The following is a 55,909-nucleotide window of genomic DNA, read 5'->3' as shown; positions in this document are numbered from 1 at the left end:
CCCGCCCCACGCGCCGCGCGGCCTCTGGGCCACCCTCCCCCGCGCCTCCCACGGCATCTGGCGCACCCTGCTGAACTCTGAAAGCCCCCTTTCCCCCAGTGATCTGGCTTCTAAGGCCGGCCTGGTGGAGACAAGAGACGCCGCTCCAACCCGCAGCCACCTTGCTGCGGTGAAGAACGCTGCAACTGCGCTGGCGCATGCAGGGCTTGCTCGGGTGGACGAGCACGGCTGCTGGATCGCAGCCACCGGCCCGCGCTCGATAAAGGTCGAGGAGCGAGCCGCCGAGGCGTACGCCGTACTGGACGCCCGGGTCGAGGCCGAGAGGGCGGCGTACCGGCAGAGCATGTCGTCGAGCTGGTCTCTGGATCGGGCTCGAGCGTTGAAGGCCCAGAAGGAGAAGGAAGCCGCTTGGTGGGCTGGCCTCTCCGGTAGCGAACGAGCTGCGCGCAGCGACCAGTGGCGCAACGCGTTTGACGAGCTCTCGATCACCGAGCAGGCAACGAGGAAGGCGAGGCTGGCTGCGGCACGTGCAAACGCTGGTATCGATGAGGTCGAGCACTACCGATCGTGGCTGGAGAGCCTGACGCCCGACGAGTTTGCCCGACGCTCGAATGACCGAAAGGCTCGCTTCAAGATGCTCAGCCAGAGCGAACGCGGACTGGCTGTGGCGTCCTGGGCCCGCCACCGAGCTGCGTTCGGCCTCCCCCTTCCAAGCACAACGCCGATCGACGAGCGATCCGTGCTGCCGAATGGTGTCGAGGAACGCGACCGGATCTTCCTCGAACGCCAGCTCTCGTTGCCGTTCTCGGGCGGGGTGACCGCTCGTGCTGCCGGCTGATCGACTCGAACCCACATTCGCCTCAGACGGCGCATCGGCCGTCGGGATGCCCCACTCCCCCGCTCTGGGGCTGTTCGGCGCTCAGAACGCCTTCTAGGGGCTCCTGTGCCCAAGTTCTGCTGGCGTCGGAGGGTCTCGCAGCGCGGCGTCGCCCGAGTTCCCGTTAACGCGCCACTAGTAGAGACATAGTGCCCCGGTAGTCCTCCCGGCATCAGAATTGCTAGGGAACACATACCGGCCCCGTTAACGGCGCCGGTAGCGGTCCCGCTAACGGACAGATAGGCACAGAGTAGAGGAACCGCTACCGCACGACCTAGATGACACGTAGCGGATAACGTAGCGAGCGAGTACGAGGCACCTACCGGGGCCGCTGCCGAGGTCGTTAAGCGATCCCTAGCACGAACATACTTGCTCCCTAGGCGTGTCGTAACGGACCCGTAGCGTGCACGTAGAGCAGACTCTGGACCATGAACGAACTGTCCCGAGTGATCGTCTTCGCGACCGGCAAGGGTGGAACCGGCAAGACCAGCTGTGCGGCCAACGTCGCCGGTCTCGCTGCCCAGGCGGGCATGAAGGTTCTTCTGATCGACCTGGACTCCCAGGGCAACCTTGAGTTCGACCTCGGCTACGTCGACAAGGGAGACGAGGGCAAGCACCTCGTCAGCACCCTCCTCACCGACGGCGTCCTGGAGCCCGTCCTGAAGAACGTGCGGCCGAACCTGGACGTCATCCCCGGCGGCGGCAAACTCGACGAACTCGAGGACCTGGTCCTGGGCCGCGAGCGTCGAGGTGAGGACGGCAGCATCCTCCTAGCCAACGCTCTGAAGCCTCTGGCTCCAGACTACGAATTGATCATCATCGACACCCCGCCATCGAAGCGGTCCGCGCTGGTCATGCTGGCTCTGGCCGCCGCTCGTTGGATCGTCATCCCGACCAAGTCCGACCGCGCCAGCATCAAGGGACTCAGCGTCCTGGCCGACCAAGTGGTGCGCATCCGCGATGTCAACCCGACCATCGATGTCCTCGGCGCCATTCTGTTCGGCATGGGTAGTGCCGCCACCGTCCGTCGTCGCTTCGCCGCTGACGATGTGCGCAGCGTCCTCGGTGACTCCGCGCTGCTGTTCGAGTCGATCATTCGCCACGCCGAGGCGGCCGCCGGCGATGCACGCGAAAAGGGCAAGCTAATCCACGAGCTCGCCGAGGTCGTGCACAACGCTGAGCCTTGGTACGTCGCCCTGAAGGCCGGGCGTCGTCCTGAACGCCCGGCCGGATCCTCCCTGGCACTGTGTGATGACTACGTGCTGTTCGCTGACGAGCTCATCAAGCGCATCGGCGCCGCCGAAGAGGCTGAGGGTGCTGACCTCGAGGCGGTGACGGCATGAGCGAGGAGCGAGTACCGATGAAGCCGGCTCTCGGACTCGTCCGCGACCGAGTGAGCACGCTGCCCTCCCGCAAGCCTGCTGTGCCCCCTGCGTCTGCGGCACCTCAAACCAAGCCCGCCGTCAGCATCGAGGAAGCCCGCGCTGCCGAACGCGCGAAGGAAGAAGCCTTCGCCAAGACCGTCGCCGAACCTACGGTGACGGCGACGCCCGAGGAGCCGAAGACCAAGGCCAAGCCGAAGAACAGGCCGGCCAAGGTGAGCGAGTCAACCGGTGGCACTAAGCGCACGACGCTGAGCCTCCCGCAGGACCTGGTCGACTTGATGACCGAGCGGCGAGAGTCCTCGCCCAAGGTCGGCCAAGTGCAGTTCATCCTCAATGCCTTGGCCCAGACTGCCCATCGACAGAAGGAGCTGGTCGCGGCCGAAAACGGCGCGGGCATCGGTAACGAGCTGTTCCCAGTTACGACTGCGCCGCGCGTCAACGTCGGCAAGCTGACGACCATCTCGTTCGACACGGCCGAGGAGAACATGAAGGTGGTGGACACCCTCGTGGCTGACAGCGGAGCCGTCTCGCGCAGCCAGTTGGTCAGGGTTGTCTTGCGTGAGGTACTCGGAGCCAGCTGAACCCGCAGGACAGGAGCCGCGGTGGCGACGCGGCCGCCGATGACACCGGCGTGCCGACCGTCAGGGGTACGCCCCTGGCGCCGCGGGCCGCTAGGGTTCGTCGCTGATGGTTTCCGGTGTTGACCCCTCAGAGTTGCGGGCTGCCCGCGAGCGCGCGGGCCTGACCCAGCACGAGCTCGCGCGACTCGTCGGGGCGGCCGGGGGAGAGCGCGTCTCCCGCTGGGAACTGGGCACCTCGGTGCCCCGGCCCGACTTCCTGGTCAAGCTCGCCCGCGCCCTCGACATCCCCACCCTGCGCCTGATCCACCTCGACGGAGAGATCCCCGACCTGCGGGCGCTACGGCTCCAAGTGGGGCTGACCGTGCCCGAACTGGCGGCCCGCACCAACCTCTCCGCACCCACCTACTCCTGGTGGGAACAGGGCAGGGCCACCCGACTGCCCAGCGCAGCAACCTTGGAGACCCTCGCAAAGGTGTTCCAACAGCCGGCCGACGTCGTCGCCGCAGCCTTTAACGAGGCGCAACGCCTGCAACGCCGCCGCAAGGGCGAGCAGCGCACCGGCAACTGAGTACCTCTACCGGGGTTGCCCGCTAGACAGGCAGGGCACAATCGGGCACCGGGAGAAACCGGGCAGGACGGCCCTTCGGCCGTTCGCCTGGACGCGATGTCGCTCAATTCCATCGGGGGAGTGGGCCGCGACCCATCTCCCCAAGAGGACTCGGGCGATGGCACCTCGACTTCCAGCCACCTGTGGAGAACCCACAGAATGCCATAGCAATGCACTAGTGTCGTACTACGAACTTGGGTCATAGTGATCGCCCCGGCCCGTCTTGACACATAGGTGATCGAGAGACGAGAGGACTCGGAACTAATGTCGCTGGACACCGCACAGACCACCGCGGGGGGACCGCCCCCGCCGCCGACCACCCAGACGCAGCCTGCGCCTGCCGCGACCGCGCGTGTCAAGGCACGCCGCCGGCCGTGGGTGTTCGGTCTGATGGCCGCCCTGGTCGCCGCCGGCGCCCTGGGCACCGCGTTCGCCTTCACCTCGGTCAACGACACCCAAGAGGTCCTCGTCGTCAGCAGTGACGTCAAGCGCGGCGAGACCATCAAGGCTGGCGACCTCTCCGTCGTGCGGGTCAGCGTCGACCCCGCGTTGACCCCGGTTCCGGGTAGCCAGAAGGCCGAGCTCGAGGGCAGCCGTGCCGCCGTCGATCTGTGGGCCGGCACCCTGCTCACCGAGGAGGCAGTCACCGACAACCTGGTGCCGGGGGAGGGGGAGTCCCTGGTGGGCATCAGCCTCACGCCCGCCAAGATGCCCTCGGAGCCGCTCTACAGCGGCGACGTCGTCCGGATCGTCACCACCCCCGGGGACCAGGGCGAGGTCACCGACAAGGAGCCGGTGACCATCGAGGCCACCGTGGTTGGTGTTAGTCGGGTCGAGGAGACGGGGGAGACCGTCGTCGACGTCGCGGTGCCCGAAGGCGAAGCGGCCGACCTGGCTGCCCGTGCCGCCACCGGACGGGTCGCGCTCGTCCTGGATGCCCGGGAGCGCTGAGGCATGGCGCTGATCGTCCTGGCCTCCGCGAGCGGTTCGCCCGGCGTCTCCACCACGGCGCTCGCCCTGGCCCTCAACTGGCACCGACCCGTGCTCCTGGTCGACGCAGACCCGACCGGATCGTCCTCGGTCTTCGCCGGCTACTTCCACGGCACCCAGGAGCCGACCGGCGGCCTGATCAACCTCGCACTCTCCCTGCGCGAGGGCACGCTGGCCGAGGCCCTGCCCCGCGAGACGCTGCTGCTCGACCCCGAGGCACCGGCCGAGCGCTCGGCGTGGTTCCTGCCCGGCATCCGAGCACACGAGCAGGCCCCCAGCCTCCTGCCCCTGTGGGATCCGCTCACCGAGCAGCTGCGCGCGCTCGAGCGCAACGGCCAGGACGTCATCGTCGACGCCGGCCGACTCGGCCTCGCAGGCTGGCCCCAGCCGCTCATCGCCGCATCCGACCTGACCCTGCTCGTCACCCGCAGCTCGCTGCCGGCCCTGGCCGGCGCGACCAGCTGGGCCAAGACCCTGCGCGCACAATTCGGCGCGGTCGGCGGTCTGTCCCGTCTCGGGGTCCTCCTCGTCGACGAGGAGCGACGCTGGCCCGCGATTCCCACCGGCGCCCGCGTCCGGCCCTACACCGCACGCCACATCGCCAAGGCCCTCCAGATCCCCGTGGTCGCCTCCGTCGACTGGGAACCCGAAGCAGCCGAGGTCTACTCCCACGGGGCCCGCAAGCCCCGCAAGTTCGAGACCTCCGGGCTGCTGCGTGGCTACCGAGCCAGCGCCGCGGCCATCCAGTCCATCCTCGGCGCCAACCAGGCCGCCCTCGCTCCCACGAACGGAGGCCACGCATGAGCACCAACGGACAGCCCCCGGCGACCAACGGCCGCGACCCGCTGCGCGCCGACGAGTGGCTCGAGGCCCGCCACGCCGCCAACCGCGAGCAGACCTCGCCGTTCGCCCGCGGCCGCGCCACCCGCGCCGCCAACGGCACTCCGCCGCCCCCGGCGCCGGCCCTCGAGGACCAGGACCCGACCTCACTGCCGATCTTCGCCGGAGCCTGGGCCAGTGAGCAGGAGCCCCCGGGCCGCTCCCGGTCCGAGTTCAGCCTGCGCCCCCTCGTGGCGCCCGCACCGGAAGAGCACCCCCGCACCCACGGCACGGACGGCGAGATCGAGCTGGACTGGGAGCTGATCGCGCAGTACCGCGCGGAGATCTCCTCGCGGCTGACCGCCCGACTCGACAAGGAAGGCGGCCGGGTCACCGAAGAGGACCGCGAGCAGATGGGCCTCGACGTCATCGAGGAGCTCATCAAGTCCGAAGCCGAGACCCTGGTCTCCACCGGCCGACCGCCGTGGACCCCGGCCCAGGAGAAGGCACTCAAGTCCGCCCTCCACGCCGCCCTGTTCGGGCTGGGCCGCCTGCAGCCCCTCGTCGAGCGCGAGGACGTCGAGAACATCATCGTCATCGCTCGCGGTCCCGACTGCGCGGTCTGGCTGGAGCTCGTCGACGGCACCCTCGTCGAGGCCGCCCCGATAGCCGACTCCGAGGACGAGCTGCGCGAGTTCCTCTCCGACCTCGGCGCTCGACAGAACCGGCCCTTCACCGAGGCCCGCCCGCACCTGGACCTCCGGCTGCCCGGGGGAGCGCGGCTCGCGGCCGGCTCCTGGGTGATGGCCTACACCTCGGTCGTGATCCGTCGCCACGGGCTGCGCGAGGTGTCGATGGACGAGATGGTCTACGACCGCAAGGCGTGCAGCCCGGTCCTGGCCGACTTCGTCGCGGCCTGCGTGCGCGCCGGCAAGAGCATCGTCGTCTCCGGCGTCCAGGGCTCGGGCAAGGCGTTGGCGCTCGACACGCCCATCCCTACTCCCGACGGGTGGACGACGATGGGCGACCTGCGACGAGGAGACGTGGCCTTCGACGACGAGGGCAAGCCCTGCCGTGTCATCGAGGCGCACCCCGTTCAGTACGACCGGCCCTGCTACGAGGTCGAGTTCGACGACGGCGCCACCATCGTGGCCGACGCCGACCACCTCTGGGAGGTAGAGCGGAGGGCCGGGAGAAAGCGTGGGCGATCAAACGGACCCGACTACGAGGTTGACCACGCCGAGCGCGAGCGCCTCTGGCAGCTCGCGCTGGCCGCCGCCGAGGAAGGTGAGCAGCACATCTGCAGTGCAGAGCTCCACAGCATGGTGGGAGAGCAGAACGGCACCGCGCTAAGGGAGGTGCTCCACAAGCTCGGGCCGACTGGACACATGATCAAGGGACGCACCGGACGCTGGGGGCACGAGCACCATCAGGTCTACACCTACGACAAGCAACTCGTACTCAAGGAACTCGCCGTCCGGCGGTCGACACCCCGGGGCGTGGGTCACCACGCAGACGGTGCGAGCACCGCGATCCTGACGACCGCCGAGATCGCCGAGAACATCTGGGTCAGCGAGGACAAGCCCTACCGCACCTACAACCACAGCGTCCGACTCACCAAGGCACTCACCTACTCCACCAAGGACCAGCCGATAGACCCCTATCTCCTCGGCATCTGGCTCGGTGATGGCACGTCTGGCGCGGCACGCGTGTCCACGGCTGATCCTGAGGTCGTGGCGGCCTTCGAGACCCGCGGCTACCCGTGCCGGCTCGTCGCTGGGTACGACTACCAAGTGGGCGGCGGGTTCCATCGCTCGCTCCGCATGCTCGGCCTCCTGGGTGACAAGCACATTCCACGCATCTACCTGCAGGGCGACGCCGAACAGCGCCTGGCACTGCTGCAGGGCCTGATGGACAGCGACGGCACCGTGACCAAGCGTGCGGCCAAGGGCACCCGCACTGCGGTAGGGGGCAGCGTCGAGTTCAGCAACACCAACCAGCTGCTGGCCGAGCAAGTCCGCGAGCTGACGATCGGGCTGGGCTTCAAGGCCCACATCCGGTCCAAGGCCGCCATGTACGAAGGGCGGCCCTGTGGCACCTCCTACACAGTCGCGTGGACAACGAACACCCCGGTCTTCCGGCTACCGCGCAAGCGCGATCTACAGGCGACCTGCAACGACGGCCCCCGAGCTCGGAAGATCGTCGCCGTCCGACCCGTCGCCTCGGTGCCCGTCCGCTGCATCAGCGTCGACGCGCCGTCGGCACTCTTCCTCGCCAGTCGCAGCTGCATCCCCACGCATAACACCACCTGGGTGCGCGCTCTGTGCTCGTGCATCCCGCCCTGGGAGATGATCGGCACCTTCGAGACCGAGTTCGAGCTGCACCTGCACGAGCTGGTCGACCGGCACAAGATCGTCCACGCCTGGGAGCACCGCCCCGGATCCGGTGAGGTCGGCATCGACGGCCGCCAGGCGGGTGAGTTCAGCCTCGAGGAGGCCATCCACCACTCGTTCCGGTTCAACCTCGCCCGCCAGATCGTCGGCGAGGTCCGCGGCCCCGAGGTGTGGAACATGCTCAAGGCCATGGAGTCCGGCCCGGGCTCGATCAGCACCACCCACGCCCGCAGCGCCGAGCACACCATCGAGAAGCTCGTCTCCTGCGCCATGGAGAAGGGCCCCCAGGTCACCCGCGAGCTGGCGATCAGCAAGCTGGCCGCCGCGATCGACATCGTGATGTACCTGCGCTCGGAGGTCGTCCCCAACGACGACGGCACCTTCCGCAAGCAGCGCTGGGTCGAGGAGGTCCTGGTCGTCCAGCCCAGCATCGACGCAGCGAGGGGCTACGCCACCACCCCGATCTTCGCCCCCAACCAGCTCGGTCAGGCCGTCGCGACCGGGAAGCTCGACAACTTCCTCGCCCAGGAGCTGGCCCGCCACGGCTTCGACCTCGAGGCCTACAAGGCCGAGTCCCAGGCCAACCCGGGGGTGGCGACCTCATGACCGCCGCGTTCCTGCCCGCCGTCTTCGGCGCCCTCATCGTCATCGGCCTGATCGGGATGGTCTACGCGCTGATCCCCGCGCCGCCCAAGCCACCGCGGCCCGCCCGGACCACCACGCCGTTCGGCCGGCTGGGCAGCTGGTTCATCCGACTCGACCGCCGCACCCGGATGCTGATGGTCGGCGGCGCCGTGGCCGGCCTCCTGGTCGCGTTGGTGACCGGCTGGGTGATCGCGATCGTGCTCGTCCCGGCCGCGATCGTCGGTATCCCGCTGCTGCTGACGCCCCCGCCGGCGGCCGCGAGCATCGAGAAGCTCGAGGCGCTCGAGGAGTGGACGCGGTCCCTGTCCGGAAAGCTGACCGCCGGCCAGTCCCTGCGCTCGGCGCTCATCAAGTCGCTGCAGTCCGCTCCGGCGCCGATCGAGCGCGAGGTCGGGCTGATGGTCTCCCGGCTGTGGAACAACACCGCCACCACCGAGGACGTGCTGCGCGCCTTCGCCGAGGACCTCAACGACTCCACCGGCGACGTCGTGGCCAGCCAGCTGATCCTCGCCGCCAGCGGCCGCGGCCAGGCCGGCCTGTCCAAGGCACTGGACGCCCTCGCCGAGACCGTGGCCTCCGACGTTCGGGCACGCCGCCAGATCGCGGCCGACCAGGCCAAGCCCCGCACCACGGCCCGCACCGTCACCGTGATCACCCTCGGTGTCCTCGGGATGCTCGCCTTCACCGGCGACTACATCGAGCCCTACGGCAGCCCGCTCGGTCAGGTCATCCTCGCCGTCCTGCTCTCGGCCTACGTGGCCACGCTGCTGTGGATGCGCCGCATGGCCGTCGCCAAGCCGCTCCCGCGGTTCCTCGACCTCCAGGCCCGCAACGCGCACCGCGCCGCCCAGCGCACCGCACCGAGCGAGAAGGAAGGAGCGCTCGCATGACCGGCCTGCAGATCGCCCTCGCCAGCGGCACCCTCCTCGGGCTGGCCCTCGCCCTGCTCGTATGGCGTCTCGCGCCGTCTGACCCCGACCTGGTCGACGCGCTGGACCGCCTCTCGCCCGATCGCGTCGTGCCCCGCCGCGGCGCCACGGGTCTCGACGTCGACGCGGGCACCGACACGAGCTCGGTGGTCGACCGGATCGGCCTGTGGGCGATGAAGAACCTGCCCGGCAGCGCCTGGGCGCACACGCCCCGCAAGGACCTGGCCATCCTGCAGATCAGCGAGACCCGGTTCTACGGCGAGAAGGTCGTCTGGGCGATGCTCGGCCTGATCATGCCGCCGCTGCTGGCCGGCTTCTTCAGCCTGATCGGGCTCCCACTGCCGTTCGCCATCCCCACCCTCGGGTCGCTCGCGCTGGCCGCCTTGTTCTGGTTCATGCCCAACTACAACGCCGCCGACGACGCCAAGAAGGCCCGCATCGAGTTCAGCCGGGCGCTGGGCGCCTACATCGACATGGTGGCCACCGGCGTACGCGACGGGTCCAGCGGCCAGCAGGCACTCCGCTCCGCGGCCGAGGTCGGGGACAAGTGGGTGTTCAAGCGGATCGAGAGCGAGCTGCGCCGCGCCCGCTACATGACCCGCGCCCCCTGGGACTCCCTGCACGGCCTGGCCGAGGAGCTCGGCGTCCCCGAGCTGGACGACCTCGCCGACATCATGCAGCAGTCCGGCCAGGACGGAGCCCAGATCTACAACAACCTCCGGGCCCGCGCCGCCGCACTGCGCTCGGCGATGCTCAGCGCCGAGGTCGGCAAGGCCAACGCCACCTCCGAGCGCATGTACATCCCCGCCAGCCTGCTCGGCATCGTCTTCATGGCGATCCTCGTGGCCCCCTCGATGCTCCGCTTCACCACCTGACCGCCCCTAACACCGACCCACCAACCCGGGTCCCCAGAACCGCAAACCGAACAACCAGAAAGGAAGACCCCGATGTTGAAGCTCTTCATCGCCCTCCAGCTGGCGGCGCTCACCACGCTCGCCTCCCTCGAGGACCGCATCACCAAGCGCGACGAGCGCGGCTCCGTCACGATCGAGCAGGTCCTGTGGGCCGGCGCGGTGATCGTCATCGTCGGCATCGTCGTCGCGGCCATCAAGTTCTTCGTGACCAGCGAGTCCGCCAAGATCAAGTAGGCGGGACCTCGTCATGTTCGCCAGCCTTCACCGCCGCCGCCGGGACGAGCGCGGGTCAGTGACCATCCAGATGGTCTTCCTGATGCCCGCGCTGTTCCTGGTGATGTTCCTCGGCCTCCAGGGCGCCCTGTACTACCACGCGAAGCAGGTAGCGCTCGCGGCCGCGCAGGAGGGCGCCCGCGAGGCGGGCAGCGAGACCGGCACCCGGGAAGCCGGCGTGGCCACGGCGAACACGTTCCTCCAAGACGCCGGCGGCTCCGACGTGATGACCTCCACCAGCGTGACGGGGTCGCGGACCACGACCACGGCCACGATCACCGTCACCGGCCAGTCCATGAGCGTGATCCCTGGCTGGCACGTCACCGTCACCCAGAGCGCCAGCGTCCCGGTCGAGAGGCTCACCGAATGACCAGGTGGACCAAGTGGAGGAGGAGCAAGCGCCGGGACGAGCGCGGATCGGTGGCCATCGAGGCCGCGATCGGCGTCCCGGCCTTCGGCCTGTTCGTGGCGATGATCATCCTCGGCGGCCGCGTGGAGATCGCCAAGCAGTCCGTGGAGGCAGCCGCCTACGAGGCCGCCCGAGCGGCCTCGATCGAGCGGACCCAGAGCGAGGCGATCAGCTCCGGCAAGTCCGCGGCCACCAGCAGCCTGAACGACCAGGGCCTGCAGTGCGCGACCACCAACATCACGGTCAACGCCGGCGCGTTCAACGCCCCGCTCGGCACCACCGCCCAGGTGACCGCCACCGTGACCTGCAAGGTCGACGTGGCCGACCTGAGCATCCCGGGCCTGCCGGGCACCAGGACGATCACCGCGACGGCCAGCAGCCCCGTCGATGCCTACCGGGAGCGCCGATGATGCGCCACCTCCGCCGCCTCATGACAGATCGTGCTCGCGACGAGCGCGGCTCCATCAGCGTCTGGTTCGCCACCGCGTCGTTCGCGATGATCATCCTCGTCGGGATGGCCGTCGACCTCGGTGGCAAGGTCCACACGCAGCAGCAGGCCCGCAGCGCCGCTTCCCAGGCCGCCCGCACCGGCGCCCAGGAGGTCCAGGGATCCACCGCGGTGCGCGGCGAGGACCTCCGCGTCGACATCAACGCCGCCAAGGCAGCCGCCCTGGACTACCTCCACGCCGCCGGTGTGGAAGGAAGCGCACGCGTCGTCAACGGCGACACCCTGATCGTCACCACCACCGACACCTACAACAGCAAGTTCCTCGGGATCATCGGCCTGGACTCCATGCAGGTCACCGGGGAGGCGTCCGCGCGGCTCATCCGTGCAGAAGGAGGCATCGAGAGTTGACGTCCTCCCAGGACTTGGGCTCCTGGGATTCCAACCCATCTACGCCGAGAGGAGGCGAGTCGAGTTGAGGTTCACGCTTCACAGAGTCGGGCAGCCCCGACTCTCCACGTGCTGGCACCGCCCGTCCGGCGGCGATGTTGCGAGCAGCGTTGATGTCAGCGTGTTCGGTGTAACCGCAGGACCGGCAACGGAAGGCGGCTTGGCTCTCGCGCGCCCTCGCATCCACGATCCCGCAAACCGAGCACGTCTGGGACGTGTAGGCAGCAGGAATCTTCTCGACTCGACCCGGCGCCTTGTCCTCGAGGCGGCTGGTCAGCTGGCCCCACCCGTTGGCCAAGATCCCCCGATTCACGCCGGCCTTAGCGGCTACGTTCTTGCCCGGCCGGTCGATAGTTCCCTTGGCCGATCGGGTCATCCCGCGGATATCGAGGTGCTCCACACGTATCAGGTCGAAGTTGCGAGCCAGGTCGGTACTCGTCTTCTCGACCCAGTCCTTGCGCCGGTCGACCTCACGGGCCTTCAAGCGAGCGATCGCGACCTTGACCTTCTGCCGACGCTTAGAGCCGCGCTGCGAACCGGCGAGGCGTCGCTCAAGGCGCCGCAGCCGCTCTGCCTCTTTGGGACGAAGACCGGGGGAGCGGAGCAGTGCGCCGGTCGACAGGGCTGCGGAGACAACCACTCCGCGATCGATTCCGACGACCTCCCCGTTGCCAGGCGCGGGGATCGCGGGCGGGATCGCCGCGAACGCGATGTGCCAGCGCCCAGCACGATCGCGGTTTACCCGATACGAGGCGGCTGCGGGCAGCGCACGGGTGAGCCGGAACCGGATCCAACCCACCTTAGGAACCCAAACGCGTCCCCACTTCCGCGACACCCGCTCCACCCGGCGGGCCTGGCGGCCAACGATCCGGAATCCCTCATCGATTCCGGCTTTTCGCCAGCTCGGACGGCCATGTGTGCCGGCAAAGAAGTTGCGCCAAGCCTGGTCCAGGTCCCGGAGTGCCTGTTGCTGCACGGTTTGGGAACCGGCGCTCAGCCACGGTTCAGACTGGCGGGCCTCAGTCAGCTGCGCTGCCTGGTCGACGTAGCTGGGCGTGTTCGGGCGGCCTGGGCGCCACATCAGCCTTTGCTCAAGACCCAGGTTCCACACGAATCGAGAGTGCGCGCAATGGTCCAGCATGGCTGCCTCCTGGGCAGCGGTCGGAGCCAGCCTGAATCGCGACACGTCACCGATCGAAGCATCACCTACCGACAGATCCCTGGAAGGAGGGAGCGGCGTTTCGTGCCCGGACATCGAGTCCGGGCTTGTGGCCCGCGACTTCGATGACCACGCCCACCCATCCCACTCTGGGCCAGCGACTCACCGGCCTCGCTGCCTCGGTCGCCGTGCTCGGCATCGTCATCGGGCTGCCCGCCCTCTTCCTCTCGATCGGCGCCGACCCGATCCCCGACCAGGTCCCGACCCTGGACAGCATCAGGAACGCCCTCCTGGCGCCCGACGACGGCACGCTCGTCCTCGGCCTGTTCAAGGTCATCGGCTGGGTCGCCTGGGCCTTCATGGCCCTGAGCCTCGTCGTGGAGGCCATCGCCCGGCTTCGCCGGGTCGAGGCCCCCCAGCTGCCGGGCCTCGGTCGCCCCCAGGCTGCGGCGCGCGGCCTCATCGGCCTGGCCGCCCTGCTCTTCATCGCGGCCCCGATCGCTGCGCAGGCCACCACGATCAGCTCGGCGGCGGCCGCGCCGACGGCGACGGTGGAGCACGCCAGCGTCGGCGTCGTCGACCAGGCTCCGGTGCAGCAGGACGTCAAGGTCGAGACGGAGCAGGAGCGCACGGGCCCCAAGACCGTCGAGCACGCCGTGAAGCCGGGGGAGAGCCTGTGGTCGATCGCCGAGGACCACCTTGGCGACGGAGCCCGGTACAAGGAGATCGCTCAGCTCAACCGCGACCTGCTCGGCGGGCAGCCGAGCTTCCTCGAGCCCGGGTGGGTGCTCAAGCTGCCGGCGCCCCAGTCCAAGGACGCTCCCGCGCACCACTACGGCGTGCAGGCCGGCGACACTCTCAGCGAGATCGCACAGGAGCAGCTCGGTGACGCCAACCGCTGGCCCGAGATCTACCAGGCCTCCACCGGCATCACCCAGCCCGGAGGGGTGCAGCTGACCGACCCCGACGTCATCGACGTTGGTTGGAAGCTCAACATCCCCGGCGCCGACCCGGAGCGCAGCCACGACGACACCGAGAACCAGCAGCCGCGCGAGGTCGAGCCGGAGACGCCCACCGTCCCGCAAGACCAGCAGCCTGCCGACCCGCCGGCCGAGGAAGAGCCGCCAGTCGCCCAGGAGCCCGAGACAGCCGCGCCCGAGACGGCCGCACCCGACGTCGCTCCGCCCCAGTCTGAGGAGTCGCCGGCGCCGGCGGCCGACGTCGACCAGGTCGACGACGCTGACGACTCGATCCTCGACGCGCCGTGGGTCCTCGCCGGGTTGACCGGCGGGGGAGTCCTGCTGTCCGGGGCACTCCTCATGGCCCTGCGGTCTCGTCGTCGGGCCGGCTACCGGAACCGGCCTCCCGGCCGCGCGATCGCCGCGCCGCCCCCGGAGCTCGCGCCGGTCGAGATGACCCTGAACGCCACCGGCACCGCGGCCGCGGCCACCGTGGAGTTCGCCGACGAAGCGCTGCGCCGGCTCGCGGCCGCGGTCGGCGCTCAGGGCACCACGATGCCGCCGCTCGCGGCTGTGGAGCTCGCGCACGGCAAGCTGACCCTGCACCTCAGCGCACCGGCCACCGTGCCTGCGCCGTGGGTGGGAAGCCCGGACCAGACCCATTGGCACGTCAGCACGGACACCGACGTCGACGAGCTCGGCCCCGCCCCCGACAACGTCGAGCCGCCCTACCCGCTCCTGGCCACCATCGGTATGAGCGACGAAGGGGAGACCTGGCTTCTCAACTGCGAGGAGCTGTCCACCCTCACCATCAGCGGCGACCCGACCCACGGCCGCGACTTCGCTCGCCACCTCGCCGCCCAGTTGGCCGTCAACCCGTGGTCGCGGCGCGTCCAGGTCGACTGCATCGGCGTCGCCGAAGAGACCGTCGCCATGGACGAGCGGATCAGCTACTACCCGACCGGTGCAGCAGGATCACCCGCGACTGCGGAGGTCCTCGCGGCGGCGGTCACCACCGTCGACCGCGCCAAGCGGCACAACACCGATGTGTCCACCGCCCGCACCGGCAGCGTCGACGACGACACCTGGCCCGCCCGGATGCTGCTGGTCGACGCGGCGGCTGGCGAGCCCGACGACCTCGAGCAGTTGCTGCAGCTGGTCAACGACCACGTCGGCCAGTCGGCCACCTCCATCGTCGTCGCCGGCGAGCGGCCCAACACCTCCGGTGCGGTGCTGCACATGACCAACACCGGCCGCGTCGTCCTCGAGCACGCCGGCCTCAACTTGATCGCTGTCGGCCTCACCAGCGACGAGGCCCGCGGCTGTGCCCTGGTCTACGCGCAGAGCGAGACTCCTGAGTACGTCGACACGCCTGTCGACGAGAGCGCCACCGACGGCTGGGAGGCCTACACCGACCAGTCCGGGGCCCTGCGCCGCGAGTACACCCTGCCGCGCAACACTCCCGCCGATGCCGTGGACGAGCCGCTGTCCTCGCTCCTCGAGGGCGACGACGAGGACTACATCCGGCAGAGCGCGATCGTGCAGGAGGACCTCGAGACCCTGGCACCGAAGGTCCCCGAGCACGTCCGCGCCGAGGTCGAGCAGAGTGACCCCACCCTCGACCAGGACATTGAGGACTGGTTCTCCACGGACTGCGACCGCCCCCGGCTCAGCCTGCTCGGGCCGGTCACCGCTCGCACCCACGGCAAGGCCCTGGCCAAGCGCAAGCCCTACTTCACCGAGCTCCTCGCCTACCTGGCCCTGCACCGCAAGCACGGCGCCACCCGCGAGCAGATCGAAGAGGCCTTCTCGATCACCGGCGGCAAGGTGCGCGACTACACCAACATCGTCCGCGACTGGCTCGGCACGAACCCCAGAACCGGCGAAGACCACCTCCCGTACGCCGAGAACGCGCCCGGCACCAAGCTCACTGGCGTGAACGTCTATCAGGTCGATGACGGCCTCCTCGTCGACCTCGACCTCTTCCTCCGGCTCCGTAAGCGCGGCCAGGCCCGCGGCGGCCCCGAGGGCATTGCCGACCTGTGCACCGCCCTCGAGCTCGTGGGCGATGGTCCGCCGCTCAGCCAGAAGCGGCCCGACGGATGGGAGTGGTTGATCAAGGAGAACAACCGGATCGACCAGATGGCACCCCGCTGGATTGCTGACGTCGCGCTCATCGTCGTCACTGAGGCCCTTGCCGCGGGCGATCTGGTCAAGGCCCGCTCCGCCGCCTACGTCGCCAACCGGGCCGACCCCGACGGCGAGAGCACTCGCCTCTGCCTGGCGCACGTCATGAAGGCCGAGGGCGACCAGCTCGAGGCCGACCGGATCCTGCGCGAGGAGATCTGCAACCGCTCCGACGACGGCGACGCACCCATGGAACTGTCGGAGCGTACGAAGACCATCATCAGTACACACGGCTGGCTGGCGAGCTGACTCGGGAAGGGAGCACCAGCACATGACGACGTTCATCCAGGAACTCACTGGCCGCTACGTCGCGGCCGGCGCCGACCGGCCCGATCTCGACGCACGCCGCGTCGCCAGAGCCGTCTTCGTCCGCGACACCATCCGCGCCCTCTACGACGCGGACAAGCAGTTCGGTCTCGACCCGGCCGACAACGGCTCGCTCGCCGAGCTCGTCGACGCCGCCGAAGAGCACCTCGAGCACATCGCCAACGACGTCAGCCGATCCGTGACGACGACGCCCCACACAGGAGGAGACACCGCATGAGGAAGCACCACTCCGTACTCGGGGGAGTGGCCCTCGCCCTGGCCCTGACCCTCTCGGGCTGCGGCGACGACGACACCGACCCCAAGGGCCAGGAGACGCCCAGCGAGACCCCCTCGCCGACCGCCACCAGCTCGCCGACCCCGAAGACCCCCGAAGAAAAGGCAGCGGCCCAACTGGAGGCCTACCTTGACGTTCGCGACGACGCGTTCCGCGCCGCCACGATCGAGTTCAAGCGGCTCAACAAGGTAGCGACGGGCCGGGAGTTCCTGAACGTTCAGCAGAACGTGTCCGGGATCGAGCGCTCCGGCAGCAAGGTCACCGGGGAGTACGTGCACACGCTTGGTGAGCCGCGCCAGCGCGCCGACGACCTGATCTTGATCACCGACTGCGAGGACCGCACTGGGGTCGAGCGGACTAAGGATGGCAAGCCGGTCCCCGAGCAGAAGGACCCGGAGGGCAATCCGCTGCGAAACCCGGTGCCGATTGAGTACGAGCTGGTGTTGGAGAAGGGTCGGTGGCTCGTTACGAGCTCGAACGTGCTGTGGGACGAGTCGTGCTAGCGCGAGCGCTCGCCACCATCTTTGCTGCGACAGCATTGGTCGTTGTCGGCTCATCCGCCCCAGCCTCCGCGGCCGGCGGGGAGAACTGCTGGTACGAAACCGACCCGAATACTGGAGAGGTCAAGCTCGTCTGCGAGGACGAGGGCGAGGACCCGGGTGGTGGCGGTGGCGACCCCGGCGGCGGGTCGTCGACCTGCAACTACGACGGGCGTGAGATCCCGTGCACCGGACCCGAGGGGTCGGTCTGGAGCAGCAAGTACGCGTGCTGGATCGGGGCAAGGGGACCGGATGACATGGTCCCGCCCGAGGGCAAGACCAAAGAGGACGGCTGGTGGCACGTCTGCTACTTCCCGCCGCCGGGGTCGTCCTGGGAGTACATGTGGATCGAGACCGGCGAGGTCGGCATCGACCCGGTGGTGCTGGCCAACCGGGCCATCGCCTCGATGGATCTAGACCCCATCAAGATCGGCATCGTTCCCGAGTCGGGAGCCAACCGAGCCGGCCTCGTCGGCTTGCCGGTGTGGATGTGGGTCGACAGCCCGACCGATGACACCTTCGGGCCGATCACTGCTTCGGCGAGTGAGGGGACGGTTTCGGTCAGTGCGACCGCGAGCGTCTCCAGCATCGTGTGGGACATGAGCGACGGCACCAAGGTGACCTGCACCGGCAAGGGCACCCCGTACGCCGATCACTACGGGAAGCAGCCATCCCCGACCTGTGGTCACCGCTACGCGAAGATGTCGTCGGACCAGCCCGATGGCGCGTACCAGGTCACCGCGACCAGCCACTGGGTGGTCGAGTGGACCGGTGGCGGGCAGTCCGGAACCATCGAGTTCGACCTGACCACCGACCCGCTCCCGATCCGCATCGGCGAGGCCCAGGTGCTGACCCAGTGACCAGGTCCTAACCACTCCCGATCACCGACACAGGTCCCCGTCCTCGAAGGAGGACGGGGACCTGTTCTCGTTCCTGGTCCTGCTCACCCGGGAGGGGGCGCGTCGGGCCTGCGGTCCGGCTGCTCTGTTCGTCGCTCTGGACGTGAAAGAGCCCCAGGCGTCTCGGGTCACCTGGGGCTCTTGGCCCAAGTAGAGCACGCACCGTCAGGCGTGCGTGGGGGAATCGGAAATCGGGCTGACCAGACCCGTGCGCTCGCGCTGGAGATCGACGCCAGCCATCCCGGTAACCGCGGCGTCGACCTCCTCGCCGGCGACCTGCCCGACCTTCCCCACGACGGCTCAAACCGGCCGATGGCGACTGGAAATCGGTGTCGAGACGCAGCGAAGATTGCGCGGCGTCCCGCATGGAGGCATTTCGCAGATCGGCCGTGCCCGGACTGGTGTGAAAAGTACGGTCCCGCCCTCGGCACAGAACGGACCGAGCGGATCAGGAGTCCTCAGAATGGCGCCAGACCTTGGCTGCGGAGACGAGCAGGATCAGGGCAAGGGCCGCAATGAGGGCGGGGCTCGCGACGTACTGGAGCAGGGCACCGCCAACCACGGCGCCGGCGATGGAGCCGGCTCCCATAAGAGCCAAGAACCGCAGATTCTGATGCAGCACGGTGAAGGCGCTGTCGCGGCTGTAGCGCGTGAAGGCAACCAGCATCGTGGGTAGCGATACCAAGAGCGAGAGGCTGCCGGCGAGACGGATATCGGCCCCGAAGATAAGCACGATGGTCGGGATCAGGAGCTCACCCCCGGCGACGCCCATGAAGGCGGCGACCATCCCGATCAGCACGCCCGCGAGGACACCCACAATCGCTCGGGGCCCAGCCGGTATGTCAAGGCTGCCGAGCTCTGCGTAGTGGGTGCCGGCGAGCACCACCGCGATCGCCACCAGCAGCAGGGCAAGCGTGCGGTGCAGGGTGCGCGAGTGCATCCGGGTAGCCCAGCCCGCCGCGGCCCAGGCGCCGACCATGGACCCGGCGAGCAGGTTCGCCGCGATCCACCAATGGTCTGCGACGTCGTTCCACGGGACCGCAAACGCTCGAGCGGGCAACGCCGCGATCACCACGACCAGGCTCATGGCCTTGTTCAAAATGACCGCCTGGAGCGCCGCGAACCCGAACAGCGCCATGAGTAGCGGCAGCCGAAACTCAGCTCCGCCCAACCCGATGAGACCGCCCAAGATCCCGATCAGCCCGCCGACCGCGAACGGCCAGGACGTTGACTGCCGTCGGCTAGCGACGCGCGCGGCGGAGCTCGAGGTGGAGGTCACGCAGGTAAGTGTGGCGGCCCGTCTGGCATGCCGCGAATCTCTACCGATTCAGTGTTGAAAAGTAGCCGGGACCCGTTTGGAAAAGTTCCGTGGTTCTCGACAATCGGGTCGCGCAACGGGTTGGCCGGAAACTTCTTCAACTTTCGGGGGGACGCCCTCTGACCTGCGCAAACGCGCGTCCCCCCTCAGCGTCCCCCCTCGAAATCAGGGGTTTGGGGGGACGGATGCGGGGACGCCCGCTCGCGACCTTTCTGCCGTGCTCAGTCACGGACGAAAGGAGCGAGTGCGATGAGTGTGGGAGACCAGCTCGGCCTCGACGACAACAGCGAACTGCTCGACCTGGCCCGCCAGAAGTGGCCTACCTGGGTCGCCGCGGATCCGCGGCTTGGGGTGGTCGAGGAGTTCGACGATCTCCGGGCCTGGCTGCCCTCGGTGGACAGCGAAGCCTCTGACGAGGTCCTCCTGGCGCTGGCCATGCTGGCGGCTCCCGACGGCGGCGACGACACCGCCGCCGCGGCCGCGCTCGCCAAGTGCCTGCTGCCCGGCGCCTGCCGGCTCGCGGGCTGGCTGAGCACCCTCCCGCCCAAGGACGTCTTCCGCGACAGTCAGCCCATCGACGCTGGAGCCTGGTCGGCGGTCGAGCGGATCGACGAGCTCGTGGCCTCCCAGCTGTGGATCGAGATCCGGACCTTCAAGTGGCGCCGGCTGCGCAAGGTCGCCGCGAACATCCTGATCAACACCCGGGTCGGTGTCCTTCGCGAGGTCGGCGACTTCTTCCACGTCTCCCGCGCCGACCGCACCTGGGCGAACACGACCCTCGTGGAGTCCTTCTCGACCGGCGACCTCTTCGACACCGAAGACGGCAAGGCGTGGGCCGCCGGCGAGATGCGGACCGAACGCGTCACCGCGGCATCGTTCCGTCGTCCCGAGCTGCTGGCCGACGCCGGCCCGGAGCAGGAGGAGCCCTCGGCCACCGAGGAGCTGCTGGAGCTGTTGGCGTGGGCGTGTGAGCACCAGGTGATCAGCCCGGCCGACCGCTACCTGCTGCTCTGCCTGGTCGAGGAGGCCGACCGGATCGAGACCCGCAATCTCACCCGCGGCTACGGCGGCCTGCTCAGCAACGAGGTGTCCAGCCGAGTCGCACCCCGCGTCGGGGTCTCCGAGGCCACCGTCCGCCGCCACGGCTCGCGCAGCGTGCGCGCCCTCGCCGCGGCCGCCCCGAGGAAGTTCGGCCATGACGAATGAGCGCAACCGTGATCGCTCCCACCTCCCCGCGACACATAGGCGACTGGAGGTGGTGAAGCCCATGACAAACACCCAGGACGACGGCGAGAGCCGGACGCCGGCGCAGATCGCCGAGCTGTTCGCGATCGCCGGCCGCGAAACCGAGGCGATCGAGCAGCTCACCGGCTGCGTCGCCCAGCTGCACGAGGTCCAGGCCGCCAAGGCACAGCTGGCCAGCCTGACCCCGGCCGAGGTCCGGGCCGCGCTCGAGTTCCGCCGCGGCGGCCTTGGGGAGGCCCAGTGAGCACCCAGACCTCGAGCCGCCCGGTCGGCGTCGACGAGCTCAAGCGGGCCTGGAACGCCGTGAACGCCGGCGAGTTCCGCACCGGCCCGGGCACCGGCAAGGGCCCCCGCGGCCGCGGCACCGCAGCCGCAGACAACTGGTCCCCGGCAGCGGGGGAGCACACCATCGCCGTCATCGGATGCGCCGGGTCGGTGGGCGCGAGCACCGTCGCCCTGGCAGCCGGCCTCGCCGCGGCAGCACCGGTCCGCGTCATCGAGTGCTGCTCGGTCACCGCTTCGGGCCTCGCTGCGGCCAGCACCGCCGAGCTCGGCCTGCACCCGACCGACTGGCGCCAGGGCAAGCGCGACCACGTCCTGCTCGAGCGGGCCAGCGAGGTCCTCGCCGGCGTCGACGAGGTCCCGCTGCCGACCGACGCCGCGCACGAGACCCAGCTGACCATCCTCGACGTCGGCTGGGAGGCCGGCCAACTGCTGGCCACCGACTGCTGGCTCGCCGAGGCCGTCCGCACCGCCGACCAGATCGTCCTGGTCACCACCGCCACCGTCCCCGGGATGCGCCGCGCCTCGGTCGCCCTCGAGCTGCTGGCCAACCACTGGCAGCCCGAGCAGATCACCCTCGCCGTACGCGGGCCGCGTCGCAAGAAGTGGCCCCGGGGCCTCGAGCACGCCGGCGGCCCCGCCATACGTCGCGCCCTGGTCGCAGACCGGTGCGTGGAGATCCCCGAGGACCGCGAGCTTGCGGTCAACGGCCTGGACTCCCGGCCCGTCCCGGCCCCCCTGATCTCGGCAGCCCGTCAGTTGCTCGAGCCCGCACACCTGCTCACCGACACCAGCGAAAGCGCCTGACCCGCACCGGGTCAGCAACCCAGAAAGGAAGTCCACCCATGGACGTCATGACCGCTCTCCTCCCGATGGCCGCCAAGGTCTGCCCGAAGGCGCCCCCGGGTGCCGTCGGACCCACCAACGAGATCACCAGCTACGTGCTGTGGGGCGTCATCGTCCTGTTCGGTCTCGGCATCATCATCGCCATCGGCGCGATCATCGCCGGCCGGGTCTTCTCCCTGCCGCACGCCTCCAAGGTCGGCGTGATCTCGGTGGTGGTGGTCTTCGCGTGCGCGATCGCCTACCTGGTTCTGCCCGGCATGCTCAACGGCATCCTCGGCAAGGGCTGCATCTGATGTGGCGCGCAGCCACGAAGAAGGCTGAGGGCACCAGCGAGTGGAGCCGTCGCCGCCTCCTCGGGATCCTGGTGATGGCCGTCGTCGTGGCTGCGCTCCTGATCGGTGGCCTCGTCTACGGGAGCTACCTCGCACTCGCCGGGATCGGCGACGACGCCAACGCAGCGGCGCCCGATGTGGCGACCGGCGAGAACGACCGCTCCACGGTGGCCCAAGGCGCCGCGCACCGCGACGAGATCGCCGCCGAGCCGATGCTGACCGTTCCCGAGAGGGCCGCCTTCCCGGCCGAGACGATCAGCACCCAGGCGCCCGTCATCAAGATCCCGGCCGGCACCGGCGTGAACGGACCCGCGTTCGTGAGGAGCGGGTTCCCGCAGACCCCCGAGGGCGCGATCGGGCAGCTCGCCCAGATCGACCTCGCGGTGCTGCAGTCGATGAGCCTCACCACCGCCGAGGAGGTCTACAACGCCTGGGCCCTGCCGGGCGGCGTCCGCACCGAGGACTGGTGGATCACCGCCAGCGTCCGCGCGTTCCTGACCAGCACCGGCATGGGCTCGGTCAAGGACCCCAGCGCCTCGGTCTCCCTCGAGCCGGCCGCCGCGCTCGTGAAGGGCACCGACGGCCCCGACTGGACCACCGTCTGCGTGCTGATGAAGGTCACCGCCTCCTACAAGCAGGAAGCCCAGATCGCCTTCGCCCACTGCGAGCGCATGCAGTGGGTCGGCGGCCGCTGGATGGTCGCCCCCGGCGCACCGCCCGCACCCGCTCCCGCCACCTGGCCCGGCACCCAACTGGCACACGAAGCCGGCTGGCGCACCTGGTCGACCGACGACACCACTGACCCTGACCACATTGAAGGGGACCACTGATGAAGAACCTGACGACCGGAAACGACGACTCGCGCACCACCCTCGTGCGCATCGGCATCCTGGTGGCGATCGCCACCATGGTGGCCACCGTCGTCTGGCTCGGTGCGCGCAGCCAGGCGGACGACGGTGGCAGCTCGGACACAGCCGGCGGGGACACCTCGAGCAAGACGGTCGAGAACGCCTCGGTCGAGCAGGTCGCCCCGGACACCGCGCCCACCGACGGCGTCGTGATCCCCACCGGCACCGACCAGGTCGACGGCCACCCGACAGGGTTTCCCGCCACCGACCTCGGCGCCGTCGCACTGCAGGTCGAGGTGGCCAAGGCCCAGGTCGGATTCGACTACGACCAGGCCGTCACCGTCGCCGGCCTCTACGCCAACCCCGAGGACAAGTCCGTCTTCGAGGAGCGCGCCCGCGCGGCGGTCGCGCTGCGCCGACAGCAGGCCGGCGTCGCGAAGGAGGGCGACGTGCCCGCTCCCGCGTCGTACGCCGTCACCCCGGTCGCCTACACCCTCGAGGAGCTCGACACCGACTACTACGCGGTGAACCTGCTCAGCTACGTCACGCTCACCACCGCCGACGGCAAGGTCAAGGACAGCCTCTACGCCGGCACCCAGCTGATGCGGTGGCTCGACGGCGACTGGCGACTCGTGCAGGGCAGCCAAGCCGACATCGAGCACCTGGTCACGGAGGGCCAGCCGGAGGCAGTGGCTCCCGGCACCCCCGAGTTCGAGAAGGCCGGATGGGTCCGGATCAGCGGAGCTCCCCAGTGAGCACAACCGTCAACGCCACCGCGCGCCGCGCGAGCCGCCTGGGCGTCGCCGCGCTGGCGCTCCTGGTGCTCACCGCGCTCCTCGGAGCTGCAGCGACCCTCCAGCCGCCGGCCGCCGCCGCGGCCACCGATCAGACGGCCACCACGGCGAACGTCTCGCTCGTCGCGTCCACCGGCCAGCTGCCGGCGCGAGGCAACGTCAAGATGGGTTGCCCCGGGCCCGATGCCCTGTGCGACCTCGGCGGCGACGCCGTCGACTGCGCGAAGGACCCGGTCGAGTGCGGCAAGGACGCGGCCGGCGACGTGAAGGACGGTGCCGGCGACCTGCTCGACGGGGCCGGGAACGTCCTGGACGGCGCGGGAGATCTACTCCCCGACGGCTGCGGGATCCTCGACGCGATCTGCGACGGTGACCTGCCCGGGCTGGGCGGGCTGCCGGGCGTGCCCGGGATCCCCGGCATCCCCGGGCTACCCAACATCGGCGACCTCTTCGGAGGCGGCATCCCCGGCGTGGGCGACATCCCGAACCCGTTCGAGGCCATCGGCGACGTCATCGCCAAGGCCGCGGCCGACGCCTGGACAGCAGCCATGCTCGCGGTCTGGAACTCCGGCCTGTTCGTGCTGCGCATCGTGCTCACGTTCAGCGAGCTGTTCCTGACCCCCGACCTGCGTGCCGACGGCCCCGGCAAGGACGTCTACGCCTTCACCCTGTGGCTGGCGCTCGGCCTGGTGGTCATCTTGGCGATGATCCAACTCGGCGCTGCGGCCTTCAAGCGTGAGGGGAAGGGACTCGCGCGGGCGTTCATCGGAGCCGGCCAGTTCGTCGTCGTCAACGCGTGCTGGTTCGGTTACGCCGTCACCCTGATTGCCGCCTGCGGTGCGATCACGCGCGCGTTGATGAAGTCGCTGCTCAAGGTGCAGACCTGGCCCGACTGGGACCCGCTCGGCGGCCTCGGCGTCGACGACATCACCGACGCCGGTGTAGCCACCGCGCTGGCCTTCCTCGGGATCTTCCTGTGGCTGGCCGCCATCGGCCACCTCCTGGTCTACCTCGCCCGAGCGGCCTCCCTGCTGGTCCTCACCGCCACCGGCCCGCTCTCGGCCGCCGGACTGGTCTCGGACTTCACCCGGTCCTGGTTCTGGAAGAGCCTGCGGTGGCTGCACGCCGCGGCGTTCACCCCGGTCCTGATGATCACGGTGCTCGGCATCGGCGTGCAGTTCGCCAACGGCGTCGCCGCGCACCTGGCCGAGGACACCGCCAAGACCTTCGGCACCGCGCTGCCGGCCGTGATGACGATCCTGATCAGCGTCGTCGCCCCGCTCTCGCTGTTCAAGCTCCTGGCGTTCGTCGACCCCGGCACCCCCAGCGGCGCATCCTTCCGCCAGGGCATGGCCATCCAGGGTGGCCTCCAGGGCCTGCTCGGAGGCGGCGCGGGCGGCGGCTCGTCGGCCGCGTCGACCACCGACGCCAACGGCCGCTCCTCGGGCGAGCAGAGCGCCGAGGCCTCGACCGGCGACCGGTTCAACAAGTCCACCCAGGGCTTCCTGGGCAGCTTCGGCGGGATCGGCCAGGCGCTGTCGGCCGGCATGGGCATGATCAACTCCGCCGGCGCGAAGGCGACGTCCCTGATGTCGGACGAGACCAACCAGGCTGGCGTCGGACAGAGCACCTACGGCCCCGATTTCAGCGGCATGGGTGGCCGGCAGTCCGGCGGCCAGTCGGGCGGCCAGGGCGGGAACCAGCCCGGTTCGCAAGGCGACGACCAGAACGACGGCGACTCCTCGATGCCGACCCCGCCGACGCCTCCTGCGCCGCCCACCCCGCCGACGCTGCCAGGTGGCGGCGGACCCGGCGGCGGCTCCGGTGGCCAGAGCGGCGGCCAGAGCGGCCGCCAGAGCGGCGGGGGAGCGGGTGCAGCCCCGAAGACCCCGGCCGCGAGCGGCGGCGGGGGAGCGGCCGGAGGTGCCGGCGGCGCCGGCGCAGCAGCTGGCGGCATCCCACCGGTGGTGGCGTAGCCGATGCACCAGCGCCCCCACCTCGAGCACCGAGCGACACCCACCGACCTCACTGACCAGAAAGGAAGCCGACGATGACCACCTACGCCGACTACCAGCGCGACCGCATCGGCTGGTTCTTCGGCCTCTCCGGAGGCCAGCTGATGTTCCTGGCGCTGGCCAGCCTGCCGGCGTTCTGGGCGATCAGCCGCGGAGCGTGGTTCTCCGCGTTCCTGTTCGCCCTGGTCTGGCTGTTCATTCTGGTCATCACCGTGGTACCGGTGCGGGGCCGCTCGGCCACCGGCTGGGTGTTCGCCTCGACGATGTACGCCGTCGGCGGTCTGCTCGGCTGGACCTCGTTCCGCGCCAAGGCCACGCAGGGCCGCGCCGAGGACCTCGACACCCCCGACCTGCCCGGCGTCCTCCAGGGCGTCCAGATCCACGACGGCCCGCCGCACGGCTCGCAGCTGCAGCGCGTCGCGATCATCGAGAACCACGCCATGAAGACCTGGGCGGTCACCGCCTCGATCGTCCACCCGGGCATCGGCATGAAGGACGTCGAGGAGCGCGCCCGCTACGGCGAGGCGCTGGCCGGCCTGCTCGACGTCGCCGGCCGCACCGAGAAGGTCGACGAGATCCTCTTCATGGTCCGCACCGTCCCCGAGGACGGCGCCGAGCGCGACCTGTGGGTCAACCGCCACCGCCGGCCGAACGCCCCGGAGCTGTCGGAGGTCGTCAACAGCGGCCTTGCCCACGGCCTCACCCAGGCGTCGGTGCGCACCGAGACGTTCGTGACGATCGTGGTCCCGGAGACCCGGATCGCCCGGTCGGCCAAGGAGTCCGGTGGTGGCTTCGAGGGCCGCTGTCGTGAGCTCTACCTCCTCATGGGCGAGATCGAGGCCCAGCTGCGCGGCCCGATGGGCATGACGGCGGTCCGCTGGCTCACCTCACCCGAGCTCGCACTGGCCTGCCGGACCGGGTTCGCTCCCGGCGATCGGGCCGGCATCGTCGAGGCCCTCTCGCTGCGGGAGAAGGACCCGAGCGTCAACGCCGACGTCCCGTGGGCGATGGCCGGCCCGTCCGGCGCCGACGCGACGGTGCGGCACTACAGCCACGACGCCTGGAACTCGGTCAGCTCCACCATCAAGCTCCCGACCCGCGGCGTCGCGATGGGCGCCCTGGCGCCGATCCTCACCCCGAGCGAGTTCGGGGAACGTCGCTCGTTCGTCGTCGCCTACCCGATCGTGTCCCAGTCCAAGGCCGACCGGCAGTCCGGCAACGCCGAGTGGGCCGCCGACCTGGCCGAGGGGATGAACGAGAAGCTCGGTCGCAAGACCCGCGCCAAGCAGCGCGACGAGGCCCACAAGGCCCGTGGCCTCGACGCCAAGCTCGCGCGCGGCAACTCACTGACCCGTCCCTACGGCGTGTGCACCGTCACCGTGCCCAAGACGATGCGGATCACCGAGTTCGGCCGCCGCCTGGACGCATCAGTCCGCCGCGCCGGGTTCGCGCCGTTGCGCCTCGACCTCGCCCAGGACGTCGGGTTCGCCGCGTCCACCATCCCCCTCGGCACCAGCCTGACTCGAAGCGGAGACGCCTGATGACCACCACCCGCCGGCACCGCCGCGACGGCCGTGACATGGCGGCCCTGTTGTCCGACTTCGGGCACGACCTGCCCACGATCCCCACGCTCGCTCCGGAGGCCAAGGAGCCCCGTCTCTTCCGGTACGCGCCGCGCCGCGGTGCTGCTCGCCGCGGCCGCGGCTGGGCGGCCGCCAGCGCTCCGGCGCTGGCCTGGCGCATGACCAGCGACCAGGCGCCGGTGTTCTGGCCGTTCGTCTCCGCGCCCGCCCTGCCCCCGACTGGTGCGCAGATGGGCGTCGACCAGCTCTCCGGCGGCTCGTTCTACTGCGACCCGTTCGGTTGGGTGCTGCGCGACGACGTGCCGGCGACCAACCCCAACATCTTCCAGTTCGCCAAGCCGGGCAGCGGCAAGTCCGGGACCACCAAGGGCTTCTGCACCCGGATGATGCCGTTCGGCTACCGCACTCTGGTCACCGGCGACGTCAAGGACGAGTACGAGTCGCTGTGCCGGGCGCTCGGGGTCGACCCGTTCGTGATCGCCCCCGGCTTCTGGGCCCGGGTCAACCCGCTCGACATGGGCCCGCTCGGCGACGGCTGGGGGAGCCTTCCCGCCGAGGAACAGCAGCGCCGCGCCACGATCATCTTCAAGCGCTGGCTGGTCCTCGTCCGCGGCCTGGTCGGCTCCATGAAGATCGGCCAGGACCACGTCCCCTTCGGGCCCGACGAGAGCGACGTCGTCCGCAACGCGCTGGGGATCCTCACCGGTTACGCCGCCGGCAACACGCAACTGAAGGAGACCACCATCCCGCGGCTGTGGGATCTGCTGCGCAACCCCACCGAGGAGCTGGTCCGCGCCTGCGAGTACGCGAGCACCCGCGCATTCCTCGACGAGACGCGGCTGCTGCGCAACGCGCTCGGCGAGCTGGTCACCGGAACCCTGGCCGGGCTGTTCGACGACTTCACCAACGTCACCGTCGACTGGCGCGCCCCGATCCAGTCGTTCAGCCTCTCCCGGCTCGACGGCCTGGGCGATGAGGCCGTGGGCATCGCGCTGCTGTGCATGAACTCCTGGGGCCGCGGCCTGCGGGAGATCGCCGAGCCCGGCGACCTGCGCATCGTGGTGCGCGACGAGGTCTGGAAGCAGATGCGCCTCGGCACCGCCGCGGTCGCGAGCTTCGACGCCGACCTTCGGCTCTCCCGCGGCATGGCCGGCAAGGGCGGCGACATCCAGTTCTGCAACCTGCACAAGCCCTCCGACCTGCTCTCGGTCGGCGACGCCGACTCCCAGGCCGCGATGATCGCCAAGGACCTCCTCGAACTGGCCGACATCAAGATCCTCGGCGCCCAGAAGCCCCGGGTCGCCCGCGAGCTCGACTCCATGCTCGGTCTCGGCCCGATCGCCCAGGACCTCGTCTCGGGGTGGGCCATGCAGGACAAGGGCCGCGCGCTGTGGTGCATCGGCGACGCCATGTACAAGGTCCAGACGGTGCTCCACCCGCTGGAGAAGAAGCTCTACTACACCAACGAGGCCATCGACGCCGCCGCCTGAGCGCGCGCGACCTTCGGACTGACCCGTCATGAAGAAGCTGCTGCTCGCCGGACTGCCCGTCCTGATCATCTTCATGGGACTGCCGCTCCTGATCAGCCTGATGGTGGTGATGAGCACCACCGCGGCCGCCGAGTGCCGCACCCAGACCAACCAGTCCGCCCCCACCGAGCTCGGTGACCTCGGAGCCATCGACGGCCCGGTGGGCGGCCCGGTCAAGGGCAAGATCACCTTCGCCCAGGCCAACATCCCGCGCCGCTCCGGCCTCGACGGGTTCCGGGCATCCATGCCCAAGGTCCTGTCCAAAAACCCCGACTTCGTCACCCTCAACGAGGCCAGCGGCTGGAGCATCGCCCAGATCGAAGCCGCCGCTCCCGGCTACGATGCCTTCCGCGTCAACCAGAACACCGGCGACAACAACTCCATGGGCAACGTCGTGCTCTGGAAGCGCGACACCTGGTCCAAAGCCAACGGAGGGCGGGTCACTCTCGTCGTCGACGACAAGACGTACTACAAGGGCAAGCCGGTCACCTGGGACCGCTTCGCCACCTGGGTCATCCTCGAGCGCGCCGACGGCGCGGTCGTCCCGGTGATCGCGACCCACCACATGACCAACCCGCACCGCTGGCCCAAGCAGCACGGCAACCCGCCGCTGACCCGGCCCCAGCAGTACGGCGCCGGCATGGACATCCTGCTGCAGCTGCGCAACTCGCTGGCCGCCCACGGCCCGGTGCTGATCGGCGGTGACATGAACACCCAGGCCTCCTACACCGACATCCCCTGGACGGCGGCCGCGAAGATGAAGGCCGCCGGCTACGGCTGGCACAACCACGGCGTCGACTTCATCTTCTTCCCCCACCACCAGGGCGCCCGCCTCGAGCACGGCTGGGACGGCACGATGGTCTCCGACCACCACTGGCTCTCGGCCCGCATCGCGATGAACGGCGCCGGCCCGGAGAGCGCCCCCGAGGCCGCCACCGGCAGCGACGGGATCGTGCCGGCGGCATACACCGCGAAGACGGCGGCCGAGCCGCCCACCGGTGATGTGCTCGCTCAGCTGATGCGCCTGCGGTTCGCGTCCAACTACCCGACCATGACCGCCGAGCAGGCCCGCAACGCAATCACCATCGCCCAGGTCGCCCGCGACCTCGAGATTCCCCGCTACGGGCTGCAGGTTGCAATCGCCGCCGCGGTCCAAGAGTCCAAGCTGGTCAACCTCAACAGCGGCGACCGGGACTCCCTCGGCCTGTTCCAGCAACGCCCGTCGACCGGGTGGGGGAGCCCGGCCGAGATCACCAACCCGGTGCTCGCGGCCCGCGCGTTCTTCGGCGAGGCCCAGCACACCGGAAACCCCGGCCTTCTCGACATCCCGGGCTGGCAGAACATGTCGCTCACCCAGGCCGCGCAGGCCGTCCAGCGCTCGGGCTACCCCGACGCCTACGCACAGTGGGAAGACGTCGCCGGCGACATCACCGACCTCCTCGGCGGCGACCTGCCCGACCTTCCCGACGACGGCTCGACCACCAATGTCGCCAACTGCCAGAACGACACCGTCAACCCGGTCACGATCGGGACCCTCAACCTCCTCGGCGCCGGCCACACCGACCAGGCCGGCGAGCGGCCCGGCTACGACACCTGGGACAAGCGCCTGCCTGGCGCCATGCGGACGATCGAGAACGCCGGCGTCTCCATCGCCGGCCTCCAGGAGGTCCACCCGCCCCAGGCCAAGGCCCTGGCCGACCGCTACGCCGCGAAGTGGGGCATGTACCCGGCCAGCGGCAAGGCCCAGAACCGGGTGATCTGGGACCGCAACGAGTGGGAGCAGACCGACGCCCGGCTCGTGCAGATCCCGTACTTCGGCGGCAAGGACGTCGGCATGCCGCTGGTCCAGCTGACCGGCACGGCCGGCGGCCCCAGCGCCGGGCAGGTCATCTGGGTCTGGAGCATCCACAACCCCGCCAGCACCCAGGGCAACGCCGCGGGGCACCGCAAGGAGGCGCTGCGCCGTGAGCTGGCGACGATGACCGAGCTTGCCGGCACCGGCACGCCGGCGGTCATCGTGGGCGACTTCAACGACGGCAGCGACGGCAACAACTCCTCGCACTGCGCGCTCACCCCTGAACTGACCAACGCCTTCGGCGGCTCCGCAGCGCCCTGCAAGAAGCCCAAGAAGGACGCACCGATCGACCACGTCTACGGTGCCAACCTCACCTGGGCCAGCGCCGAGGTCGACAACAGCACCAAGGCCAGCAAGCTCGCCGATCACCCGCTGGTGACCGCCACCACCGCGGGCAGCAGCGCCGGGTGCGCCGTCGACTCGAGCACGGCGGAGGCCAAGTACAACCTCGGCCCGGTCAAGCCCCAGCTGACCCAGCTCGTCAACATCCTCGGACCCATGTTCGACATCAAGACCGTCGGCGGCTACCGCGCGAGCGCCACCGACCCCAACGGTCACCCCGCCGGACTCGCCGCGGACTTCATGGTGCCGCTCAACGCCGCAGGTCGCGCCCAGGGCGACCGTCTCGCCGCCTACGCCAAGACCAACGCGAGCAAGCTCGGCATCGACTACATCATCTGGTACCAGCGCATCTGGTCGGTCGCACGCGCCTCCGAGGGCTGGCGCCCGATGGAGAACCGGGGGAGCGCCACTGAGAACCACCTCGACCACGTGCACATCAACGTCAAGCCCGGCGCCTCCGTCCAGCCGGTTGGCCTCGAGGGCGCATCCTGCGACGAGGTGGTCTACCCGGTGCCTGCGCAGTACATCGGCACCGACAACCACAACTGGCACGAGACCGGCCCCTACTGGTCCAACTGGCACACCGGCACCGACTTCTCCGCCCCCTGCGGCACCACCGTCTACGCCGCCCACGCCGGCACCATCGAGATCGACACCACCCAGGGGTGGGCCGGCCCGCAGCTGGTCAAGGTCACCACCGGCGCCGGGTCGCTGACCACCTGGTACGCCCACATGCAGACAGTCACCGTGAGCCGCGGCCAGACCGTCGCCGCCGGCGAGCCGATCGGGCGGGTCGGCAAGGAGGGCAACGTCTCCGGCTGCCACCTCCACTTCGAGGTCCACCTCAAGAACGGCTCCATCTACGGCCCCGACAACGTCGACCCCTCGACCTGGCTCGCAGAGAACGCATCACGCCCGAGCCGCGCCGTGTGATCGCACCGGAGGGCTGAGCGCACATAGGAGATCAGTGAGGCCCAACGACACGACCGCCTGGAGGTGGCCAGACCGATGCAGCGCGAGCGACGACGAGACCCCTATCCCTGGACCTGGGAGGTCCCGCTAGCAGTGACGGTGGCGACCCTGTTCGTCATCATCATCGGAATCCAGCTCGGCCGATCCGTCGCCAACCTCCTCGCCGGCGCCGGCTGGACCTGGCCCGACGCCAACGCCGGCACGTTCCCCTCCCCGATCGGGACCGCGTTCTGGACCAGCCTTCGCGGTGTCCTCGGCGGCCACGCCGACGCCGGGCTGCCCACCCCGGTCCCCGACGATCTGGCCGGCCGCGGCCTGGTCTGGGGCAGCGTCGCCCTGACCGAGCTCGCGCTGCTGGCCGCGACCATCTGGGCCGGCGTGTGGGCCTACCAGCGCTGGGGCCCGGGCCGGATGCGCGGCATGGCGACCGCCGCCGAGGCCGAGAAGCTGCTCGGCGTCACCAGGCTCCGCAAGGTCGCCGGCATCGTCCGCCCGGACCTCTACGGCAAGCACGCCAACGCCGCGGCGGCTCCGGTGCACCGCACTGCCGCCGGCGACCTGACCGAACAGCCCGGCCCGCAGCTGGGCCACGGCCTCAGCCCGTGGCTCCTCGACGGCCGCCGAACGAAGGAAGACCGATGAACTACGAGAACTACGAGCGGCGGCTGCCCGGCACCCCAACTGTCCGGACTTGGATCCACCGCTTTGTGGGTGGCCTCATCTGCCGCCATCGCGGGCACCGACCGACGATGGTGGAAGTCCACCACTACGTCGCTGTTGGCCCGCGGATTCCCATGACGCGCCTCGACACGGCCAACCAACCTGACTTCCAGCCAGCGGTGCAGTTCTTCGGGGTTCGCACTGAGAAGCGCCAGGGCCGCGAGGTGCGGTGTCGAACCTGCCTCGCCCCGTGCGGCGACACGATCCCGGAGGCGATCCGATGAAGCTGCGGTTCGACCCCTGGGACGTCGGCTGGCGGATCGGAAACGCCCACGAGCCGCGAGGCGGCGAGCTGTGGGTGCCGTGGGACCGCACCGCCGGCGTGATCGGCCCACAGGGCTCCGGCAAGACCCTCGACCTGCTCACCCCGGCGCTGCTCGGAGCACCTGGTGCCGCCCTGGTGACACTGACGAAGGTCGAGGACCTCCTGCTGAGCTTGACCGAGCGCTCCCGCGACGATCGTCCGTGTGTCGTGCTCGACCCCTTCGGTCTGGCCGAGGGCGTCGTCGACGAGCTGATCTGGGACCCGATCGCCGGCTGCGTCGACCCCAAGGTTGCCGAGCGGCGCGCGAAGGCGTTCACCGCCGGCACGGTCAAGGGCGCGATCACCGGCGGCACCGGTGACGACGCTGCACGGTTCTACGCGGCGGAGTCGGCGAAGGTGCTGCAGGGCTACTTCCACGCCGCGGCGCTGACCGGCAAGACGCTCGAGGATGTGCTGCAGTGGGTCGCCAACCCCACCGCGGCCACCCAGCCGATGGAGATCCTGCGCCGCCACCCGCACGCCGAGCCGTTCTGGCACGGCCTGCTCCACGGCGCGCTCAACGGAGACGACCGCACGGCCGGGAACACCGTCACCACGGTGCAGCAGGCGGTCTCACTGTTCTTCCAGGCCGACATCCGCCGCCGCTGCATTCCCAGCCCTGGGCATCCCGCCACCGACCTGGCCGACGTGATCCGCCGCCGCGGCACCATCTACCTGCTCGGCCGCGAGGACCCCTACGCCTCGGCCAGCCCGCTGATGACCGCCGTGGCCGAGTACGTCTTGGACACCGGACTGCTGCTGGCCAACAGCTCCCCGTGGGGCGGCCGCCTGTGCCCGCCGCTGGTCTCGGTGCTCGACGAGCTCCCCTCGACCGCACCGCTGCCGACGCTGCGCACCCGGATGGCCAACGAGCGCGCCCTGGGGCTCTCCTTCATCTGGGCCGCCCAGACCCGGCCCCAGCTGACCAGCATCTTCGGTGAGCACGAGGCCCGGGCGCTGCTTGGCCTCACCAACACGTTGGTCATGTTCGGCGGCTCCAAGGACGTCGCCTTCAACCAGGAGATCTCCGACCTCCTCGGCCAGGTCCGGATCGGACGCCGGACGCACCGCGGCAGCGGCGGTGGATACGAGGGCGACGACATCGCGATCATGCGGCCCGAGGAGGTCCGCCAGCTGCCCGAGCGCCAGGCCCTGGTGATCGCCGAGAACGGGAAGCCGATCATCGCCAAGCTCCACCGCTGCGTTGAAGGCAGGGCCGGCGAACGCCTGCTCGCCGACCAGCGGTCGCTCCGCGAGCGCCTCACCAATGACCGGCGCATGGTCATCACCCCCGAGGCCCGCGCGACAGCCGCGCTCGTCGAGGCCCGCCGCCTCGGCTTCGTCGACGACGAGCACGACCACTCAAGGAGTGAACTGTGACCAGCGAGCAGCAGACCCGCCGGGCGGCACCCACGCTGATGGTCTTCCCGTTCCCGGTCCCCGGGGACCACGTGCGGCTCGCCTACCGCGAGCTCCACATCGCCATCAACGGCACCGAGGAGGAGAAGAAGGCCCTGGGCAACCACGGGCTGCTGCCGCGGCCCTGGGAGCCGGCCACCTGCCTGGACCCCGAGCTGCGTCACGACCTGTGGGAGTGGCTCGAAGACGTCGTGATCTGGCTCAACCGCGAGTACACCTGGGACGTCTCCGGCCTCATCCCCAGCTGCTGGCCCCTGCACCCGCACCTGGTCCATGAGGTCGCCGTCCTGGCCGACCAGCGCCGGCGAGCCGGTCTGGCGATGACCAGCGACGCGCTCGAGGAATGGCACCGCTACTGCCTGCCGGCGTTCACCGACCGCATGCGCACCAGGCTGCGCGCCCACTGCGACGACGAGCACAAGAGCTGGCCGGCTAAGCCGCGGCACAACGAGCACCTGGCCGACGCCAGCCGCCAGCGGCGCGAGAACACCTTCGCCCACGACATCGACGCGCTGCCCGTCAACCGGCGAGCACGCGAGCAGCAGCCGGCGGCTCCGGCCGGCCCGCCGCGGCTGGGCCTCGTCGACCTCGATACCGGCGAGATCCACGACGACGACGAGCTCGGCGCGCAGCCGCGCACCCGCACAGAGAAGGGACCGAGGGAATGACACAGGCAACGATGCAGATGAAGGAACGCTCCGAGGCGATCGCGCGAGCCCAGCGCGCACTCAAGGCGCTCGGCGAGCACCCGCGCTCGAGCAAGAAGGAGCTCGGCCACGCCCGCGAGCACGTCAACGCCTGCTACGCCCACGCCTCGGGGGAGCACGTGTGGAACGCCGTCGCGCAGGTCGAGGCGATGGCCGAGCGGCGCTACGGCGTGCCGAGCGCCGAGGAGCAGCGTCAGCTGGTCGAGCCGAGCGAGGACCTCGAGGAGCCAGCGACCGCCGACCGCGGCCGCGCGGCGGAGGACCGCGCCATCCCGTCGACGTCGTCCAGTACGGACGTGGAGCTAGCGCCCACCCCATCGCGATGAAGTGGACGCGACGGGCTCGAATCGGGCTCACAACGCCGCTGGGCGACGCTGAACCACGTCTGGGGGACCCTCCCGACCCGTCCGGTTGCCAGAGAGCGATTTTGAGCGCTCTCGACGCCGCCGACGCTCAGGCATAGAACGTGTCCGATCCCGTGGCCTCGGCGCTCCTCTTCACCGTGGCGATCGCCTACCTCGCCGGCGCCGTCGTGGTGACCACGTCGCTGGTGAAGGTGCTCGCCAGCTGGTCCGCCGCCTGGCGCACGCGTCGCCACGTGGCCCCGGTCGACGACGCACTGCAGAGCCGGGCCGCTGCGGCGATAGCGGCCGTCGCCGCCCTGGCGAACGTCGCGCCCCCGGCGACCGAGGTCGTCGCCTACCTCGGTATGCCCACCGGCGATGACGACCGCCGAGCCGGTGACGGTGGCCTGGCCGTGACCCGTTTCCGGGCGGGCCGTCCGGCCACCGTGGTGTTTGCCCAGGTCGCGCTCACCGGCCTCAGCTGGGCCGCGGTGCAGAGCCTGGCAGCGCACGAGCTCGCCCACGTCATCCGACGTGAGCGCTCCTCGGCCGCGGCGCGCTACGGCTGGCTGGTCGGCTACCTGGTTCTGATGCTGTCCGGCGCTGGGCTCACCGTCGTTGCTGTGGTGGCCGCGCCCCAGCTGGCCGGTCCGGCACGGCTGGCCACGATGATCGCCGCGGTGGCCTTCCTCGCGCTCCAGGTCGCCTTCGACCGGCGCGAGGAGATCTCGGCCGACCTGTTCGCAGTCGACCTGACCCGCGACCTCGAGGCGGCCGCCGAGCTGATGCGGTTCTACGAGGAGAACGTCGCCAAGCCCCTGCCTGCCGGTCGTCTCGGCCGAGCGCGGGCGCTGCTCGAGCGCCGCTGGTTCGCGACCCACCCCGACCCCCAGACGCGGCTCTCTGCGATGCGCCGCCACGTGGTCGACCAGCAGGCCGACTAGCTCTCGACGCCGCTCTCGGCCGCGGCCAGCGATCGCGGTGCGGTGCTGTAGGTCAGCACTCCCTCGTGTGCCAGCAGGCGGATGATCCGGGCCCGTAGCGCCGGCGACCAGCCCATCTCGTCGCCCAGCTCGGTCCAGGTAGGGCCTGTGCCGGTGCGCTGCCACACGCCGGCGACATAGGAGGCGGCGCGCTCAGCATCACGTGCGGCCGTCTCGCGAGCCGCTGAGGCGGCCCGGGCGCGCGCCTGTTGCTGCTGGCGCCAGGCATCCTCGAAGGCTTCCAACGCGGGTGCGGTCCATCCCGGGGACTGCGCGGTCAGGTGCACCGCCAGCCGATGACGGGGAAGCCCCGGGCGGCCTGCAGCGCCGACCAGGTCGACGTACTCGGTGACCAGGTCGTCCGGGGGAGTGCCCTCGTAGCCAGCGGCCTCGAGGAACTGACGTACCTGGGCACGCGTTGCGCGCCGGGGCTGCTTCGTGTCGGGCATGGCACCTTGATCGGCCGGGGGTAGGGCCGCCCAAGGCTAGCGACCAGGGTCGGGCGTGGCTCGGTTTCAGCGGCGCGGAGTGCCGCGTCGCGGCGGCCGCGGACGATCCACGTCCTGCCGGTCGCGTGCCGCACCCTGCGACTTGGTCGGCGCCGGGCTGTCGTCGCCGTCGATCGGGATCTCGAGGCGGGACACGATCCGGTAGCGCAGGTCTCGGGCGGGGCTGTCCCCCAGGGGCTTCTCCGCGACCAGGCCGCGCGTGGCGGCGTCGACGTCGTGACCCTGCTCGTGGGCCTGCTGCAGCATTGCCGCGGTGGCCGGCCAGTCGCCCTGCTCGAGGAGCCGGGGGTCGAGCTCGCGCGCCAGCGGAGCCCACCGCTCGGCCGGAGTCTTCTCGGCCGCGGCCGCGAGCCGTGCGCGGACCTCGCTGCTCTTGTGCAGCTCGGCCAGCGCGGCCTTCCGCGGGTCGGCGTCCCACGTCTTGACCGCGTCGCGCAGGTCCCGGCGGGCCTGCAGCTGGGAGAGCTGCAGTCGGGCCCGGACCTGGTTGACGCCCGGCTCCCACGCGCGACTGGGACGGGCCGAGAGGATCCTCATGGCCGCCACGCGCGCCTGCTCGGGGGTGAGGTGGTCGAGCCGCTCGGCGAGCAGCTCGTCGCCCAGCGCACGGAAGGCGGGCTGGCCGCTGGCCACCGCGGCGGTGAGCGCGGCGGGCCCGCGCTGGGCGAGCAGGTCGGCCGGGTCGAGGCCGTCGGGGAAGCGGGCGTAGCCAGGGTCCAGGCCGTGCGGGGTGAGCATCCAGAAGTCCCGCTCGGCCGCGACCTGGCCGGCCAAGTCGGCGTCGGTGGCCACGATCGGGTCGCGGCCGATGGCGGCCAGCTGCGCGGCCTGCTCGTCGGTCAGCGACGTACCGAGCGGCGCCACACCGAGGTAGAGCCCATGGCTGGCCAGCGTGACCGCGACAGCGTCCATCGGGCCCTCGACGATCACCGGCACGGCGCCCTCGTCGAGCAGCTCGTCGACGACGCCGAACAGCTGGGCGCCCTTGTGGAACAGCGGGGTGTCGGCGGTGTTGAGGTACTTCGGGCCGCCCTTGTCGGCGTCGGTGAGGTCGGGCCGCCGGCGGCCGACGAAGCCGAGCACCTCGCCGCGTCCGTTGTTGTGGTGGATCACCGGGAACATCACGCGGTCGCGGAACCGGTCGATGAGGCGGCCGGTGCTGGCCTCGCTCGCAACCCCGGTGGCCAGCATCTCGGCGTCGCTGACGCCGCGGCTGCGCAGGTGGTCGACCAGGTTGGTCCACCCGGCCGGCGCCTGCCCGGGGCGGAAGCGCTCGTCGCCGGCGAGGTCGACGCCGAACCGTCCGGTGAGGTAGTCGCGGCCCCACGAGTCGGTGAACCGGGCCTCGAAGAACGCCTGCGTCATGTTGTTGATCTCGAGCATGCGCTCACGCGAGACGGGGGAGAAGTGCCACTCGTCGGCTCGCTGGTACATGAGCCGGAGGTCGGCGTCGGTGGGCTCCAGTCGGGTGCCGCCGAGGTCGCGGATGTAGGCGGCCAGCGTCAGGTCGGGCTCGACGAACTGGTCCTCGTCGACGTCGACCGGCTCGCCGGCGACGGCGTCGACCAGGTGCTCGTCGGCCGGGTCCATGGGCGGCTCCGGCTCCGGACCGGGGTCCTCGGCGAGCGGCCAGTCGGTCCAGTCGGGGGCCGTGGCGGTGTCCATCGGGTGGTCGACGACCGTGGCCGGGTCGGGCTCGACGCCCTCCCACAGGTCCGCGGGCGGCTCCTCGAAGTGGTACTCGTGGGCGTGCTCGTCGGGGGCGGTCTCCAGCGCGATCGAGGTCCGCCAGACCAGCGCCTGGCACTCGTCGACGCCGTCCCAGCCGTCGCTCGGCATCGCCCGCCCTGCACCCAGCAGGGCCTCGACCTGCCAGCCGCGCTGCACGCCGTGGTCGACGTTGGAGACGAGCGCGGGCCACCAGGTGCTGGCCTGGATGCTCGCGGCCCGCCCGGGACCGAAGAGGTCCACGAGCCGCGGCGTCCACTCGGTGGTGACGCCCTCGCCGTGGGAGCCGTCGCCGATCTGGGCGGCGACGGCCGGGGTGAGCTGACGGGCCATGCGCCACCACACCGCGGCCGTGGCGTGCTCGTCGGGCAGCGGCCCGGCAGGGTGGTCGGGCGCGGTGGCCGTGCGCAGCAGTTCGTGGGCGGTGACGCCGGCCCGCGACATCGCGGCGAGCCGCTCGGCCAGCAGGGGGGTGAACTCGTCGTCGCGGACCTGCGGGGCCAGCGAGTAGAGCAGCTGACGCCATTCCTTGAGCGCGGGGGTGTGGTCGCCGGTGACGGCGCGGTTGAGTCGCCGCTGCCAGGTCGCCGGAGCCTTCTGCAGCTGCGGTGCGCCGGTCGGTCGCCGGTCGTCGGCGGGGACCTGCATGGCGGCCCGCCAGACCTCGACGTCGGCGACAGTCGCGGCCTCGGGTCGGATGCCGTTCTGTGCCCACACCGGAAGTGCGGCCTGGTCGGTCGCGCGGGTGCGGACCTCGTCGGCGAGCTCGGTGACCAGGTGAGCGCGCTGTGCGAGGTAGGCGCCCCAGTGCGGGTCCTCGGCCAGGCGCGCGGGAATCGCGGGCATCCAGGGCAGCGGGCCGGCGCCGGCGTTGCGCAGCCCGGAGGCGTCCAGCCGCCAGTCGAGGACCGCGGCGCGGTCGTGCGCGCTGGCCAGCTCGCGGTCGCCGGCGGCGGCCCGGAGCGCGTCGACGGGGTTCTCGCCGGAGGCCCCGAGTAGCAGCAGGTGGGCCCGCAGGGTCGGCCAGGCAGCCTCCTCCGACAGCCCCGGGACCAGCGTCTCAACAGCGCTGTCGAGCGCGTCGACGACGTTGACCGCCGTCCCGTCGGGCGCCGTGATGGTCTCGTGGCGCAGCAGGTCCTCGGCCGCGACGTAGAGGCTGTCGAGGTAGCGCTGGGAAGCCGCGCCGAGGCGGGTCGCCGGGTCGGCCTGCTCGCGGATCAGGCTGGTCGCGGACCGCTGCGCGTCGTCGCGAGCCAGCATCGACTCGAGGATGTCGGTGGGGGTGAGCGGCCGGACCAGCGTCGGGTGGATCACCGAGTGCGGGTCGCCGTCGCCCACGACCTCGAGATAGACGTGGTTGGCGTGCGCGCCGCGGGTCATCATCGTGTAGAGCTGCTGGCGCGATTCGCTGCCGGTGGCCAGGCCGTGCATCGTGTCAGCGGTGACGCCCTGGGCGGTGTGGACGGTGCACGCGTAGCCGAGCTCAGTGGACCGGGCGACGTAGTCGGCGGGCAGTCGCACGGTGCGGCCGTGCTGGGTGTGCTGGACGGTGAGGTCGCCGCCGTCGTGGATCTCCAGCACGTTCCACCGGTCGCCGTTCTTCACCCAGTCGGTGGCCGAGCTACGCAGCCGGCGGTCGTTCTCGCGGGTGATGATCAGCTCGCCGATCGAGGCCTCGTTGCCGTCGGCGAGACGACGCGTCGGGCCAACCTCTGCGGGGTCGATGCCGTCGAGGCGGTGGGCGCGGGCCTGCTGGTTCAGCTCGCTGACCAGGTCGCGGGTGGGGGCGAGCATGATCGAGTCCAACCCGGCGGCCCGGTCGGCCTGCCAGGCCGCGAAGACGTCCTCGGTCATGGTGGCCAGGTCGCCGACGTGGACGCGGTCGCGGTCGAGGTAGAAGCCGAGCGCCTCGGTCTTGCCCTCGCGCAGCGCCAGGGAGGCGGCGCCCTCGGCGGGGTCCTTGAAGCGGACCAGCTCGGTCAGCTGCAGGGCGCCGTGGGTGGCGCGGATGTCGCGCAGCACACCGCCGGCGCCGATCGCGGAGAGCTGCTGGTCGTCGCCGATCAGGCGCACACTGCCGCCGCGCTCGAGGATGAAGGAGACCGCGGCGTCCAACGACAGGGTGTCGGCCATGCCGGCCTCGTCGATGACCACGAGGGTGGAGGAGTCGATGCCGGCAACCCAGGCGGGCATCGCGGCGCCGGTCTCGCGGGCCTCCTGGATCGAGTGGGTCAGCTTGGCCAGGGTGTCGGTCTGCGTGTCGATCTGGGAGCGCAGCGCGTCGGCGGCCGCGGCTGAGGGGGCCAGCCCGATGATCGTGCCACCACCGTCGGCCCAGGCGGAGGCGAGGGCTCGCATCGCGGTGGTCTTGCCCGATCCGGCGGGCGCGATCGCCAGCTGGAGGCGTGCGCCGGAGGTGGCCATCTCGCGCACGAGGGTGGCCTGTCCGGCGTTGAGGGTGATGCCGTTGGCGGTCGACTCGAGCAGGGCCAGGTCGACCGAGTCGGTCGTGACGGCGTACCCGTCGTGCCGGCCGGCGGCCTCGACCAGGCGCTGCTCGGCGGCCAGCACCTTGCCCGAGGTGAACAGGTCGGCGCCGGACTGGGTGTAGACCGAGGCGCCGTCCGCGCGGCGCAGCTCGGCGGGTTCGCTGATGGTGTCCCAGGCGCGGGCCATGCTCACCGAGCGGCCGTCGAGGACCTCGCTGACGAGCAGGTCGACGACCTGGGAGACCTGGTTGGTGGGCACGTTGGCGCCCCGGACCTGCCGCTGCGCCTCGGCGTAGACATGCCAAAACTGCCAGGTGCTGCGGGCGCCCTCCATCGTCGTCACGATCCGGTCGGTGGTCTTGACGAACCAGGCGGAGTCGGCCAGCGAGCGGGCCGCACCCTTCGGGTTCAGTGCGCCGTGGACCATCTGCTTGACCCGCTGCGGGGTGCCCAGCACCTCGATGGCCTCGCGGTTCCAGGTCTCGCGCTGCTCGGCCAGCGAGCGAGGCTCGTGCTTGGCCTCGCGGGTCTCCAGCGTCGCCTGCTGGGAGAGCTGGATGGTCTCCACCGGCGTGGGCGGGCGTCCGTGGGTGGCCTGGAACGCAGCCGCGAGGACCTTGCGGCGGTCCTCGACGTTGGCGCGGCGCTTGGAGAAGCGGCGGTTCAGCTCGGGGACGACGCCGACGATCTCGCGCACGGGACGCTTGCGGGCGTCCTCGTTGGGGCGCTCCTCGAACCGGACGCCGAGGGCGTCGACCAGGTGCCGCTCGAGCGCGGTGTTGTAGGTCTCCGAGGCCGACACGACGGCCTTGTGCAGCGGCCGGCCGTCGATGGCCAGCCACTTGCCGTCGAGGGTCTGGACCTTGTTTGCGACCGCGACGTGCGTGTGCAGGTCGGGGTCGCCGGCGCGGGAGTCGCGGTGGGTGAACGCGGTGGCGACCAGGCCGCGGACGTCGACCTGGCGCACGCCGTTGGCGCCCTGGCGGGTGAACAGCGCCTTGGACTCGATGAAGTCCAGGGCGTCCTTGATCGCCGCCTGGTGGGCCCGCTCGATCACCGCGGCGGTCTTCGGGTCGGCGATCGCCCACAGCACCGAGACGCTCTTGACCGGCGAGAAGGTCAGGTCGTAGCCGGCCACCGCGTTGGTCTTGGGGCGGGAGTGCTTGGCGATCGTGGCGGCCAGCTCGCGGGCGTCGGTGGGCTCGCGGCCGTGCTCGGCACGGAAGAACTCGGCCGCGACCTCGGTGCGGGCCTTGGCCCGATCGGCCGCCGGCACCGGCCAGTCACCTGGCAGGCCGGCGGCCTCGTTGATCGCCGCGATGCGCTTGGCGACCTCGATCCGGAACGGGCTGATGTCGTTCTCGTAGACCTTGTACGGGGTGCCGAGCTGGCGGGCGGTCTTGTAGTCGGCCTCGGTCGGCTTGTCGACGCCGTCGCGGCCGATGCGCAGGTCCAGATCCTTGGTCCGCTGCGTGGCCAACGGGTGGTGCCCGGAGCCGAACAGGCTCTGCATGTGGTCGGCGGTGACGATGTCGCCGGCGTCGAGGCCTTCCAGGCCCTCCATGCCGGAGCCGACCCACACGCCGGGGGTCTCGCCCTTCTCGGTGTAGTAGCTCGCCAGCCCGGTGTGGCCCTTGTCGGTGGCGTCCATCGCTGCGACCTGGCGGGTCAGGTAGTCGTACCCCGACCCCGCCGTCAGCTTGTGGAGGCTCATCGTCACGGGCACCTACGTGCGCGCGGGTGCGCGGTGCGATCACTTCCGGCCGGATTTCTGGTGTGTTCTTTCTATTCGGCAGACCGAGAATGCAAGAGGTGTGTGGCACTTGGGAGGTCGCGGAAATCCGGGGGGACGCTGAGGGGCGTCGGTGACGGCTGCGGCGTCGGCTTCGGACTGGCTGAGTTGGACGGGCTGGCTGGGGTCGAGGTTGGTGGGTTCGGAAGGTTTCTTGGTCGGTGTGATCGCACGGGCACCGGGAATTGTCGTAGGTGGGTGTCAGAGTCCATGTCGACACGGAGTGAGGACCGATGAGTCAGCAGACGATCAAGCAGCAGGCGCGGCGTACGGCGCGGGAGATGGCCGACAAGAGGCGGCGCGAGCGCGAGGAGCGCGAGCGGCGGGTGATCGACCTGGCCGAGCAGGTCATGGTCGCGATCGGCCAGCGGGACGCGGCGGTGGCCGAGACCGAGAAGCGGGCGGGCGAGGCGCTGCGGGAGTTGACCGAGGTCGAGGGGCTGTCCCTGGGCGAGGCGGTCGAGTGGTGCGGCGAGACGATCACCGTGCGGGAGGCGACGCGGCTGCGGCGGCTCGCAGCACCGGACGGCGGCGCAACCGTTGGGCAGGAGCCCGACGCGACGGCCGAGAGCGGGGGAGCGGGTGCCGGTTCGGCGGCTTGATGACGCCGGCCTCGCGGCAGTCGCGGCGGCGATCGCGGACCCGGCAGTGCTCGCGCGCTACCGGGCGAAGGTCGCCACGGTTCCCGGCAGCGAGTGCCTGTGGTGGACCGGCGCGGTGGCTGGCCGCTCGGAGCGAGAGCGCACGGACGGCGGCGGCCATGGCCGGTTCTGGTACGCGCCGGGACGGGTGATCATCGCCCATCGGTTCGCGTACGCGGTGATGCACGGCGTGGAGGCGCTGGAAGAAGCGCGGCTGCTCGGGCACCGCTGTCACAACCCGCTGTGCCAGCGGATCGCACCGGAGCACGTCGTGGTGTCGAGCGCGGCGAAGAACAGGCAGGAGTGGGCGGTGCAGCGGCGGCTGCCGTACAGCCCGCTGGCCGACCCGCGCGGCCCGCGTCGGAGGGCGCGGGAACTGCGCGACCTGGCGCGTGAGGACCCGCAGCTCGTAGCCGACGACCTCGCGCGGCTCCAGGAGCTGCTGGGCGAGCAGCTGACCCTGTGGTGACCGGCCAGACGTAGATGGCCCCGACGCAGAAGACCGCCCGCACCCGATGGTGTGGGCGGCCTTGCGGTTGTTGGTCAGGCGGGCTCGCCGTCGAGGAGCCGACCGAGCGTTTCCCACAGGTCGAGGTAGCCGTCCGCGTCCTCGGGGGCGTGGTCGCCCCACTTGGCGTGAAGGTCGCGGATGCGGTCGAGCCGGTTGAGGCGGTCGGGCAGCGCGGTGCGGGCGGCGGCCATGAACTCCACGTCGGGCGCGTGCTCGGGAACGTCGCCCCCGCGTGGGTACTTCTTGATCCCGAGCCGCTGCCAGTGAGCACCGGCGTAGGCGACGAGGATGTTGTCCGGGATCAGGGCGTCGGCGGCGGTGGCGCGGATCTTGTCGCCGTCCGGGGTCCAGGGGCCGGGGGTGGCGCGCTCCTCCAGTGCGCGGAGGCTCGCGTCGTCGCTCATGCGGGCTGGTCCTCTCGGGTGGCGACGTCGAGCCGTCCAGCGGCGGCGGTGGCCACGGCGGTGATCCGGGCGGCCAGTGCTCTCAACTCGGCGGGCGTGCCTTGGATGGCGACCACGTCGTCTCCGGCGAGGGTCAGGACGGGCTGACGGTGCTCACCGGCACCGAGCCAGTCCTCGCCGGGGGTGAACACCTGGACGCTGGTCTCGCGGGCTGCCAGCCACTCGATGTGCGCGCTCACGGGGTCACCTCGGCGGGCGCGGTGCCGATAAGGCGACGGAACGCCGTCACGTCGGACTCGAGGGCGAGCAGGCGGCGGTGCTGATCGTCGCCTCGCTGGGCGACCTCGGTCAGCACCTCGCGCAGAGCGTCGAGGAACGCGACCACGTCGCGGGCGGGAGTTCTCCGCGTGCCGGGATCGGCACGCGGAGGTCAGCGGCGTAGGGGAGCGCGTTCATTGCTACGCGGATGTCGCGTTGGTCGTCCGCGCTGATCGCGGCGCCGGTCGGCACCGGCTGGGTCTTCTCGGTCATGACTGCTCCTGTTCGGTGGTGGTGCGGTGGGCGTACTCGGCGTGCAGGGCGTCCAGCGCCGTGGCGACGCTGGACAGGGCCGCGTCCAGGTGGGCGCGGGCAGGCGCGGGGGTCCAGCGGCGCACGTCGCGCAGCCGGTGCTCGATGACGATCAGGTCGCAGGCCGTCTCGCTGAGGGTGTGCCGATCCTTGGCGGTACTGGTCTTCACGTCGGCGGCCGTGGGGTCGGGGTGTCGTCCCGCTTTGCGATGGTGACGAACTGGTTGAGCGGCAGGGTGCGGGCGCCGAGGACCACGGCTGCGATGTGGACCCTTCGTCCCGCGCGGCCGGGCTCATCCACGTTGACAGTGGCGATGGGGAACGCGACGCCGAGGTCCGGGTCGACCAGGGTGTCGGTGGGCCGGAGATCCCATGCGCGGACCTGCTCGGTGGCGAGGGCGGTGTGTCTGTCGGTCATGGCTCCTCCTTCGGTTGGGCCGGTGGCGGGCCGGACTCGGGGTCTCAGCCCGCCACCGGAGGACTTGCGGGATGGACGGTCAGGCCGGGGCCAGCGCGGTCCAGGCGCGGCGCTTGATGCGGTCGGGGTCGTCGCTGGTGAGCACGCGGGCCGCGCGGGCGGCGGCCTCGTCGCCCTTGGTGCGGACCGGTGCGTAGTGGTCGACGTACTCCGCGACGGCCTGATAGCCGGCCCACGCGGTGTCGCGGATGCCGGCCTGGGTCGCGGCGTCGGCGAAGAGCCAGTGGAGCCGGGAGCGGCGGCGGCGCTCGGTCTCGCGGACGCGCTTGGTGGCGCTGGCCTCGGCCTTGCCGAACGTGGCGTCGATCAGGGCGTCGAACGTCGCGTCGGTCATGGTCTGCTGGATCAGCCGCTCGGCCTCGACCTGGAACGCGTCGACGTAGGTGAAGGTCAGCCCGAGCGCGTCGCGCGCGGCCTGGACCACGGCCTTGGCGTTGCGGGTGTGGCGGATCGAGAAGGACGACTCGTGGTTGCGCAGCGCGGCGCTCTGGGTGTTCGCGCACACGACGCGGACCGGGGTTACGAGGATCCGGAACGCGCTGGACCCGTCGTGGCTGTTGAGCGCGGCGATGTTGAGGTCGACGCGATCGGTGCCGCCGACCGTGAGCGAGTCCGGCAGCTGCATCGTGATGAACACCTGACGACCGCCGCGCAGCGACCCGGCGGTGTCGAAGATCGCGCCGGACTCGTCGGCCAGCAGGTTCAGGAACTCGGCGTGGTCCTCGTTCTGCAGCGGGGTGTAGCCGCCGCCGACGACGCCGAGCGCCTCGGGCTGGCCGGTGAACGGGTTGGTCCGCACCGTGGCGAAGCCGGGGACCTCGATCGCAGTGACGCCGCCTTCGTTGACCTCAGCGGTGGTCAGCGGCAACTTCCGCACGTCCCAGCCGCCCAGGTGGCCGAGCGTCATGGCCTCTTCGGCGGTGAACGCGCGGTCGCGGACGGTGGTGCCCAGGCGGTGCCAGGCGTCCTTGCGGGCGAAGACGGCGGCGGCCTGCGTGCCGTGGGTCTCGATCTCGTGTGACATGTCGGGGTCCTCCCGGGTAGCGGATCAAACGAACTGAGTTCATTCTATGGTTTCTATTCCACTGAGAACGGTTCTCCACAGGGCGAACCGCCCTCGGGTGGGGGAGTGGTGACGGGTCAGGCGGCGCTGCCGCTGGCCTCGTCGTCGCTGGTCTCGTCGCTCTCGGTGCTCGGCTGGGGCTCCTCGCCGAGCAGGATGCGCTCGACCTCGCTGGGCTGGTAGCCCCACTCCACGAGCGCGCCGAGCACGCGGGCGTCCCACGCCGTGGGGTTGCGCCAGGAGTGCTTGCCGGTCGTGGCCTCCCACGCGGCGACGACGGCGGCGAGCATGGTCATGGTCGCGGCCTTCGGCGTGGTCGCCTTGGTGGCGATCTTGTGGCACTCGTCGGAGCCCGCGCCGTAGTAGCCGGTCGGGACCTCGACCCCAAGCAGGGTGAAGAGCATCGGGTGCCGGTGGTCCATGGCCTTGCTCAGCGAGTAGTGGCCGGTGACGACCGCCTCGCAGATCAGCGCCTCGGCACCCTTCGGGGCCGTCTTGCGGGCCACGAACGAGGCCAGCCACTCGCGGCGCACCGTCTCCGCGCTGGTCCACGCCTTGTTGTTGGCGATCACGCGGCGACGCTCCTCGCGGCGGGCCTCGGCCTCCTCCTCGCTCTCGCCCGCGTCCTCGTCGCTGGCGCTGCCGCCGCTGACGCCGCCGCGACGGCGCAGGCCGGAGGCATCGAGGTCGGTGACCACCCACACCGGCACGTACTGCTGGTAGGGCTCGGCGGGCTCGTAGGCGTCCTCCTCGTCGTCGCTGCCTTCCTCGCTCTCGTCGTCGTACTCGTCCTCGGGGTAGACCCACTCCTTGACGACCTGGACGCGAGCGCCGGGGACGTTGGGCCACTCCTCCTCCGGAACCGGCTCGCCCTCGGCGGTGACCAGCCGCTCGATGCGCAGCACCTCGTCGGCCTCGGCGACCTCCTCAGCGGTCAGCACCGGCAGGCCTTCGGCGCGCAGCCGCTCGACCTCGGCGGCGTCGGCCTCGCGCTCGGCAGCCTCGTCGCGCAGCCGCTGGGCCTCGTGCGTCAGGGAGCGCCGCCACCGCTTGGCGTTCTCCAGACGCTCGACGGCCTCGGGGTCGTGCTCGAACTCGGCGAAGATCGCGGCCTCCTCCAAGGTCAGGTCGCCGGAGTCGAGACGGTTGCGGGTCTGGTCGGCCTTGGTGACCGCCAGAGCGGCGTTCACGGTCGGGCGGTCGATGCTGGTGCGCTTGGCGATCTGCGCGGCGCTCACGCCGAGCAGGGCCAGCTGCTCCACGCCCGCGACGATCTCGGTCTCGCGCATCCCGGCCCGGTGGATGTTCTCCACCAACTGGTCACCGATCCGGTCGGCGTCGGCGGGCTGGGGGACGACTCGCGCCGGGATCGTCCCGGTGGGGGTGCCGACCTCGGCGGCGGTCACGGTGCGGCGCTGCCCGCGCAGCAGGACGTACTGGCCGTCCTCGTTGCGGTAGACCGTGACGGCCTCGATGACACCGCGCTCCTTGATCGACTTGCGGAACTCCTTGTGGTCGGGGCGCAGGTCGGTCCGGACGTTGGTGCCGATGATGATGTCGGCGGGGTCCAGGTGCACGAACTCCTCCGTCTCGGCGGCGCTGGTGGCCTCGTCGGCGGTGGTGTCGGCGGGGGTCTGGATGGTGTCGGTCATGCGAACTGTCCTCCGTGAGTAGAATAGAAAGAACTGACACGCCCAAGTCTCTCAACGGGGACCGACGCCTACCGGGCCACAGCGCGGACCTGTGGAAAGGTGGGCACGCCCGGAGGGTGGGGATAACCCCGCCTTGTACGGGCGCGGACTCCGCTGAGGCGGCGCGGCGCAGCTGCACCTCGTAGCTGTTCGGACGGAAGGAATCGAGCGAGAGTGGGAACGGCGGCACACGGCCCCGACCGGGAATGCAGCGACGTTGGTGTTAGCCGCCGCAGCAGCTCGTCGACGAGCTGCCGGGGAGTGGCGACGTGACCAGCCAGACCACGACCCCGGTCGGGATCTACTGGAAGCCCGGCGTGTGGGACCTCGCCCGCTCGGCCTACGTCGCCGACCTGGACACCGACCCCGAGTCGCCCGGCTCGTTCGTCGGCTGGCTCGCCCAGGCGCTCGAGCTGCACGCCCGTCGCTCACCCAAGCAGCGCGCCGAGCTCGCGGCCGCCGGCGAGCAGCACCCCGCCCTGGTCAGCGTGACCCGCAAGAGCTTCAACAAGAAGCACGACCTCCCTGCCTCGACGATCGAGGCGGTCGAGGACGCGCTCGTGGCCGACCGCCAGGAGCTGGGCCGGATGCTCGCGCGCTCCGCGTTCGCCCAGGAGGCGGTGATCGCCGCGGCCGAGGACTCGCGCCGGCGGCTCGGCCGCGACCTGCCTCCGCCGCCGCAGAAGCTCAGCAACCGACCTCCGCGGCGCCGGCCGGCACGGTAGGCCCGGCGGGGCCGGTGCCGCGGGCATCGGACCGGCCAGCGTCGGTTTGTGTCGGTACCTACGTCTAGCGTCCTTCTCAGCGCCCCGATCCGGTACCCGAGAGCCGGTCGGGGCGCTTCTTTGCGCCCTCGTTGATCGTTCCGACCCTCTCCGCGGACCTAGGTGACCGCGAGCCGACCTGCGGCCCGCGGAACCGAGGAGGAACACATGTCCAGATCACCGGGCCGCGCTCGCCGCGGCGCAACCCACCGAGCAGTCCTGGCTGCTCTCGCCGCGGTCCTTGCCTCCGCGCTGTGCCTGACGTCGACCTCGCCGGCGGCCGCGGCCGCCGTGCCGGTCGAGGACATGGGCTGTCGGGTGGTCATCTGGGCCTCCGACAGCGTCTTCGACACCTCCTACGCCCATGACGGCATGCGGCACCAGTTCCGCGGCTGCCTGGTCAAGCGCGGCTGGTCGACGAAGTCCTACCGGGCGCTGAAGAACCGGCAATGGCGGCTGAACAACCACCTGGCCAGCTCGGAGTGCCGCGTCGGGGACTACCACCTCTCCGGCGTCCGGCGGACCACGTACAAGGGCATCCGCGTCGTCGTCTTCAAGTACCGCTTCGACTACCTGGTGCCCTGCTGAGCAGCTCGACGTGAGCACGAGCGAATCCCAACAAGTTCAGCCCGGGTGATCGCTGCCGAACCCCGATCGGACCTAGGTGACTGCGGGACCACTCCGAAGGTCTCGCAGTCACCTAGGAGGAAGCATGTCCACCACCGTCACCTTCGCCGGCAACCTGGCCGAGGCACCCGAGCTGCACTACACCCGCGGCGAGAACAAGCCGTTCGTCAGCTGCCGCGTCCTGGTCAACCGGCGCTTGCAGAACGACCAGGGGGAGTGGGTCAACGACGAGCCCACCGCCCACAACGTCAAGATCTTCGGCTCGGCCGCCACCCACGTGCACGACAGCTGCGGATCCGGCGACCCGATCTTCGTCCACGGCCTCGAGCGCACCGAGAGCTGGCCGGACAAGGAGACCGGCGAGAAGCGAACCAAGGACGTCGTGGTCGTCGACAACCGCTTCGGCGAGGTCGGCGTCTCGCTCAAGTACGTCTCCGCGCGCATCGAGCGCGTCACCCGTCCGGCCCAGGCCAGCTGACCGCGCGGAGGTTCCGATGGATCTCGTCGTACAGTCCCCGGACGAGCTGCTGGCCGCCGTGCCGCACGTCTTGGGCTTCAAGCCCGAGGAGTCGATCGTCCTGGTCCCCTTCGGGCCCGGACTCCCGATCACCCGCGTCGATCTCCCCACCAACGCCGCCGACCGCGAGAAGGTCTGGGACGCCATCAGCGGCCCCTACGGCCGCCACGCGCGACCCGGCGCACGGTTGGGCGTCCTCTGCTTCACCGAGGACCGACGCAGCGCGGAACTGGCCAGCCAGCACCTGTCCAACCGCCTCGAGACCGTGGGTATCACCACCCAGATCCGGCTGTGGTCCGACGGCGAGCGGTGGCGCGAGTTCAACACCGGCTCCACGGGCGTGCAGACCCAGGCGACCGCCGAGCGGATCGCGGCCGCGACCGTGCTGTCCGGCGTCGCGCAGCCGGCCTCGAGCAGGGCCTCACTCGCCGCGTCCATGGTCGGTGACCGTGAGCCGATCGCCCAGCTGCTCCCGGCAGCTCGAGCGGCCGCCGCGGCGAGCACGCCGGCCGCCGAGCGGGACTGGGCCCTGGACCGTCTCGAGCAGTTCCACACCGACGGCAACCGGCTCACCGACGTCGATGGCGCCCGGATGCTCGTGGCGCTGGAGACGATCGGCACCCGCGACGCGCTGTGGGAGGACATGACGCGCGAGAACCACACCTCCCATATGGCGATCTGGAACGACCTCACCCGCCGCGCCCCCGACGAGGTCCGCGCGGCGCCGGCCTCGATGCTCGGCTTCGCCAGCTGGCTGCACGGCGACGGAGCCAAGGCCTGGTGCGCCCTCGACCAGGTGCCCGCCGACCGGCCCTACTCCATGGCCGCCATCGTCGCCTCAGCCCTGCAGAACGGCATCCACCCCCGCGAATGGGAGCGATACCAGACCCAGATGCGCGACCTCGCCGGCGAGCTCGACGAGTCCTTCGTGCCCAAGCCTCCCGAGCATCAGCGGGACGTTCCGCGCACCCAGCCCACCACCGGCCGCCCCGCCCCGGGCCGCTGAGGAGAACGCGATGAGCTTCGACGACACCAACCCGATCGACCAGACCGAGCGTGCCCAGCCCAGCGCCACCGAGCGCCAGCTGCGTCGCCTGGTGGTGCCCGAGCCCGCGGCGTACGCCCCCGACAAGCGGCTCGACGTCATCCACGACCCCGACCTCGAGCTGCTGTGGGGAGCCCAGTCATGAGCGAGAACCGGCCCGACGTCGACGACGCTGACCGGCTCGCCCGCGTCATCCTCAGCCGGACCATCGAGCCCGGAGATCTCCGCGTCACCGGACTGGTCAACGAGCTCGGCGCCAGCAAGGTCCTCGGCTACCTCGAGGCCGCCGCCGACGTCGAGTCGCACTGGGGCTTCGCCCTCGCCCACGAGCTCGGCCGCGTCGACCCCGCCCAGGTCCTCGAGCAGGCCGCCGCCAGCGGCATCCGCTTCATCGTCCCCGGCGACGCCGAGTGGCCCACCCAGCTCGGCGCACTCCGCAACGCCGGCGCGCTCCATGATCGCGGCGGCGAACCCGTGGGCCTCTGGCTCCGCGGGGCGCACGACCTGCGCCAGCTCGCCGGCAACGCAGTGGCCGTCGTCGGGTCACGTGCCGCCACCAGCTACGGCACCGAGCAGGCGACCGAGCTGAGCCGGGACCTCGCGAACATGGGCCACACCTTGATCAGCGGCGCGGCGTTCGGCGTCGACCAGGCAGCGCACCGCGGCGCCCTCCTGGCCGGCGGCCCGACGATCGCGGTCATGCCCTGCGGCGTCGACCGGCCCTACCCGACCGCGCACGCCCAGATGCTCGACGCGATCGCCGAACGCGGCCTCGTCGTCTCCGAAGCACCGCCGGGAGCCGTGCCCACCCGAGCCCGCTTCCTGGCTCGGAACAGGATCACCGCCGGGCTGGCCGAGGGAACCGTGGTCGTCGAGGGCGCGGTACGCAGCGGCGCGCTCAACACCGCCCACTGGACCACCAACCTGCACCGGCCTCTCATGGGCGTCCCCGGCCCCGTCAGCAGCGCCGCGTCCACCGGCGTCAACCAGCTGATCCGGCTCGGCCATGCCAGCGCGGTGACCACCGCCCAGGACGTCGTCACCGACGTCATGACCCACCAGGCCCGGGCGGCGAGCGGCGACGTCGACCAGGTCAACGAGTCCTTCGTCCCCGGCCCGGTGCGCTCCACAGGGCCGGCGTTCTCCGGCGCCGCCGGCCCGCTCACCACGCCCCGCAGATGAGGCCGGCTTGGGCGCCTGTGGATAACCCGATTTGCGTCTGAACCCACACCTACTCTGCTGAGAGTTCCTGGTCTGGTCGACCACCTCGACCAGACCGCAGCTCGGGAGGAAGACACCATGAACGACCCCCAGAAGACTCCGCACAGCGAGGCGACGTCGCGCGAGCCCACCGACCGGCCGGCCCAGTGGATCCTCGACCTCGGCCTGGAGATCGAGGCGGGTCGCCGACCGTGGCTACGCCCCCTGGCGGCCGCGGTCCTGGTCCTGGGGATGCCCGTCATCCTCCAGACGATCGGCGGCCTCGAGCACGGCGAGCCCGCACCAGACCCCGACCTGGCGGCGCTCACCGACCGGCTGACCAGCCTCGCGACGGTCCTCGCGGTGGTTCTCGCCGGCGTCTTCGTCGTGTCCAGCGTCGGCTACTGGTTCCTCTGCCGATACGCCCGCGCCGCGTGGCGATCACTGCCGGAGGACGAGCGCGACGCGATCAGGCGCGAGCGCGTCGAGCAGCTGCGCCGAGCGATCGTGGCGCTCGGCGGCGACGATCCCGACGAGCTCACGATCCGAGGCGAGGACCTCGAGGATCTCAGCGACCGCCACCGGCACCTCCTCGAGGACCTCCGCGCGTGCTCCCGGCGATCCGCTGGGCCGATCTGCGCCGGCGCGCGAGCCCGAACCGACGACCTGGTGATGGCTGGCCGCCTTCACCGCGCCCTGTCGAAGGACACGATCGTGCGGCCCCCGCACGCGGCAAACGCGGCGACAGATCCCCGCGTGCTTGCGCTGGTCGAGCTCGACGAGGAGATCCAGGCCGAAGCCAAGGCGATCAGGGAGTCGCTGGACAGCGGCCGCTGCAACTGCGACCAGGGCACCCACGAGCGCCTCGTCTGCGCCGGCGACCGCGCCCACGCCCGGCTCCACGGCCTCGACCCCGAGGACCCGAAGGCCCAGAGCTCGGCCACGCCGCGCCCGCGCTGGGTGGGCCGCCTGATCTGGACCGGTGTGGCGATCGCCATCGCAGCGCTGCCGATCGGACTGCTGACGGAGATTCCCTCCGTGACCATCAGCGCGCTGGGCATGACCGCCACGGGCGCCGGCTTCCTCGTCGAGAACCACCGCGCCGGATCAGCTAGGACCCCCACCGACCGGCTGCGCCGCCGGCTGTTCGTCATCGCCTGGCTCGTGATCGTGGCGGCCGCCGCGACGGCGCTCCTGGCGTAAACCCCAGCCCGCAGACCACGAAACCCGACAAGGAGAACCCACCGATGATCACCCTGACCACCGACCCGCCGGCCGTCCGCATCGACTGGATGTGGACCGTGAGCGTCGAGCGCGTCCTGGACGCCGCGCCCGACCTGCTCACCTGGGCCGACGCACCGCTCACCGAGTGAGGCAGCGATGCGTGGCGCCCACACCGAGCGGTCGATGCTGGACCGCCTGAACGTCCGCTGCTCGACCCGGGTCACGAACGGCGCCTGGAGCGGCGCGAAGTACCTGCGCGCCGAGCACGTCCCGGTCGGGCTTCGGTTCCAGCGCCACCGCATCTGCGAGTTCGTGGCGACCTCGATGCACTCGACCCCCTGGGCCCGCGAGCAGCCCGTCGCCTTCCCGCCGGTGTTCCACGGTCACGAGGTCAAGGTGTCGCGGTCTGACTGGCTCGCCGAGCTGCGCGACCCGTCCAAGGCCGCCGCCTTCCAACCCCACATGCACTACTGGTGGCTGGTCGCCGCCCATCGGGACATCGTGCGCGACGACCTGCCCGAGGGCTGGGGTCTCCTGGTCCCGCACGGGCCACGCACCCTACGAGGGGTCGTCCCCGCGGCGCTCAACCCAGAGCCCGAACCCATGCCGCACGCACTGCAGGGGGCGCTGCTGCGGGCGGTGGCCACCACCGAGGCACGGCTGGCCCAGGACGAACAGGCCGCACGGAGAGGCGTCAGCTGATGGCGGCCGGGGCGATGTGCGGGTGCGGCTGGTCGCGGCTCTTCAAGACCAGGGAGAAGGCCCAGGCCGCCGCCACCCAGCACGCGTGTGCCGCCGGCGTACGCCGGTCGACCCGCAAGCACCGATGCGCCCGCTGCGGCCTGGAAGCGGTCTACGAGAACGCCGGCGCAGCCGAGGCGCGCTACTGGTTCTCCCGGCACTCGTGCCGCAAGCAGGAAGAGGCGATGCTCCGCGCCGCCCTGGCCGAGGAGCGAGCGGCCGCGGTCGACCGGACACCGAAGCCGTGCCACCACAAGCAGGCAAACCACCAGCACGGAACCCGCGCCTGCTACGTCCTCGACCGCTGCCGGTGCGCGCCGTGCGCGACGGCCAACGCCGCGGCCGAGAGCGAGCGAAACCGGTTGAAGGCCTACGGCCGCTACCACCGCTACGTCGACGCCTACCCGCTGCGGCTCCACGTCCAGGAGCCGCGTGACGCCGGGATGGGGCTCAAGACGATCGCCGTTCGCTCGGGAGTCGCCCACGGGGCGCTGTGGAAGCTGATGTACGGCAAGCGCCAGCCCGACGGCTCAAAGACGCCCTCGTGGCGCGTGCTGCGCGAGACCGCCGAGAAGCTCTACGCCCTCGACCCGACCTGGTCCGCGCCGCTGAGGCTCGCCGGGGGAGCGGTGCTGGACCAAGAGCGCTCCGCCGCCATCTCCCGCCGCCTGCAGGCGCTGGTCGCGCTGGGCTGGTCCATGTCCGAGATCGGGCGACGGCTCGGGCTGCGGCATGCCGCGAACGTGATCCCGATCGTGCGCGGGGAATGTCGAATGACCGTCGCCACCGCCCGTAAGGCCAGCGCGCTGTTCGACGAGCTGTGCATGACGCTGCCGCCGGCCGACACCGTGCCGCAGCGCGTCTCCACGACCCGGGCGAAGCGCTACGCCAAGGAACAAGGCTGGGTGCCGCCCCTCGCGCTCGAGGACATCGACGAGGAGATCTCCTCCGGCGCGCTCGACGTCGCCTGACCAAGCACGTGGGCGGCGGAGGACCTCGACCTCAGGGGCCGGTCCAGTTTGGGTCCACCGGAACCGGGATCAGATCCTCAATGCGCAGCCACTGCCCGCCACCTCGCCGCACGCTCGGACCTGGGAACCGAACGACCCGCACTCACGATCGTCACCAACGCACTCAACATCGCCACCGAGCTGGTCCTCCGCCCGCACATTCGGACGGTCTCGCTGGGCGGCGTGGCCCGACCCTCCTCCTACGAGGTCGTCGGACCGCTCGCCCACAGCGTCCTGCAGGAGCTGTGGATCGACCACCTGATCCTCGGCGTCGACGCCCTCGACGTCGAGGCCGGCGCGAGCTGCTTCCACGAGGACGAGGCCGCCATCAACGCCGTCATGGTCCAGCGCGCGAGACAGGTCACCGTCGTAACCACCTCGAACAAGCTCGGCCAGCGGACCT

57 protein-coding genes (2 of these 57 only partly in view) are annotated in these 55,909 nt (G+C 70.8%); 46 read left to right on the top strand and 11 right to left on the bottom strand.

Annotated elements, in window-relative coordinates:
* From MRBLML1_RS22415 to MRBLML1_RS22355, 13 genes are all read left to right on the top strand, one after another.
* A protein-coding gene (locus MRBLML1_RS22415) for a hypothetical protein (protein WP_364520298.1) crosses the window boundary here: on the top strand, positions 1 to 838 show its final stretch. 1,388 nt of this gene lie to the left of the window's left edge; the window shows 838 of its 2,226 coding nt (coding positions 1,389–2,226); its start codon lies off the left edge, out of view; its stop codon occupies positions 836 to 838.
* A 467-nt stretch (positions 839 to 1,305) separates the two neighbouring features.
* The gene (locus tag MRBLML1_RS22410) at positions 1,306 to 2,220 is read left to right on the top strand and encodes a ParA family protein (protein WP_364520296.1); all 915 of its coding nucleotides are present in this window, start codon (positions 1,306 to 1,308) and stop codon (positions 2,218 to 2,220) included.
* Positions 2,217 to 2,843, top strand: coding sequence for a hypothetical protein (locus tag MRBLML1_RS22405; RefSeq protein WP_364520294.1), 627 nt, complete (start codon positions 2,217 to 2,219; stop codon positions 2,841 to 2,843). The genes MRBLML1_RS22410 and MRBLML1_RS22405 overlap by 4 nt, the downstream gene beginning before the upstream one ends.
* A 106-nt stretch (positions 2,844 to 2,949) precedes the next feature.
* Positions 2,950 to 3,411: a helix-turn-helix transcriptional regulator gene (locus MRBLML1_RS22400; protein ID WP_364520292.1), complete on the top strand. Its 462-nt coding sequence runs from the start codon at positions 2,950 to 2,952 to the stop codon at positions 3,409 to 3,411.
* Between the two features lie 429 nt (positions 3,412 to 3,840).
* The gene (locus MRBLML1_RS22395; protein ID WP_364520290.1) at positions 3,841 to 4,401 is read left to right on the top strand and encodes an SAF domain-containing protein; all 561 of its coding nucleotides are present in this window, start codon (positions 3,841 to 3,843) and stop codon (positions 4,399 to 4,401) included.
* A 3-nt stretch (positions 4,402 to 4,404) separates the two neighbouring features.
* Positions 4,405 to 5,244 (top strand): MinD/ParA family ATP-binding protein, encoded by an 840-nt coding sequence (locus MRBLML1_RS22390; RefSeq protein ID WP_364520288.1) that lies wholly within the window; start codon positions 4,405 to 4,407, stop codon positions 5,242 to 5,244.
* The gene (locus MRBLML1_RS22385) at positions 5,241 to 8,258 is read left to right on the top strand and encodes an ATPase, T2SS/T4P/T4SS family (protein WP_364520286.1); all 3,018 of its coding nucleotides are present in this window, start codon (positions 5,241 to 5,243) and stop codon (positions 8,256 to 8,258) included. The genes MRBLML1_RS22390 and MRBLML1_RS22385 overlap by 4 nt, the downstream gene beginning before the upstream one ends.
* Positions 8,255 to 9,187 carry a type II secretion system F family protein gene (locus tag MRBLML1_RS22380; protein WP_364520284.1) on the top strand — a complete coding sequence of 311 codons (933 nt, stop codon included), beginning with the start codon at positions 8,255 to 8,257 and terminating at the stop codon, positions 9,185 to 9,187. Before MRBLML1_RS22385 ends, MRBLML1_RS22380 begins: the two co-directional genes overlap by 4 nt.
* Positions 9,184 to 10,101, top strand: a complete 918-nt coding sequence (locus tag MRBLML1_RS22375; protein WP_364520282.1) for a type II secretion system F family protein — start codon at positions 9,184 to 9,186, stop codon at positions 10,099 to 10,101. Before MRBLML1_RS22380 ends, MRBLML1_RS22375 begins: the two co-directional genes overlap by 4 nt.
* A gap of 72 nt (positions 10,102 to 10,173) precedes the next feature.
* Positions 10,174 to 10,374 (top strand): hypothetical protein, encoded by a 201-nt coding sequence (locus MRBLML1_RS22370; RefSeq protein WP_364520280.1) that lies wholly within the window; start codon positions 10,174 to 10,176, stop codon positions 10,372 to 10,374.
* 13 nt (positions 10,375 to 10,387) lie between these two features.
* A complete protein-coding gene (locus tag MRBLML1_RS22365; RefSeq protein WP_364520278.1) occupies positions 10,388 to 10,783 on the top strand; it encodes a TadE/TadG family type IV pilus assembly protein in 396 nt (131 codons plus the stop codon).
* Positions 10,780 to 11,232: a TadE/TadG family type IV pilus assembly protein gene (locus tag MRBLML1_RS22360; protein WP_364520276.1), complete on the top strand. Its 453-nt coding sequence runs from the start codon at positions 10,780 to 10,782 to the stop codon at positions 11,230 to 11,232. The genes MRBLML1_RS22365 and MRBLML1_RS22360 overlap by 4 nt, the downstream gene beginning before the upstream one ends.
* Entirely contained in the window at positions 11,229 to 11,678 is a 450-nt protein-coding gene (locus tag MRBLML1_RS22355; RefSeq protein ID WP_364520274.1) for a pilus assembly protein TadG-related protein, read from the top strand. The genes MRBLML1_RS22360 and MRBLML1_RS22355 overlap by 4 nt, the downstream gene beginning before the upstream one ends.
* On the opposite strand, the gene MRBLML1_RS22350 is transcribed toward MRBLML1_RS22355, so the two are convergent.
* Entirely contained in the window at positions 11,647 to 12,903 is a 1,257-nt protein-coding gene (locus tag MRBLML1_RS22350; protein ID WP_364520272.1) for an RNA-guided endonuclease InsQ/TnpB family protein, read from the bottom strand. The genes MRBLML1_RS22355 and MRBLML1_RS22350 overlap by 32 nt on opposite strands.
* A gap of 98 nt (positions 12,904 to 13,001) precedes the next feature.
* On the opposite strand from MRBLML1_RS22350, the gene MRBLML1_RS22345 reads away from it, so the two are divergent.
* From MRBLML1_RS22345 to MRBLML1_RS22330, 4 genes are read left to right on the top strand one after another with little or no spacing between them, the layout of a single operon-like run.
* Positions 13,002 to 16,271, top strand: coding sequence for a LysM peptidoglycan-binding domain-containing protein (locus MRBLML1_RS22345; protein ID WP_364520270.1), 3,270 nt, complete (start codon positions 13,002 to 13,004; stop codon positions 16,269 to 16,271).
* Between the two features lie 22 nt (positions 16,272 to 16,293).
* A complete protein-coding gene (locus MRBLML1_RS22340; RefSeq protein ID WP_364520268.1) occupies positions 16,294 to 16,566 on the top strand; it encodes a hypothetical protein in 273 nt (90 codons plus the stop codon).
* Positions 16,563 to 17,126: a hypothetical protein gene (locus MRBLML1_RS22335; RefSeq protein WP_364520266.1), complete on the top strand. Its 564-nt coding sequence runs from the start codon at positions 16,563 to 16,565 to the stop codon at positions 17,124 to 17,126. Before MRBLML1_RS22340 ends, MRBLML1_RS22335 begins: the two co-directional genes overlap by 4 nt.
* Positions 17,081 to 18,022: a hypothetical protein gene (locus MRBLML1_RS22330; protein WP_364520264.1), complete on the top strand. Its 942-nt coding sequence runs from the start codon at positions 17,081 to 17,083 to the stop codon at positions 18,020 to 18,022. Before MRBLML1_RS22335 ends, MRBLML1_RS22330 begins: the two co-directional genes overlap by 46 nt.
* A 487-nt stretch (positions 18,023 to 18,509) precedes the next feature.
* Here MRBLML1_RS22330 and MRBLML1_RS22325 read toward each other — a convergent pair whose 3' ends face one another.
* Entirely contained in the window at positions 18,510 to 19,340 is an 831-nt protein-coding gene (locus tag MRBLML1_RS22325; RefSeq protein WP_364520262.1) for a sulfite exporter TauE/SafE family protein, read from the bottom strand.
* Positions 19,341 to 19,628: 288 nt separating this feature from the next.
* On the opposite strand from MRBLML1_RS22325, the gene MRBLML1_RS22320 reads away from it, so the two are divergent.
* From MRBLML1_RS22320 to MRBLML1_RS22245, 16 genes are all read left to right on the top strand, one after another.
* Positions 19,629 to 20,585, top strand: a complete 957-nt coding sequence (locus tag MRBLML1_RS22320; protein WP_364520260.1) for a hypothetical protein — start codon at positions 19,629 to 19,631, stop codon at positions 20,583 to 20,585.
* Between the two features lie 61 nt (positions 20,586 to 20,646).
* Positions 20,647 to 20,868: a hypothetical protein gene (locus MRBLML1_RS22315; RefSeq protein ID WP_364520258.1), complete on the top strand. Its 222-nt coding sequence runs from the start codon at positions 20,647 to 20,649 to the stop codon at positions 20,866 to 20,868.
* Entirely contained in the window at positions 20,865 to 21,713 is an 849-nt protein-coding gene (locus MRBLML1_RS22310; RefSeq protein WP_364520256.1) for a hypothetical protein, read from the top strand. Before MRBLML1_RS22315 ends, MRBLML1_RS22310 begins: the two co-directional genes overlap by 4 nt.
* 38 nt (positions 21,714 to 21,751) lie before the next feature.
* Positions 21,752 to 22,045, top strand: a complete 294-nt coding sequence (locus MRBLML1_RS22305) for a hypothetical protein (RefSeq protein ID WP_284536497.1) — start codon at positions 21,752 to 21,754, stop codon at positions 22,043 to 22,045.
* Positions 22,045 to 22,914: a hypothetical protein gene (locus MRBLML1_RS22300; protein WP_364520254.1), complete on the top strand. Its 870-nt coding sequence runs from the start codon at positions 22,045 to 22,047 to the stop codon at positions 22,912 to 22,914. Before MRBLML1_RS22305 ends, MRBLML1_RS22300 begins: the two co-directional genes overlap by 1 nt.
* Positions 22,914 to 23,687, top strand: a complete 774-nt coding sequence (locus tag MRBLML1_RS22295; RefSeq protein ID WP_364520252.1) for a hypothetical protein — start codon at positions 22,914 to 22,916, stop codon at positions 23,685 to 23,687. The genes MRBLML1_RS22300 and MRBLML1_RS22295 overlap by 1 nt, the downstream gene beginning before the upstream one ends.
* Positions 23,684 to 25,702: a type IV secretion system protein gene (locus tag MRBLML1_RS22290; protein ID WP_364520250.1), complete on the top strand. Its 2,019-nt coding sequence runs from the start codon at positions 23,684 to 23,686 to the stop codon at positions 25,700 to 25,702. Before MRBLML1_RS22295 ends, MRBLML1_RS22290 begins: the two co-directional genes overlap by 4 nt.
* A gap of 74 nt (positions 25,703 to 25,776) precedes the next feature.
* Positions 25,777 to 27,282 carry an SCO6880 family protein gene (locus tag MRBLML1_RS22285; RefSeq protein ID WP_364520248.1) on the top strand — a complete coding sequence of 502 codons (1,506 nt, stop codon included), beginning with the start codon at positions 25,777 to 25,779 and terminating at the stop codon, positions 27,280 to 27,282.
* Entirely contained in the window at positions 27,282 to 28,814 is a 1,533-nt protein-coding gene (locus tag MRBLML1_RS22280) for an ATP-binding protein (protein WP_364520246.1), read from the top strand. Before MRBLML1_RS22285 ends, MRBLML1_RS22280 begins: the two co-directional genes overlap by 1 nt.
* Before the next feature lie 28 nt (positions 28,815 to 28,842).
* The gene (locus MRBLML1_RS22275; protein ID WP_364520244.1) at positions 28,843 to 31,983 is read left to right on the top strand and encodes a peptidoglycan DD-metalloendopeptidase family protein; all 3,141 of its coding nucleotides are present in this window, start codon (positions 28,843 to 28,845) and stop codon (positions 31,981 to 31,983) included.
* 138 nt (positions 31,984 to 32,121) lie between these two features.
* Positions 32,122 to 32,664 carry a hypothetical protein gene (locus MRBLML1_RS22270; protein WP_364520242.1) on the top strand — a complete coding sequence of 181 codons (543 nt, stop codon included), beginning with the start codon at positions 32,122 to 32,124 and terminating at the stop codon, positions 32,662 to 32,664.
* Positions 32,661 to 32,966 carry a hypothetical protein gene (locus tag MRBLML1_RS22265; RefSeq protein ID WP_364520240.1) on the top strand — a complete coding sequence of 102 codons (306 nt, stop codon included), beginning with the start codon at positions 32,661 to 32,663 and terminating at the stop codon, positions 32,964 to 32,966. The genes MRBLML1_RS22270 and MRBLML1_RS22265 overlap by 4 nt, the downstream gene beginning before the upstream one ends.
* Positions 32,963 to 34,426, top strand: coding sequence for a type IV secretory system conjugative DNA transfer family protein (locus MRBLML1_RS22260; protein ID WP_364520238.1), 1,464 nt, complete (start codon positions 32,963 to 32,965; stop codon positions 34,424 to 34,426). The genes MRBLML1_RS22265 and MRBLML1_RS22260 overlap by 4 nt, the downstream gene beginning before the upstream one ends.
* A complete protein-coding gene (locus MRBLML1_RS22255) occupies positions 34,423 to 35,133 on the top strand; it encodes a hypothetical protein (protein WP_364520236.1) in 711 nt (236 codons plus the stop codon). The genes MRBLML1_RS22260 and MRBLML1_RS22255 overlap by 4 nt, the downstream gene beginning before the upstream one ends.
* Positions 35,134 to 35,150: 17 nt before the next feature.
* Positions 35,151 to 35,498 carry a hypothetical protein gene (locus MRBLML1_RS22250; protein WP_364520234.1) on the top strand — a complete coding sequence of 116 codons (348 nt, stop codon included), beginning with the start codon at positions 35,151 to 35,153 and terminating at the stop codon, positions 35,496 to 35,498.
* Positions 35,499 to 35,638: 140 nt separating this feature from the next.
* On the top strand, positions 35,639 to 36,460 hold the full coding sequence (locus tag MRBLML1_RS22245; RefSeq protein ID WP_364520232.1) for a M48 family metalloprotease: 822 nt from the start codon (positions 35,639 to 35,641) through the stop codon (positions 36,458 to 36,460).
* Here MRBLML1_RS22245 and MRBLML1_RS22240 read toward each other — a convergent pair.
* Both MRBLML1_RS22240 and mobF read right to left on the bottom strand, forming a co-directional pair.
* Positions 36,457 to 36,948 carry a hypothetical protein gene (locus tag MRBLML1_RS22240; protein ID WP_364520230.1) on the bottom strand — a complete coding sequence of 164 codons (492 nt, stop codon included), beginning with the start codon at positions 36,946 to 36,948 and terminating at the stop codon, positions 36,457 to 36,459. The two genes, MRBLML1_RS22245 and MRBLML1_RS22240, sit on opposite strands and share 4 nt — an antisense overlap.
* A gap of 66 nt (positions 36,949 to 37,014) precedes the next feature.
* Complete coding sequence (gene mobF / locus MRBLML1_RS22235) at positions 37,015 to 42,942, bottom strand: MobF family relaxase (RefSeq protein WP_364520228.1); 5,928 nt, start codon at positions 42,940 to 42,942, stop codon at positions 37,015 to 37,017.
* A 311-nt stretch (positions 42,943 to 43,253) separates the two neighbouring features.
* On the opposite strand from mobF, the gene MRBLML1_RS22230 reads away from it, so the two are divergent.
* Positions 43,254 to 43,622: a hypothetical protein gene (locus MRBLML1_RS22230; RefSeq protein ID WP_364520226.1), complete on the top strand. Its 369-nt coding sequence runs from the start codon at positions 43,254 to 43,256 to the stop codon at positions 43,620 to 43,622.
* Complete coding sequence (locus MRBLML1_RS22225) at positions 43,603 to 44,130, top strand: hypothetical protein (RefSeq protein WP_364520224.1); 528 nt, start codon at positions 43,603 to 43,605, stop codon at positions 44,128 to 44,130. The genes MRBLML1_RS22230 and MRBLML1_RS22225 overlap by 20 nt, the downstream gene beginning before the upstream one ends.
* A gap of 74 nt (positions 44,131 to 44,204) precedes the next feature.
* Here the strand turns inward: MRBLML1_RS22225 and MRBLML1_RS22220 are convergent, their stop codons facing one another.
* From MRBLML1_RS22220 to MRBLML1_RS22190, 7 genes are all read right to left on the bottom strand, one after another.
* On the bottom strand, positions 44,205 to 44,576 hold the full coding sequence (locus MRBLML1_RS22220; RefSeq protein WP_364520222.1) for a hypothetical protein: 372 nt from the start codon (positions 44,574 to 44,576) through the stop codon (positions 44,205 to 44,207).
* Positions 44,573 to 44,815, bottom strand: coding sequence for a hypothetical protein (locus MRBLML1_RS22215; protein ID WP_364520220.1), 243 nt, complete (start codon positions 44,813 to 44,815; stop codon positions 44,573 to 44,575). The genes MRBLML1_RS22220 and MRBLML1_RS22215 overlap by 4 nt, the downstream gene beginning before the upstream one ends.
* A complete protein-coding gene (locus tag MRBLML1_RS22210; protein WP_364520218.1) occupies positions 44,812 to 44,961 on the bottom strand; it encodes a hypothetical protein in 150 nt (49 codons plus the stop codon). Before MRBLML1_RS22210 ends, MRBLML1_RS22215 begins: the two co-directional genes overlap by 4 nt.
* A gap of 142 nt (positions 44,962 to 45,103) precedes the next feature.
* Positions 45,104 to 45,316, bottom strand: coding sequence for a hypothetical protein (locus MRBLML1_RS22205; protein ID WP_364520216.1), 213 nt, complete (start codon positions 45,314 to 45,316; stop codon positions 45,104 to 45,106).
* Positions 45,313 to 45,564, bottom strand: coding sequence for a hypothetical protein (locus tag MRBLML1_RS22200; RefSeq protein ID WP_364520214.1), 252 nt, complete (start codon positions 45,562 to 45,564; stop codon positions 45,313 to 45,315). The genes MRBLML1_RS22205 and MRBLML1_RS22200 overlap by 4 nt, the downstream gene beginning before the upstream one ends.
* 79 nt (positions 45,565 to 45,643) lie before the next feature.
* Positions 45,644 to 46,648, bottom strand: coding sequence for a DUF932 domain-containing protein (locus MRBLML1_RS22195; RefSeq protein ID WP_364520212.1), 1,005 nt, complete (start codon positions 46,646 to 46,648; stop codon positions 45,644 to 45,646).
* Positions 46,649 to 46,764: 116 nt separating this feature from the next.
* The gene (locus tag MRBLML1_RS22190; protein WP_364520210.1) at positions 46,765 to 48,339 is read right to left on the bottom strand and encodes a ParB/RepB/Spo0J family partition protein; all 1,575 of its coding nucleotides are present in this window, start codon (positions 48,337 to 48,339) and stop codon (positions 46,765 to 46,767) included.
* Between the two features lie 308 nt (positions 48,340 to 48,647).
* Between MRBLML1_RS22190 and MRBLML1_RS22185 the strand changes: the two genes are divergently transcribed.
* From MRBLML1_RS22185 to MRBLML1_RS22135, 11 genes are all read left to right on the top strand, one after another.
* The gene (locus MRBLML1_RS22185; RefSeq protein WP_364520208.1) at positions 48,648 to 49,103 is read left to right on the top strand and encodes a hypothetical protein; all 456 of its coding nucleotides are present in this window, start codon (positions 48,648 to 48,650) and stop codon (positions 49,101 to 49,103) included.
* Positions 49,104 to 49,310: 207 nt separating this feature from the next.
* Positions 49,311 to 49,730, top strand: coding sequence for a hypothetical protein (locus MRBLML1_RS22180; protein WP_364520206.1), 420 nt, complete (start codon positions 49,311 to 49,313; stop codon positions 49,728 to 49,730).
* A gap of 124 nt (positions 49,731 to 49,854) precedes the next feature.
* Positions 49,855 to 50,247: a single-stranded DNA-binding protein gene (locus MRBLML1_RS22175; RefSeq protein WP_364520204.1), complete on the top strand. Its 393-nt coding sequence runs from the start codon at positions 49,855 to 49,857 to the stop codon at positions 50,245 to 50,247.
* 16 nt (positions 50,248 to 50,263) lie between these two features.
* Entirely contained in the window at positions 50,264 to 51,292 is a 1,029-nt protein-coding gene (locus tag MRBLML1_RS22170) for a DUF4192 domain-containing protein (protein WP_364520202.1), read from the top strand.
* Between the two features lie 10 nt (positions 51,293 to 51,302).
* Complete coding sequence (locus tag MRBLML1_RS22165) at positions 51,303 to 51,476, top strand: hypothetical protein (protein ID WP_364520200.1); 174 nt, start codon at positions 51,303 to 51,305, stop codon at positions 51,474 to 51,476.
* Positions 51,473 to 52,513, top strand: a complete 1,041-nt coding sequence (gene dprA, locus MRBLML1_RS22160; protein ID WP_364520198.1) for a DNA-processing protein DprA — start codon at positions 51,473 to 51,475, stop codon at positions 52,511 to 52,513. The genes MRBLML1_RS22165 and dprA overlap by 4 nt, the downstream gene beginning before the upstream one ends.
* A gap of 117 nt (positions 52,514 to 52,630) precedes the next feature.
* On the top strand, positions 52,631 to 53,734 hold the full coding sequence (locus MRBLML1_RS22155) for a hypothetical protein (RefSeq protein ID WP_364520196.1): 1,104 nt from the start codon (positions 52,631 to 52,633) through the stop codon (positions 53,732 to 53,734).
* Between the two features lie 44 nt (positions 53,735 to 53,778).
* Positions 53,779 to 53,904, top strand: a complete 126-nt coding sequence (locus MRBLML1_RS22150; RefSeq protein ID WP_364520194.1) for a hypothetical protein — start codon at positions 53,779 to 53,781, stop codon at positions 53,902 to 53,904.
* Positions 53,905 to 53,938: 34 nt separating this feature from the next.
* Positions 53,939 to 54,457 (top strand): hypothetical protein, encoded by a 519-nt coding sequence (locus MRBLML1_RS22145; RefSeq protein WP_364520192.1) that lies wholly within the window; start codon positions 53,939 to 53,941, stop codon positions 54,455 to 54,457.
* On the top strand, positions 54,457 to 55,467 hold the full coding sequence (locus MRBLML1_RS22140) for a hypothetical protein (RefSeq protein ID WP_364520190.1): 1,011 nt from the start codon (positions 54,457 to 54,459) through the stop codon (positions 55,465 to 55,467). Before MRBLML1_RS22145 ends, MRBLML1_RS22140 begins: the two co-directional genes overlap by 1 nt.
* Positions 55,468 to 55,515: 48 nt before the next feature.
* Positions 55,516 to 55,909 carry the 5' portion of a DeoR/GlpR family DNA-binding transcription regulator gene (locus MRBLML1_RS22135; protein WP_364520188.1) on the top strand. The gene runs 113 nt beyond the window's last position, so the window shows 394 of its 507 coding nt (coding positions 1–394); its start codon is at positions 55,516 to 55,518; the stop codon falls past the right edge of the window.

This window comes from Nocardioides sp. LML1-1-1.1, from assembly GCF_040676175.1.
In the GTDB taxonomy this organism is placed as follows: Bacteria; Actinomycetota; Actinomycetes; order Propionibacteriales; family Nocardioidaceae; genus Nocardioides.
This window is presented reverse-complemented; position numbering and strand designations above follow the sequence as displayed.

Coding starts and splice junctions, on each gene's coding strand:
- MRBLML1_RS22410 (WP_364520296.1), top strand. CDS start 1,306: ATGAACGAACTGTCCCGAGTGATCGTCTTCGCGACCGGCAAGGGTGGA.
- MRBLML1_RS22405 (WP_364520294.1), top strand. CDS start 2,217: ATGAGCGAGGAGCGAGTACCGATGAAGCCGGCTCTCGGACTCGTCCGC.
- MRBLML1_RS22400 (WP_364520292.1), top strand. CDS start 2,950: ATGGTTTCCGGTGTTGACCCCTCAGAGTTGCGGGCTGCCCGCGAGCGC.
- MRBLML1_RS22395 (WP_364520290.1), top strand. CDS start 3,841: ATGGCCGCCCTGGTCGCCGCCGGCGCCCTGGGCACCGCGTTCGCCTTC.
- MRBLML1_RS22390 (WP_364520288.1), top strand. CDS start 4,405: ATGGCGCTGATCGTCCTGGCCTCCGCGAGCGGTTCGCCCGGCGTCTCC.
- MRBLML1_RS22385 (WP_364520286.1), top strand. CDS start 5,241: ATGAGCACCAACGGACAGCCCCCGGCGACCAACGGCCGCGACCCGCTG.
- MRBLML1_RS22380 (WP_364520284.1), top strand. CDS start 8,255: ATGACCGCCGCGTTCCTGCCCGCCGTCTTCGGCGCCCTCATCGTCATC.
- MRBLML1_RS22375 (WP_364520282.1), top strand. CDS start 9,184: ATGACCGGCCTGCAGATCGCCCTCGCCAGCGGCACCCTCCTCGGGCTG.
- MRBLML1_RS22370 (WP_364520280.1), top strand. CDS start 10,174: ATGTTGAAGCTCTTCATCGCCCTCCAGCTGGCGGCGCTCACCACGCTC.
- MRBLML1_RS22365 (WP_364520278.1), top strand. CDS start 10,388: ATGTTCGCCAGCCTTCACCGCCGCCGCCGGGACGAGCGCGGGTCAGTG.
- MRBLML1_RS22360 (WP_364520276.1), top strand. CDS start 10,780: ATGACCAGGTGGACCAAGTGGAGGAGGAGCAAGCGCCGGGACGAGCGC.
- MRBLML1_RS22355 (WP_364520274.1), top strand. CDS start 11,229: ATGATGCGCCACCTCCGCCGCCTCATGACAGATCGTGCTCGCGACGAG.
- MRBLML1_RS22345 (WP_364520270.1), top strand. CDS start 13,002: ATGACCACGCCCACCCATCCCACTCTGGGCCAGCGACTCACCGGCCTC.
- MRBLML1_RS22340 (WP_364520268.1), top strand. CDS start 16,294: ATGACGACGTTCATCCAGGAACTCACTGGCCGCTACGTCGCGGCCGGC.
- MRBLML1_RS22335 (WP_364520266.1), top strand. CDS start 16,563: ATGAGGAAGCACCACTCCGTACTCGGGGGAGTGGCCCTCGCCCTGGCC.
- MRBLML1_RS22320 (WP_364520260.1), top strand. CDS start 19,629: ATGAGTGTGGGAGACCAGCTCGGCCTCGACGACAACAGCGAACTGCTC.
- MRBLML1_RS22315 (WP_364520258.1), top strand. CDS start 20,647: ATGACAAACACCCAGGACGACGGCGAGAGCCGGACGCCGGCGCAGATC.
- MRBLML1_RS22305 (WP_284536497.1), top strand. CDS start 21,752: ATGGACGTCATGACCGCTCTCCTCCCGATGGCCGCCAAGGTCTGCCCG.
- MRBLML1_RS22300 (WP_364520254.1), top strand. CDS start 22,045: ATGTGGCGCGCAGCCACGAAGAAGGCTGAGGGCACCAGCGAGTGGAGC.
- MRBLML1_RS22295 (WP_364520252.1), top strand. CDS start 22,914: ATGAAGAACCTGACGACCGGAAACGACGACTCGCGCACCACCCTCGTG.
- MRBLML1_RS22285 (WP_364520248.1), top strand. CDS start 25,777: ATGACCACCTACGCCGACTACCAGCGCGACCGCATCGGCTGGTTCTTC.
- MRBLML1_RS22280 (WP_364520246.1), top strand. CDS start 27,282: ATGACCACCACCCGCCGGCACCGCCGCGACGGCCGTGACATGGCGGCC.
- MRBLML1_RS22275 (WP_364520244.1), top strand. CDS start 28,843: ATGAAGAAGCTGCTGCTCGCCGGACTGCCCGTCCTGATCATCTTCATG.
- MRBLML1_RS22265 (WP_364520240.1), top strand. CDS start 32,661: ATGAACTACGAGAACTACGAGCGGCGGCTGCCCGGCACCCCAACTGTC.
- MRBLML1_RS22260 (WP_364520238.1), top strand. CDS start 32,963: ATGAAGCTGCGGTTCGACCCCTGGGACGTCGGCTGGCGGATCGGAAAC.
- MRBLML1_RS22250 (WP_364520234.1), top strand. CDS start 35,151: ATGAAGGAACGCTCCGAGGCGATCGCGCGAGCCCAGCGCGCACTCAAG.
- MRBLML1_RS22240 (WP_364520230.1), bottom strand. CDS start 36,948: ATGCCCGACACGAAGCAGCCCCGGCGCGCAACGCGTGCCCAGGTACGT.
- mobF (WP_364520228.1), bottom strand. CDS start 42,942: ATGAGCCTCCACAAGCTGACGGCGGGGTCGGGGTACGACTACCTGACC.
- MRBLML1_RS22230 (WP_364520226.1), top strand. CDS start 43,254: ATGAGTCAGCAGACGATCAAGCAGCAGGCGCGGCGTACGGCGCGGGAG.
- MRBLML1_RS22220 (WP_364520222.1), bottom strand. CDS start 44,576: ATGAGCGACGACGCGAGCCTCCGCGCACTGGAGGAGCGCGCCACCCCC.
- MRBLML1_RS22200 (WP_364520214.1), bottom strand. CDS start 45,564: ATGACCGACAGACACACCGCCCTCGCCACCGAGCAGGTCCGCGCATGG.
- MRBLML1_RS22195 (WP_364520212.1), bottom strand. CDS start 46,648: ATGTCACACGAGATCGAGACCCACGGCACGCAGGCCGCCGCCGTCTTC.
- MRBLML1_RS22190 (WP_364520210.1), bottom strand. CDS start 48,339: ATGACCGACACCATCCAGACCCCCGCCGACACCACCGCCGACGAGGCC.
- MRBLML1_RS22180 (WP_364520206.1), top strand. CDS start 49,311: ATGTCCAGATCACCGGGCCGCGCTCGCCGCGGCGCAACCCACCGAGCA.
- MRBLML1_RS22175 (WP_364520204.1), top strand. CDS start 49,855: ATGTCCACCACCGTCACCTTCGCCGGCAACCTGGCCGAGGCACCCGAG.
- MRBLML1_RS22170 (WP_364520202.1), top strand. CDS start 50,264: ATGGATCTCGTCGTACAGTCCCCGGACGAGCTGCTGGCCGCCGTGCCG.
- MRBLML1_RS22165 (WP_364520200.1), top strand. CDS start 51,303: ATGAGCTTCGACGACACCAACCCGATCGACCAGACCGAGCGTGCCCAG.
- dprA (WP_364520198.1), top strand. CDS start 51,473: ATGAGCGAGAACCGGCCCGACGTCGACGACGCTGACCGGCTCGCCCGC.
- MRBLML1_RS22155 (WP_364520196.1), top strand. CDS start 52,631: ATGAACGACCCCCAGAAGACTCCGCACAGCGAGGCGACGTCGCGCGAG.
- MRBLML1_RS22150 (WP_364520194.1), top strand. CDS start 53,779: ATGATCACCCTGACCACCGACCCGCCGGCCGTCCGCATCGACTGGATG.
- MRBLML1_RS22145 (WP_364520192.1), top strand. CDS start 53,939: ATGCTGGACCGCCTGAACGTCCGCTGCTCGACCCGGGTCACGAACGGC.
- MRBLML1_RS22140 (WP_364520190.1), top strand. CDS start 54,457: ATGGCGGCCGGGGCGATGTGCGGGTGCGGCTGGTCGCGGCTCTTCAAG.